The organism is Enterococcus raffinosus (assembly GCF_019175485.1).
GTDB classification, from domain to species: Bacteria; Bacillota; Bacilli; order Lactobacillales; family Enterococcaceae; genus Enterococcus_A; species Enterococcus_A raffinosus.
Genome location: NZ_CP072888.1, coordinates 2,840,515 through 2,898,185, shown reverse-complemented (window position 1 = coordinate 2,898,185; position 57,671 = coordinate 2,840,515). Strand labels below are relative to the sequence as shown.

56 protein-coding genes (2 of these 56 only partly in view) are annotated in these 57,671 nt (G+C 40.6%); 41 read left to right on the top strand and 15 right to left on the bottom strand.

The features are described 5' to 3' along the window. The 6 genes from J9537_RS14155 to J9537_RS14130 form a co-directional block, all read left to right on the top strand. On the top strand, positions 1-635 hold the 3' portion of the coding sequence (locus J9537_RS14155; protein ID WP_010745106.1) for a coiled-coil domain-containing protein. Its footprint begins 475 nt before the window's first position; only the last 635 of its 1,110 coding nucleotides appear in the window; the start codon falls outside the window, past its left edge; its stop codon occupies positions 633-635. Between the two features lie 132 nt (positions 636-767). Further along, complete coding sequence (locus J9537_RS14150; protein WP_010745107.1) at positions 768-1,088, top strand: DsrE/DsrF/TusD sulfur relay family protein; 321 nt, start codon at positions 768-770, stop codon at positions 1,086-1,088. 217 nt (positions 1,089-1,305) lie between these two features. After that, entirely contained in the window at positions 1,306-1,785 is a 480-nt protein-coding gene (locus tag J9537_RS14145) for an RrF2 family transcriptional regulator (protein ID WP_010745108.1), read from the top strand. A gap of 139 nt (positions 1,786-1,924) precedes the next feature. Further along, entirely contained in the window at positions 1,925-2,299 is a 375-nt protein-coding gene (locus J9537_RS14140; protein WP_010745109.1) for a YhgE/Pip domain-containing protein, read from the top strand. A 24-nt stretch (positions 2,300-2,323) separates the two neighbouring features. Next, entirely contained in the window at positions 2,324-2,977 is a 654-nt protein-coding gene (locus J9537_RS14135) for a YhgE/Pip family protein (RefSeq protein WP_010745110.1), read from the top strand. A 360-nt stretch (positions 2,978-3,337) separates the two neighbouring features. Continuing rightward, positions 3,338-3,610 carry a hypothetical protein gene (locus J9537_RS14130; RefSeq protein ID WP_010745111.1) on the top strand — a complete coding sequence of 91 codons (273 nt, stop codon included), beginning with the start codon at positions 3,338-3,340 and terminating at the stop codon, positions 3,608-3,610. Between the two features lie 109 nt (positions 3,611-3,719). Here J9537_RS14130 and J9537_RS14125 read toward each other — a convergent pair whose 3' ends face one another. Both J9537_RS14125 and J9537_RS14120 read right to left on the bottom strand, forming a co-directional pair. After that, the gene (locus J9537_RS14125) at positions 3,720-4,130 is read right to left on the bottom strand and encodes a hypothetical protein (RefSeq protein ID WP_010745112.1); all 411 of its coding nucleotides are present in this window, start codon (positions 4,128-4,130) and stop codon (positions 3,720-3,722) included. Continuing rightward, complete coding sequence (locus tag J9537_RS14120; RefSeq protein ID WP_010745113.1) at positions 4,115-4,567, bottom strand: LytTR family DNA-binding domain-containing protein; 453 nt, start codon at positions 4,565-4,567, stop codon at positions 4,115-4,117. Before J9537_RS14120 ends, J9537_RS14125 begins: the two co-directional genes overlap by 16 nt. 204 nt (positions 4,568-4,771) lie before the next feature. Here J9537_RS14120 and J9537_RS14115 point away from each other — a divergent pair, with 204 nt between their 5' ends. From J9537_RS14115 to J9537_RS14105, 3 genes are all read left to right on the top strand, one after another. Then, a complete protein-coding gene (locus J9537_RS14115) occupies positions 4,772-5,302 on the top strand; it encodes a helix-turn-helix domain-containing protein (RefSeq protein ID WP_010745114.1) in 531 nt (176 codons plus the stop codon). Positions 5,303-5,448: 146 nt separating this feature from the next. After that, positions 5,449-5,880, top strand: coding sequence for an effector binding domain-containing protein (locus J9537_RS14110; protein WP_010745115.1), 432 nt, complete (start codon positions 5,449-5,451; stop codon positions 5,878-5,880). Positions 5,881-6,183: 303 nt separating this feature from the next. Further along, the gene (locus tag J9537_RS14105; protein WP_010745116.1) at positions 6,184-7,470 is read left to right on the top strand and encodes an L-lactate MFS transporter; all 1,287 of its coding nucleotides are present in this window, start codon (positions 6,184-6,186) and stop codon (positions 7,468-7,470) included. Positions 7,471-7,522: 52 nt separating this feature from the next. Here J9537_RS14105 and J9537_RS14100 read toward each other — a convergent pair whose 3' ends face one another. Further along, positions 7,523-9,442: a BglG family transcription antiterminator gene (locus J9537_RS14100; RefSeq protein ID WP_010745117.1), complete on the bottom strand. Its 1,920-nt coding sequence runs from the start codon at positions 9,440-9,442 to the stop codon at positions 7,523-7,525. Positions 9,443-9,619: 177 nt separating this feature from the next. Here J9537_RS14100 and J9537_RS14095 point away from each other — a divergent pair, with 177 nt between their 5' ends. The 13 genes from J9537_RS14095 (at position 9,620) to J9537_RS14035 (ending at position 25,649) form a co-directional block, all read left to right on the top strand. After that, positions 9,620-9,934, top strand: coding sequence for a PTS sugar transporter subunit IIB (locus tag J9537_RS14095; protein ID WP_010745118.1), 315 nt, complete (start codon positions 9,620-9,622; stop codon positions 9,932-9,934). An 18-nt stretch (positions 9,935-9,952) separates the two neighbouring features. Continuing rightward, positions 9,953-11,221: a PTS sugar transporter subunit IIC gene (locus J9537_RS14090; protein WP_010745119.1), complete on the top strand. Its 1,269-nt coding sequence runs from the start codon at positions 9,953-9,955 to the stop codon at positions 11,219-11,221. A 74-nt stretch (positions 11,222-11,295) separates the two neighbouring features. Further along, positions 11,296-11,640, top strand: coding sequence for a PTS sugar transporter subunit IIA (locus J9537_RS14085; RefSeq protein WP_028020635.1), 345 nt, complete (start codon positions 11,296-11,298; stop codon positions 11,638-11,640). A gap of 11 nt (positions 11,641-11,651) precedes the next feature. Next, the gene (locus J9537_RS14080; protein ID WP_010745121.1) at positions 11,652-12,440 is read left to right on the top strand and encodes a histidine phosphatase family protein; all 789 of its coding nucleotides are present in this window, start codon (positions 11,652-11,654) and stop codon (positions 12,438-12,440) included. Between the two features lie 80 nt (positions 12,441-12,520). After that, the gene (locus J9537_RS14075; protein WP_010745122.1) at positions 12,521-13,954 is read left to right on the top strand and encodes a glycoside hydrolase family 1 protein; all 1,434 of its coding nucleotides are present in this window, start codon (positions 12,521-12,523) and stop codon (positions 13,952-13,954) included. After that, entirely contained in the window at positions 13,954-14,553 is a 600-nt protein-coding gene (locus J9537_RS14070) for a YczE/YyaS/YitT family protein (protein WP_010745123.1), read from the top strand. Before J9537_RS14075 ends, J9537_RS14070 begins: the two co-directional genes overlap by 1 nt. Positions 14,554-14,686: 133 nt before the next feature. Beyond that, positions 14,687-15,121, top strand: a complete 435-nt coding sequence (locus J9537_RS14065; protein WP_010745124.1) for a MarR family winged helix-turn-helix transcriptional regulator — start codon at positions 14,687-14,689, stop codon at positions 15,119-15,121. A gap of 3 nt (positions 15,122-15,124) precedes the next feature. Then, the gene (locus tag J9537_RS14060; protein ID WP_010745125.1) at positions 15,125-16,504 is read left to right on the top strand and encodes an MATE family efflux transporter; all 1,380 of its coding nucleotides are present in this window, start codon (positions 15,125-15,127) and stop codon (positions 16,502-16,504) included. 144 nt (positions 16,505-16,648) lie between these two features. Then, positions 16,649-16,984, top strand: a complete 336-nt coding sequence (locus tag J9537_RS14055) for a hypothetical protein (RefSeq protein ID WP_010745126.1) — start codon at positions 16,649-16,651, stop codon at positions 16,982-16,984. A gap of 59 nt (positions 16,985-17,043) precedes the next feature. Beyond that, on the top strand, positions 17,044-17,472 hold the full coding sequence (locus tag J9537_RS14050) for a MarR family winged helix-turn-helix transcriptional regulator (protein ID WP_028020634.1): 429 nt from the start codon (positions 17,044-17,046) through the stop codon (positions 17,470-17,472). A gap of 101 nt (positions 17,473-17,573) precedes the next feature. Further along, a complete protein-coding gene (locus J9537_RS14045; protein ID WP_010745128.1) occupies positions 17,574-19,340 on the top strand; it encodes an ABC transporter ATP-binding protein in 1,767 nt (588 codons plus the stop codon). Continuing rightward, on the top strand, positions 19,333-21,117 hold the full coding sequence (locus J9537_RS14040; RefSeq protein ID WP_028020633.1) for an ABC transporter ATP-binding protein: 1,785 nt from the start codon (positions 19,333-19,335) through the stop codon (positions 21,115-21,117). The genes J9537_RS14045 and J9537_RS14040 overlap by 8 nt, the downstream gene beginning before the upstream one ends. 659 nt (positions 21,118-21,776) lie before the next feature. Then, complete coding sequence (locus J9537_RS14035; RefSeq protein WP_167325161.1) at positions 21,777-25,649, top strand: VWA domain-containing protein; 3,873 nt, start codon at positions 21,777-21,779, stop codon at positions 25,647-25,649. A gap of 37 nt (positions 25,650-25,686) precedes the next feature. Here J9537_RS14035 and J9537_RS14030 read toward each other — a convergent pair whose 3' ends face one another. Beyond that, positions 25,687-27,213: an AcpB/EbpR/MafR family transcriptional regulator gene (locus J9537_RS14030; protein WP_010745131.1), complete on the bottom strand. Its 1,527-nt coding sequence runs from the start codon at positions 27,211-27,213 to the stop codon at positions 25,687-25,689. A 421-nt stretch (positions 27,214-27,634) separates the two neighbouring features. Between J9537_RS14030 and J9537_RS14025 the strand changes: the two genes are divergently transcribed. The 11 genes from J9537_RS14025 (at position 27,635) to J9537_RS13975 (ending at position 40,242) form a co-directional block, all read left to right on the top strand. Then, positions 27,635-28,768: a tyrosine-type recombinase/integrase gene (locus J9537_RS14025; protein ID WP_010745132.1), complete on the top strand. Its 1,134-nt coding sequence runs from the start codon at positions 27,635-27,637 to the stop codon at positions 28,766-28,768. 275 nt (positions 28,769-29,043) lie between these two features. Next, entirely contained in the window at positions 29,044-29,751 is a 708-nt protein-coding gene (locus J9537_RS14020) for a helix-turn-helix domain-containing protein (protein ID WP_010745133.1), read from the top strand. Positions 29,752-30,096: 345 nt separating this feature from the next. After that, positions 30,097-31,617, top strand: coding sequence for a metal ABC transporter solute-binding protein, Zn/Mn family (locus J9537_RS14015; protein ID WP_010745134.1), 1,521 nt, complete (start codon positions 30,097-30,099; stop codon positions 31,615-31,617). Between the two features lie 23 nt (positions 31,618-31,640). After that, complete coding sequence (locus J9537_RS14010; protein ID WP_010745135.1) at positions 31,641-31,757, top strand: putative metal homeostasis protein; 117 nt, start codon at positions 31,641-31,643, stop codon at positions 31,755-31,757. A gap of 227 nt (positions 31,758-31,984) precedes the next feature. Further along, entirely contained in the window at positions 31,985-33,733 is a 1,749-nt protein-coding gene (locus J9537_RS14005; protein WP_010745136.1) for an ABC transporter ATP-binding protein, read from the top strand. Position 33,734: 1 nt separating this feature from the next. Continuing rightward, positions 33,735-35,474, top strand: coding sequence for an ABC transporter ATP-binding protein (locus tag J9537_RS14000; RefSeq protein ID WP_010745137.1), 1,740 nt, complete (start codon positions 33,735-33,737; stop codon positions 35,472-35,474). Positions 35,475-35,497: 23 nt separating this feature from the next. Continuing rightward, positions 35,498-36,103 carry an MptD family putative ECF transporter S component gene (locus J9537_RS13995; protein WP_010745138.1) on the top strand — a complete coding sequence of 202 codons (606 nt, stop codon included), beginning with the start codon at positions 35,498-35,500 and terminating at the stop codon, positions 36,101-36,103. 11 nt (positions 36,104-36,114) lie between these two features. Next, positions 36,115-36,807, top strand: a complete 693-nt coding sequence (locus J9537_RS13990; RefSeq protein ID WP_028020044.1) for an energy-coupling factor transporter transmembrane component T — start codon at positions 36,115-36,117, stop codon at positions 36,805-36,807. Next, positions 36,808-38,265: an ABC transporter ATP-binding protein gene (locus tag J9537_RS13985; protein ID WP_010745140.1), complete on the top strand. Its 1,458-nt coding sequence runs from the start codon at positions 36,808-36,810 to the stop codon at positions 38,263-38,265. Positions 38,266-38,431: 166 nt separating this feature from the next. Further along, entirely contained in the window at positions 38,432-39,475 is a 1,044-nt protein-coding gene (locus tag J9537_RS13980; protein WP_010745141.1) for a YibE/F family protein, read from the top strand. Then, positions 39,472-40,242, top strand: coding sequence for a YibE/F family protein (locus J9537_RS13975; protein WP_010745142.1), 771 nt, complete (start codon positions 39,472-39,474; stop codon positions 40,240-40,242). The genes J9537_RS13980 and J9537_RS13975 overlap by 4 nt, the downstream gene beginning before the upstream one ends. Before the next feature lie 101 nt (positions 40,243-40,343). Here the strand turns inward: J9537_RS13975 and J9537_RS13970 are convergent, their stop codons facing one another. Together J9537_RS13970 and J9537_RS13965 are read right to left on the bottom strand one after the other, a co-directional pair. Continuing rightward, a complete protein-coding gene (locus tag J9537_RS13970) occupies positions 40,344-41,183 on the bottom strand; it encodes an aldo/keto reductase (protein ID WP_010745143.1) in 840 nt (279 codons plus the stop codon). 460 nt (positions 41,184-41,643) lie between these two features. Further along, positions 41,644-42,249, bottom strand: coding sequence for a TetR/AcrR family transcriptional regulator (locus J9537_RS13965; protein ID WP_010745144.1), 606 nt, complete (start codon positions 42,247-42,249; stop codon positions 41,644-41,646). 72 nt (positions 42,250-42,321) lie between these two features. On the opposite strand from J9537_RS13965, the gene J9537_RS13960 reads away from it, so the two are divergent. The 6 genes from J9537_RS13960 to J9537_RS13940 all read left to right on the top strand — a co-directional run bounded on the left by J9537_RS13960 (position 42,322) and on the right by J9537_RS13940 (position 45,866). Next, positions 42,322-42,918 carry a TetR/AcrR family transcriptional regulator gene (locus tag J9537_RS13960; RefSeq protein WP_010745145.1) on the top strand — a complete coding sequence of 199 codons (597 nt, stop codon included), beginning with the start codon at positions 42,322-42,324 and terminating at the stop codon, positions 42,916-42,918. A gap of 25 nt (positions 42,919-42,943) precedes the next feature. Then, entirely contained in the window at positions 42,944-43,630 is a 687-nt protein-coding gene (locus J9537_RS13955) for a winged helix-turn-helix domain-containing protein (protein ID WP_010745146.1), read from the top strand. Between the two features lie 129 nt (positions 43,631-43,759). Then, positions 43,760-44,068, top strand: coding sequence for a cyclic nucleotide-binding domain-containing protein (locus tag J9537_RS20640; protein WP_010745147.1), 309 nt, complete (start codon positions 43,760-43,762; stop codon positions 44,066-44,068). A gap of 45 nt (positions 44,069-44,113) precedes the next feature. Then, on the top strand, positions 44,114-44,353 hold the full coding sequence (locus J9537_RS20635; protein ID WP_010745148.1) for a cyclic nucleotide-binding domain-containing protein: 240 nt from the start codon (positions 44,114-44,116) through the stop codon (positions 44,351-44,353). A 17-nt stretch (positions 44,354-44,370) separates the two neighbouring features. Continuing rightward, positions 44,371-44,925 carry a YbhB/YbcL family Raf kinase inhibitor-like protein gene (locus J9537_RS13945; RefSeq protein ID WP_010745149.1) on the top strand — a complete coding sequence of 185 codons (555 nt, stop codon included), beginning with the start codon at positions 44,371-44,373 and terminating at the stop codon, positions 44,923-44,925. A gap of 89 nt (positions 44,926-45,014) precedes the next feature. Continuing rightward, positions 45,015-45,866, top strand: coding sequence for an arginase family protein (locus J9537_RS13940; protein ID WP_010745150.1), 852 nt, complete (start codon positions 45,015-45,017; stop codon positions 45,864-45,866). Positions 45,867-45,950: 84 nt separating this feature from the next. Here the strand turns inward: J9537_RS13940 and J9537_RS13935 are convergent, their stop codons facing one another. The 9 genes from J9537_RS13935 to J9537_RS13895 all read right to left on the bottom strand — a co-directional run bounded on the left by J9537_RS13935 (position 45,951) and on the right by J9537_RS13895 (position 55,355). Next, positions 45,951-47,069 carry a family 8 glycosyl hydrolase gene (locus J9537_RS13935; protein ID WP_010745151.1) on the bottom strand — a complete coding sequence of 373 codons (1,119 nt, stop codon included), beginning with the start codon at positions 47,067-47,069 and terminating at the stop codon, positions 45,951-45,953. A gap of 11 nt (positions 47,070-47,080) precedes the next feature. Continuing rightward, positions 47,081-48,394 (bottom strand): glycosyltransferase family 2 protein, encoded by a 1,314-nt coding sequence (locus tag J9537_RS13930; protein ID WP_010745152.1) that lies wholly within the window; start codon positions 48,392-48,394, stop codon positions 47,081-47,083. Then, on the bottom strand, positions 48,394-48,534 hold the full coding sequence (locus tag J9537_RS13925) for a hypothetical protein (RefSeq protein WP_010745153.1): 141 nt from the start codon (positions 48,532-48,534) through the stop codon (positions 48,394-48,396). Before J9537_RS13925 ends, J9537_RS13930 begins: the two co-directional genes overlap by 1 nt. Before the next feature lie 12 nt (positions 48,535-48,546). Next, entirely contained in the window at positions 48,547-49,413 is an 867-nt protein-coding gene (locus J9537_RS13920) for a GGDEF domain-containing protein (protein WP_010745154.1), read from the bottom strand. A gap of 12 nt (positions 49,414-49,425) precedes the next feature. Beyond that, complete coding sequence (wecB, locus tag J9537_RS13915) at positions 49,426-50,559, bottom strand: non-hydrolyzing UDP-N-acetylglucosamine 2-epimerase (protein ID WP_010745155.1); 1,134 nt, start codon at positions 50,557-50,559, stop codon at positions 49,426-49,428. A gap of 230 nt (positions 50,560-50,789) precedes the next feature. Then, positions 50,790-51,443 (bottom strand): YoaK family protein, encoded by a 654-nt coding sequence (locus tag J9537_RS13910; RefSeq protein ID WP_010745156.1) that lies wholly within the window; start codon positions 51,441-51,443, stop codon positions 50,790-50,792. Between the two features lie 163 nt (positions 51,444-51,606). Then, on the bottom strand, positions 51,607-53,250 hold the full coding sequence (locus tag J9537_RS13905; RefSeq protein WP_010745157.1) for an amino acid ABC transporter ATP-binding/permease protein: 1,644 nt from the start codon (positions 53,248-53,250) through the stop codon (positions 51,607-51,609). Continuing rightward, the gene (locus J9537_RS13900) at positions 53,240-54,970 is read right to left on the bottom strand and encodes an ABC transporter ATP-binding protein/permease (RefSeq protein WP_010745158.1); all 1,731 of its coding nucleotides are present in this window, start codon (positions 54,968-54,970) and stop codon (positions 53,240-53,242) included. Before J9537_RS13900 ends, J9537_RS13905 begins: the two co-directional genes overlap by 11 nt. Further along, on the bottom strand, positions 54,963-55,355 hold the full coding sequence (locus tag J9537_RS13895; RefSeq protein WP_010745159.1) for a YbaN family protein: 393 nt from the start codon (positions 55,353-55,355) through the stop codon (positions 54,963-54,965). The genes J9537_RS13900 and J9537_RS13895 overlap by 8 nt, the downstream gene beginning before the upstream one ends. A 337-nt stretch (positions 55,356-55,692) precedes the next feature. Between J9537_RS13895 and J9537_RS13890 the strand changes: the two genes are divergently transcribed. After that, positions 55,693-56,862 (top strand): CapA family protein, encoded by a 1,170-nt coding sequence (locus tag J9537_RS13890; RefSeq protein ID WP_010745160.1) that lies wholly within the window; start codon positions 55,693-55,695, stop codon positions 56,860-56,862. Positions 56,863-56,942: 80 nt separating this feature from the next. Further along, on the top strand, positions 56,943-57,671 hold the 5' portion of the coding sequence (locus J9537_RS13885) for a helix-turn-helix transcriptional regulator (protein ID WP_010745161.1). Its footprint extends 240 nt past the window's final position; 729 of the gene's 969 nt are visible here — the first part of the coding sequence; it begins with the start codon at positions 56,943-56,945; its stop codon lies beyond the right edge, outside the window.

Below are 57,671 nucleotides of genomic sequence, written 5' to 3'. Positions count from 1 at the left end.
AACAAGTACAGCAAGAAAACAAGAAATTGAGAGATTCGGTCGCACATTTGGAAACAGTAGAACGGGAGTTGGAAGAAATTCACGAAGAACACCAAGCATTAGTTGCACAGCAAAAAGATGAAGAGATCCAACGCCTTGAAAAAATTCATCAGCTAGAAGGGCAAATCAACGATCTGATAGCAGAAATCAATGAAAAGGACGAGCAGTATTCACAGCTTGATAAAGTAATTGTGGAGAAAGATCAAGTGATGGATCGGATGATCGAAGAGCAGGCTGCTAAGGAAGTTCAAGAAAAAGAAACGGCTGAACTACGTGAAAAGGTTGCGGCTCTCAAGGCGGAAAATGAACAGCTGAAGCAAGAAGCGATTTCGACTCAACAAGAAATTGGAGAAGTTCTGATCTCCGCTCGCAAACAAGCCAATCGCATGGTAGAGAAATCTAAAATGGATGCTCACCGAATCATCCAAGAAGCGAAGAGAGAGTTGGCGCTGATCAACGAACAAGCAAAAGAAATTTCTGATGAAGTCATTGAATCACGTCAATCCGTCATGTCATTATATGAAGAGATGCAAACCCGAGTAGATATCCTTGCGCAAGGAAAAATGCAGGAAACGGTCATCAATTCTGAAGATTAATAATTGAGAAGAGGTGTCAGCATGTATGTGCTGACGCCTTTTTTGTGACCTCAATAACCCAATTGTTTTTAATCAGTGAAACCGCTATACTTTAAGAAAATACAGTGTTTTTTAAGACAAGGAGCGGGAGAGATGAAAGTAGCAATCATTTTGGAAACAAAGGAGCATGAAAAAGCGTGGAATGCATTTCGTTTTGGTGTAGCAGCACTAAAAAAAGCACATGAAGTGAAATTTTTCTTAATGGGTGAGGCAGTAGAAGTTGAAAGCATTGAAGATGAGCAATACGACGTACCAGCTGAAATGAAAAAGCTGGCAGAACAAGGTGGAGAATTGCTAGCTTGTGGGACCTGTCTGAAATCTAGACAGCTAGAAGATCACACCGCTTGTCCGATTTCCACGATGTTCGATTGTGTAGAAATGGTGGAATGGGCGGATAAAGTTGTGACATTTTAAATGGAATAGATGGAAGTTTCCTAACGATAGAAAACTTCTATCTATTTTTTTTAAGATAAAAATTTAAGTAGTAGAATATCAACTATTCGCTCTATCCAAAAAAGTGAAAAAAGTATAGATAAACGTGGGACCTTTGATTATTCTAAATGACAAATAGTTGCTTGTGTGGTTATACTATTTAAAGAAATTGGAATATTACCGAGAGGGGATTTTCAACTTGAAACTGAACAATCCGTTTATACAGGCGATTGGCATAATTGTCATGCTTGCAGAGCTTCCAGAAAATGAGGCATTAAAATCAAGAGAATTAAGTAAAAGAATGAATGTATCACATAGTTATTTGATCAAAGTAGCAAAGAAATTGAAGGATGCAGATCTTATTAATTCAACCGCCTCAAAAAGTGGTGGCTATACTCTAAAAAAAGACATTGATGAAATTACTTTTTTAGATATTTTTGATGCGACAGAAGGAAAGCAAAGTTTTATTGATGGAATTGATTCGACGCCTATAGATTCTATGTTTTTATCAAAAGAAATTGTTAAAGAAAAGCGTGAACGCATCCATGAGATTTTGGATGAAGCAGAAGCAGATTACAGAAAAAAATTAAGCCGGTATACAATATCTGAAGCAGTTCCTCGTGATGAGCAAGGTGCTATACTCCAAATCGATTGGAAGAAAGTAATCTCTGAGATGTAATAAAAAATTGAATGATAGTTTTTAGTGACAGCATAGTTTCTTTCTATGCTGTCACTTTTTTGTTGACATAGAAATATCCGTGTATTATCATTGCGAGGATAAAAAAAATCCTCGGATAAAAAAAGGAGATGGATTTCTTTTGAAAAAAGGAGCTCTTAACATTTTTAGAATAGTGCTGTTAATGATGATTCCAATGCTGTATTCATTATTATTCATAGGATCAATGATGGATCCATATGGAAAGATCGATAACTTGCCTGTAGCGGTTGTTAAAGTTCGATCGAATAGTAAAGAAGACATTATACATAGAACATTCATGCAGAAGAACTTATTCTCCTATCACGAACTTTCTAAAAAAAATGCTGAATCAAAGCTTAAAAATGGAGAAGTGTATGGAATTATAGAGTTTAAACAGCTGACTAATAGATCACAAAAAGGCGAGACCGAAATTTATTTGACGACAGCAGAAGGAGCAAATTACGCGGTATCTAAAATAATCACCGCAGCTATGTAACGCTTCACGGTAAAAGCCGATCAATTGGTAAACCAAAAAGAACCTGGGACTACTGTTCGTTTCGTCCATAAAGAGGCCTATCCTATTAAAAACAATGGTGAGGGAATGGCCCCGTATTTCTTTGCTTTAACATTATTTGTTGGAGCAATAGCGACTAACTCGGTTGCAGCCGTTCATTTCAATAAGCTGAAATCTAAATTTAAAGATTATTGGAGAAATGTATTTTTCTTCCCATTAATTTTTATTGTAGGGGAAGTTATTTTTATGACTGGTATGGACTACTATTTGTTAGGTTTTGGTAAAGAGCATATAGGGATTTTGTTCTGCTTACTTCTTTTTATAGCCATTACCTATTACAGCATTGTGGCTGCTGTAAATCGTTTATTTCCTGGTACAGGAGGTTTAATAGTATTAGTACTGACAATGTTGCAGACTTCTTCATCGGCTGGAAGTTATGCCATCTATTTATCTAATCCGATATTCCAAGAAATTAATAAATTTATTCCAATGACATATAGTGTGATGAGTCTTCGAAAAATACTAAGTTTAGATAATTTGAACATTCGTCGAGAACTGATTGTCTTAATAATATTTTTAATGGTATCTCAAGTAATTATCTATCTATCCTTCACTATCCACCATAAGAAAAAACGGTCTTCAATAGAAGTCAATGGCTGATAAAGAACGTTTAAAAATAGGGACAAAAAGACAATTATGCATAACTGTCGAGAATAGATAAGGTAAGCAAGCATAGTTATTCTATATTGAATGGTGAGAAGCTGTGTAACTTTATAGCATTTTTCAAATGAATTCTAATTTTTAGCTATTTTGAAAGGATGGTCTCAATGTTATTAACACTTATAGGAGCTATCATAATGGTGATCCCTTTATGTTCATTGCTCATTTTTTTGATGGTGGCTCTATCGGTTGAAGTACACGATTACAAGAAAAAACATCACAAATAGAATCTACTTCCGTTTTTCTATTCAAATGAGTTTTAAAAAGCGAATATCACTTTTAAATTAGAAAGGGTTAGAGATGGAAAAAATGTTATTTCTTTTGGGAAGTGTCGTATTGATATTAGGGATAGGATTATATGTTGAATGCCAAACATATGCTTTTCCTATCAAAACAGTTATTACTAATAACAATGAAAAAGCTACTTTTCTTAGGACAAAGCAAGTAGTTAAAAATGGAGGTTCTATTTTAGAGGAAGAACTGATTTTGGGTTGTCCTTCAAAAAAACAGGCAACGGAAGAAAATTATTATAGTGGCTTCAAAGAAAAAGTACTTGTTTTTTTACTCGAATGACACTACTTTCCTATAATCATGAAGTAGTTTTGTATAGAACAGATTATGACAGGCGGCAATGGAATGAAGGCAAAAATCTCTGACGTGGTTGAACCAGTCAGGGATTTTTTTAATGATTCAGTTGATTCAAACTTGATGCCATCTTTTTATTGTCATATTTGGAATAAAAATAGAAGGAAACGATATGCAGGATCAAGGTTAACAATAAAACCCCGATAAAAAACGGGCGAATGAATGCAAACATCTGAGTTGAATAGAGATAGACACCTGCATAGGCGCATAAGGTATTAATCAGCGTGCAAAGGACGATGTTAGTTGCAGCTTTCAAGGTAGAGTAGTTCCATAAATAAGGGTAAATGATACCAAATACGATTCCTATCAAAAGACTAATCCCAATCAAATGCCAGATGTAACTAAATGGGATTTGTGAACGAAAGTCTGTGAGTGAACAAAGAATGGTAATCCAGACTAATGAACCGAAAGCGGCTTGAAAGAAATTATTTTTTAATTGTTTAAACATGAGAGTTTCTCCTTAATATTTTTGGCATAATAGCGGCTGACGACATAGACAGTGTTTGTTTTCGTGTGTACTTCTAGACGAGCATGTTCTCCTAATTGGAAAGAGTGAACACTATTGAGATTTAAAATTTGCGAATTATTGATCCGGAAAAAATGATCGGATTCAAAATGAATGAGTTCCTTCAAACGTTTTTGCAAAATGTAAGTCTGCTGATTGGTCAAGATCACTTTGGCCAGATGTCCCATTGTTTCAAAGGCTTCGATTTGATGGATTGGTAGTTTAATCGTGCGATTGTTTTTGGGATCTGTCGCCAGGATGATCTTTTCTTGCTGTAAGTGTTTTTCAAGCGCCTGCAGCTTCGATTTATTTTCGGGATTCGCGCAGATATCAATTTCGTTTAATGGTTTTTCTTTTACCCAGGTAAAGTTGATGTTCATTGGTTGCCTCCTTTGTGTCTTTAGCATAGCAAGGATTTCCAGCAGAAAGAATCTTTTTTTCATTTGTTGCACTAAAAGACAGGTTTGTTGCAGTATTTAGTTTTGTCAATTAACGCTTGCGCGATAAATTGGGCAAGTAAGAGAGGCTTTCTAGTATAATTTAAGTAGTAATTCTATCATCAAATTAGGAGGGGAGCGTTTCGTATGATTGCTGATATAGTAAAGGCTCAAAGAAAAAAGCACGGGCAAACGCAGCAGGAGGTTACAGAGGTTTTTCATGTGACACGTCAGACGGTTTCGAATTGGGAAAATGAAAAAAACTATCCAGACATCCCTACGTTGATCGCTATCAGTGACTATTATGGAATATCTCTTGATTATTTGATGAAAGGAGATGCGAAGTATATGACTAAAATCAAAAAAGAAGCAAAGCTGCTGCAATCGTTACGTATTGGAGTATTTTCACTGATTTGTTCTGGAACTATGTTCTTGTGTTCGACTATCAGCTTTCTCTTGGTATTTAATGGGGGAAAACTAGAAAATATTTTTCCTGTACAACTCTTGATTACGATCGCTACATTATGGTTGTGTGTGATTCATTTTAAAAACCTAAAGAATGAAATGAATGCGTTCATTCGAGTGCTGGTCAGTATCTTTTTAATTGGTACGCTGTTTGTGACCTTCTTTTGCTTAGGAATTTTTCTCCTTTCCATGATGGGAATCTTACATTTCTAATAAAACAATCAACAATCGGACGGTAAGCGTTTTTATTGCATCGAGTAACGGAGGGGCATATATTTAGCGTGTAGTAGAAAGGTTAGATTTTCTTTTTTTGAAAAAAGTTTATGGCTTGATAGCTGAAAGAAAGAGGGATGCGAACTATGTTAAAGATAGTTGAGAGAGAAGCACAGACGGTTTATGGCTGGATCACGACACTGCAGTCGACTAATTCACCGGAGGAACTAGCTGAGATAAGTAAACAAAAAATGCGAGCAAAAGAAGCGTATGCGTCAAAGGTTGAAGGCGATTTGTTAGCAGTGAATGCGGTGATTGATGGCGACCAATGCTATTTAGTGGGGAATACGGACAGTGCAGAGACACGTCCTTCAGTGTTTGAGCTGCCGACAGGAAGCTATGCTTGTTTTGAATTGAGCTACACCGATCAAGTAGAGCTGGATCAATTGATCGGTCAAAGCTACGGCGAATTGATGCAGAATGACACCTATCAAATCGCTGGGAATTTCAATTTAGAAGAATACACAGGCGTCGGAAAAGTATCCTTCTATGCGCCAGTTAAGAAAAAGGCCGAATAATTTAAAAAGAATTTTGGAAGAAAAGTATACCTGCTGAGCGTCTATCGTTTAGCAGGTTTTTGTTTGATTTAACCTAAAAATAAGATTAAATCCCATATTTTTTTGAAGCAGAATTCTTTTTTTTAATAGTCAATCATATCGTCTGATTATATTAAAATTTTTGTTGAATTTAATTAAATGAGAGCGTATACTCGAGGTTATTGGGTGTTTGAAAAAAATCTTTTTTTAAATAAAAAAAGATAACGTTTGTTATCTTTTGCCACGCCCAATCATACAAATGCATTGAAATCAGGAGGGAAGAAGATGCGCAGGGAAAAAAATAGATGGCTGATCGCCTTATCAGGAGTAGCGATTCATCTGTCTATCGGTTCAGCATACGCGTGGAGTGTATTTAAGGAGCCGATCGGAGAGTTGACGGGTTGGGATAAATCGTCGATCTCTTTTGCATTTAGTTTAGCGATTTTCTGTTTAGGAACATCCGCAGCGTTTATGGGGAAATTTGTAGAAAAATTTGGCCCTAGAAAAACAGGAACGGTGGCATCCATTTTATTTGGATTAGGAATTGTCTCGACAGGTTTTGCCGTTTCAAGTCAGTCATTGCCAATGCTGTATCTGACGTACGGAATTATTGGCGGAATTGGTTTGGGGGCTGGATACGTCACCCCAGTGTCAACGATGATCCGCTGGTTCCCGGATAGAAAAGGACTGGCTACAGGCCTTGCCATTATGGGCTTTGGTTTTGCTTCCATGATTACCGGACCGATCGCCCAACAATTGATGGTGCATGTAGGTGTATCTAGAACCTTCTATATTTTAGGGATTGCTTATTTCTTAGTGATGTTTACAGCGTCGCGTTATTTGGAAAAACCGCCGGTTGGCTGGACGCCTGAGGGTTTTGAGGCCCCGAATCCAAAAGAAGAAGTAAAGGTTCAATACCGTGGTGTTCAATTGACCGCCAATCAAGCCATCAAGACGAAAACTTTTTGGTTATTGTGGTTTATGCTATTTCTAAATATTACTTGCGGGATCTCGCTTGTTTCAGAAGCTTCACCAATGGCGCAAGAAATTACCGGTATGACAGCTGGAATGGCGGCTACGATGGTGGGGGTCATGGGTGTTTTCAATGGTTGCGGCCGTCTGGTTTGGGCATTAATATCAGATGTTCTTGGTCGAAAAAATGTCTTTACGATTCTTTTTGTGATCGATATTGTGGTCTTATTGAGTCTCTCCGTGGTAAGCTCTCCATTGCTGTTTGCCGCATTGATTTGTTTGCTAATGACTTGCTATGGTGCAGGGTTCTCCATCGTTCCGGCTTATATCGGAGATGTCTTCGGTTCAAAGGAAGTAGGGGCGATTCACGGCTATATCTTAACTGCGTGGGCCGCGGCGGGAATGTTTGGACCGATCTTCTTAGGGAAGGTCACTGAAATGTTCCATTCTTATACGAATGTCTTGCGAATCTTTGCCGTGTTGGCATTGGTTGGCTTTACAACATCAATGATTATTCGTGCAGCTATCAAAGGACTAGCGGCATCAAGTAATGACGAAGCAAAAGCAGGATCAAGCTACGACAATACAAAACAAGCTTAAAAAATAAATGGAAAAGCGATTGAAATCAATAGGTTTCAATCGCTTTTTTGTATCAATAATTTCGTTTGATTTTTGTATCAATAAAGGAGCGGAAAGCATCAAACGTTTTGATTTTTTTGATTTCCTGGTAGCTTTGAGGAGAGTCGAATAATGAGATCAGCGCTTCGTAAATATCCGTGAACAAGCGGCGATCAATGTCGTTAATGGCTGCTAATAGAACGACATGCACCCTTTTTTCTCCCCACCGAATACCCTTTTCCGAGATGGCGACACTGATTACGGTTTGATGGGCATCCATATAAACGGAGTGGGGGATCGCGATCGCTTCAAAGGCTGTTGAAGAAGCATGTTCCCGTTCTAGGACATGGGTTCGAAATTCTGGTGGAACGATTGCCTCCTTCTCTAGCACGCAGCAAAGCTCATCGATTACCGCATCAGAAAAATCCGTCGTTAACTGGCTAGTGAAGAATTTTTCGTCAAAGTAATCCTCAAAGTTTTTCCTCAGAATACTTTTCTTCCGATCTAAACGAATGTCTCCAATTTCTGTAATCAGCATCAGTCGCTGCTCTTCATTAAAAATCGGCGACACCTCGATCACAATAAAATCTGTCGTTTCTGGTACAGGCAGTGTGGTGATCAACAGCTCGAAATCCAGCGCCTCAATTTCCGAAAATTTAGAGACAACGGTTTGAATGATTAAATCATTGCCAAAGTGATGATTCAACTTTTCATAGAGCTGTTCGTCTAAGTTCATATACTTAGGACAGAGGAGAACGGTACGAATTTTCGACAAATTTCGTTTTTGCCCCTCCAATTCCGAACCAATATGTAAAGCAATATAGGCGGTTTCGTCTTCACTGATGGTAATGTCGAATCGGCGGCTTAATCGTAAAGAGAGATAAACCGCGATATCGTAAACCATCGGGAAATCCTTCTTTAAGGAGTTCAGCATTGGGTTTTTCAGAGAAGTCTCTTGCTTGGCACGTGAAAAAAGGCCGCTGACATGTAAAGAAAAGGGAACGATGAAGTTTTCGCTCATTAAGTTGATCCCAAAGGTTTGGCGGACATCCTCTAAAACGTTCTCGACGGTTTGAGAGATTTCCTTTCCGACAATCTGCTCCAGCTCTTTTAAATTGTTGGAAGGAATGTAATTGGCATTTGCTTGAAAAATCATATGAATTTCTTCTTTTTCTAGGCGGTTCAGGGTCAAGTCAAACTCTGTTTCGATCTGACCGATCATCTTTGTCACCAGCTTGGCTTTGTCTTCTCGCAGCCAAGAGCTGAACCAATTACGGCTGACTAAGGAGTTATCGTTGCGAACAGATTCCAGCAGGATCAACAGATGCAGCATTAAGTTGACGAAGGAAAAGTCGTTCAGGTGATAATTTGATTCCTGCATAATCGAATGAATGATTCCAGAGAGCTTTTCAATATCCGCCTTATCAAAAGTAGCCTCTAAAATTTGTTTATCAATAAATTTATGAGGCACTTCTTCAAAAATAATATAGGAGATCAAGCGCCGCTTTTCCTTCTCCTCACCGATGATCTGAATCTCATCTTGCTTAAGCACAAATTTCACATGGTATTTCTCGTAGGCCTTGTTCATACGGGAAAGATCGGATTTTAAGGTGGAATAGCTGACAAATAATTCCTCTGACAAATCAAAAATATTGAGCCGCTGATTCTCCATCAAAATCCGTTTAATAATGAAAAAAGAACGTTCCTTGAAGGTTTGCGGTAAAGCGGTATCATTTTTTGGCTTATCTAATAATTTCTCGGCTTCCTCACGGATCACTTGATAGCCTGCGTTAGAGGAAGTGATCACAGGAGAGGCACCCAATTTGTTTAAATCATAAATATAATTTTTGATGGTACGTACAGAAAGGTTCATTTGTTCCGCCAGCATTCTTGAAGAGATAGGAGTATCTTGCTGCAGCAGTAGTTTTAGCAGATTTTCTTGCTTTTCTTTCATAGCCTCATCCCTCCATAGGTCGTTTTGTTTATTATAGCGTGAAAGTCTAGAAGAAAAAATAGAGAGTTGCACGACCTGCGTGCAAGAGTCTAGTTGAGAGAAATGTGAAAAATCGAAATAATAGAGAGGTAAAAGAGAACAGCACGTGCAGAAAAAACAACTTAGGAGGACTTTGTCATGGAAACGTTAAATATTTTATTATGTTGCGGTGCAGGAATGTCTAGTGGCTTTTTAGCTCAGAAAACGAGAAAGGCTGCGAAAAAACGCGGGATTTCCGGGTCAATCGATGCTCGGAGTGAAAGTGAAGTGGCTTCGTACTTAGATTCGATCGATATCTTGTTATTAGGTCCTCACTACGCTTCCTTTAAAGAAGAAATGGCTGAACAAGCATCCCCTCATAATGTGGTGGTGGATGTGATTCCACAGGATATTTACGGCATGCTTGATGGGGAAGGCTTGTTGGATTTTGCACTTAGTAAACTAGAAAAATAATGAGGAGGAACAAGGAAAATGAAAAAATTTATGGATTGGTTGGCGAATTCTTTTGCACCAAAGGCGAAGAAGCTGACTCAAAAGCCTTCTGTAGCTGGCTTATCAAGTGCCATGCAGAAATTGATTCCCTTCATTATGACGGGCTCAATTGTCTTCTTTTATAATGTTTTTCGTTCGTATATTCCGCAATTACCGGATTTGGGCAATATTTCAAATTATTCATTCGGAATGATCGGTTTGATCGCGGCTTTCATGGTGGCGAATCAATACATGGAGAAGTTTAAACATCCTAACTATGCCATTACAGCTGGAATCGTCTCTGTCTGTGTCTTGATGATGACGCTGCATCCGGTTGCCGCGAAAGAAGGAGTCTACGACATGGGACGCATAGGACCGACAGGAATTCTGATCGGTGTAATCGTTGGAGCGGTTGTCAGTGTCATCTTCCATTATTTCAGTAAATTGCATCTGCTGCAGCATTCGGAGCTGCCAGACTTTGTTGTAGAGTGGATCAATAATATCATCCCGATTTTCTTAAGCTTAGCCTTATGGTCAACCTTGATTTTTGCATTGAAGATCGATGTTTTCGAAGTAATCATCAATTTGTTTGAGCCGATTCAAAGTTTCGGGCAGTCATTGCCTGGGTTGATCTTACTTGTGTTGATTCCGGCCTTCTTTTATTCAATGGGCATCTCAACCTGGTTATGGTCTGCAATTCAAAATCCGATTTTTATCGCTGGCATTGCGGCGAATGCCTTAGCAATGAAGAATGGCGATGTGGGAATGAATATCGTAACAAATGAAACCGTTTATAGTTTAGGGCTGATCATGATGGGCGGAACGGGAGCTACCTTAACATTGAATTTGTTAATGTGCTTTTCAAAAGCCAAGAAGCTGAAAACTTTAGGACGTATTTGTATAGGTCCTTCACTTTTTAATATCAATGAACCAATCGTCTTTAGTACGCCAGTGGTGATGAATCCGATCTTGATGATGCCGATGTGGATCAATTCGATTACAGGAAGCTGTGTTGTTTGGTTCGCTATGCGAGGCGGGCTATTGAATATTCCGCAGGATTTGATGCAGGTTGCTCAGATTCCAGCACCGATTTCCAGTGTGATGATCTTGCAGGATTTCCGAGCGATTCTTTGGTATGTTCTTTTGTTCGCGATGTATCTGCTTACGTGGTACCCGTTCTTCAAGGTCTACGAAAAGGAAGTTCTCGCAGAGGAGCATCAACAAGAAAAAGTGAACGAACCGATGACTGCTCCGGCAGAAGCGGTGTAAGAAAGACTCGTTTTCCTGTCATGTGGTCGTGACGGGAAAACGTCCTAAAAAAGAAAAGGTGGAATTTTATTATGATGGATGAAAAAGATTTGTTAGAGGAAGAAGAAAATGAATTGATTCCTGTTGCGATGCAGATTATTATCCATGCTGGAAATGGTCGCACCAAAGCACAAGAAGCGATCAAATTTGCAAAGGAACAGAATTTTGAAGGTGCCAGAGAGGCCTTAAAAGAAGCAAAAGACAACATTGTTTTGGCACACCGTTCACAGACAGAAGTGATCCAAAATGAAGCTGCAGGCAAGTGCTATGCACCAAGTTTGCTGTTTACTCATGCACAGGATCATTTAATGACGATTACCAGCGAGGTCAATATGACCAAGGATTTAGTTGATTTGTTTGAATTAGTGATGACGAAATAGGAGAAGGGTGTATGAAAAAAAGAATAATTGGTGTGTTGTCTCTATTGACCATCCTGTTGGTAAATTTCAATGTAGTAACAGGGGAGGCGGCAAAAGAAACGAAACCGACTAAAGAAACAACCATCTATGTAGTCAGACACGGAAAAACTTGGTTCAATACTCAAAATCAAGTCCAAGGATTTTGTGACAGTTTGCTAACAGAAGAAGGCGAAGCGCAGGCCAAGTTAGTTGGAGAAGGGTTAAAAAATATTAAATTTACCGGTGCTTATTCCAGTGATTTAGGTCGGCAGCGCAAAACCGCTCAGCTGATATTAGCTCAAAATACCAACAAGGTACCGCAGATCATTGAGAATAAAGGATTCAGGGAGAAAAATTTTGGCGGCTTCGAAGGGCAATCCAATGATGCGATGAATCTGGCGGTTGCGAAAGCTTTGAATTTAGACTATCCCGAAGGCAGTGATGAGCTATGGGATTTCTTGAAGGAGCAGTTAACTGAAGAAGAACTAGCGAATAAAGTAGCCGAAGTTGATCCGACAAAAACCGCTGAGACTTATGATCAGATGAAACAACGGGTGGAAAAAGCGATGCCGCAGGTAATGAAGAAGGTCGCGAAAAAAGGCGGCAATGTCCTGATCGTTTCCTCGGGTGGGATCATCCCGATTTTATTGGAAAGTGTCGCGCCAGGAGAATATCAAGGTGAAAAAATTGCGAATTGCAGTGTGACAACTTTGACCTATAAAGATGGGAAATACACTGTTAAAAAGATTGGTGATACCAGCTTCGTCGATCAAAAAGAATAATCAATGTGAAACCTGAAGCAGTCCGTTATTGACTCATCCTTCAGTTTTAATAATAAAGAAAAGATGAGGAGAGAAAACACATGAACAATGCATTTCCAAAAGACTTCCTATGGGGAGCATCCACCAGCGCGTATCAGGTCGAAGGCGCGGCACAAGAAGATGGGAAAGGCTTATCTCAGCAAGATGTCGTAAACAGTGAACGTCGCGAAAAATTCGGCTTTGCGGATGCCAGTGTGGCGAGTGATCACTACCATATGTACAAGGAAGATATTGCTTTATTCAAAGAAATGGGCTTTACTAGCTATCGCTTCTCGATTGCCTGGTCTCGAATTTTTCCAGATGGCGATGGCGAAGTGAATGAAGCGGGTGTCCAATTTTACCGGGACTTAATCAACGAATTGAAAGCAAACGGCATCGAACCAATCCCGACTTTGTATCATTATGACTTGCCTTGGCCATTGGTAGAGCGATACGGCGGCTGGCTGTCTCGTAAAGTTGTCGATGACTTTGCACGATTTGCGAAATATGTCATCAACGAGTTCAAAGATGATATCAAGTATTGGATTACTATTAATGAACAAAGTATCATCGTGCAGTATTGGACACAAAAATGCTATATTCTGCCAGAATATCAAGACAACAATCAATTGCGCTATCAGATCAATCATCATATGAACTTAGCACAGGCGCTTGCGTGCAAATATGTTCATGAGGTGGGAGGCTTAGCTGGTCCAGCTTTGGGTTATGCCCCTGTCTATGCTCGTACTTGTAAACCAGAGGATCAAATCGCGGCGTTGAACGCCAATGATCTGCGGAACACGTATTACTTGGATGTCTACTTCCGCGGCTACTACAATGTGGCAGCGTTGACTTACTTGCAGCAGCATGGCTTGGCGCCAGAGATGGAGGAAGGCGATGAGCAATTATTTGCTGAAAATTTGTCCGATTTCTTCGCGATTAACTACTATGACAGTCAATGTGCCCATGCTTGTCCAGAGGATATCACTGAGCACAGCTGGTCTGGTTATAATTTAACGGGTAAAAAAGGCGACATGTCCGGCTTTGAGACTCATCCTGGTTTTTATCAAATGTGTCCTAATCCAGAATTGAAGACGACTGACTGGGATTGGGCGATTGATCCTATTGGTTTGGAATATGTCTATCGTGATCTTTATACACGTTACCGCGTACCATTCATGATCACAGAAAACGGTTTAGGCGCCTACGATGAGCTGACACCAGATGGCAAAGTTCATGACGATTACCGTATCGACTACTTCCGTGAGCATATCCAAGCAACGAAACGTGCGATGGATCTCGGGGTTGAGGTTGTTGGATACATGCCGTGGTCAGCCCTTGATCTGCTGTCTACCAGCAATGGATACAAAAAGCGTTACGGCTTGATCTATGTTGATCGAACAGATGACGATGTGAAAGAGTGCAAGCGAATCAGAAAAGACTCGTTTTATTGGTACAAAGAGGTCATCGCCTCAAACGGAACGAAATTGGATTGATGAAGATGCTTTTACGAAATGTAATCTCTGTTCTGGGTTCTTCCCTCGTCGGTGTGGGTGTCGGGCTTTGTGTAGCGACGGGATTGGGGGCGGATGCCTTGGGTGTTTTGTGGGAAGGAATCGCCAAGCATTTGCCGATTACCGTCGGACAAGCTTCATTATTAGTCACTTGTACCTGTCTGATTATCGTCGCTTTGCTGGATAAAAAGGAGTTAGGTCTCGCGACCATTTTAAATCCCATCGCTACAAGTATTTTTACCGACGTGATTATCAATCAGATATCGCTGAATGTCGGAACAGGGGGAAAAGTGCTGATCGTTATCGTCGGGATTTCCTTTATCGGGATCGGTTCTGGAATTGCTGCGGCGACCAACGCGGGAAAAGAAGGGTACATTGCCCTTAGCTTTGCTTTAAGTAAACGACTGACGTTTGATCTAGCAAAGGTTCGGATGGGTCTTGACCTGATCTGCTTTGTGACAGGTATGATTTTAGGGGGGAAATTTATGATTGGGCCAATTATTGGTGTAATAATGATCGGTCCATTACTGAAAGCTACGAGTCAGTATTGTGGAAACAAGATGCAGCCGTTATTAGGTTGAATAGTAAAAGAGGAAACGGTTGATGTTATGTTCAATCGTTTTTCTTTTGTTCAAATAATAGTTGACCACTCAACTATTATTTGATAAATTAGTTGAGTGGTCAACTAATTTATTTTGAAAGTGGATGAGTCCTATGAAACGAAGTGTTGGACGTTTGATCTCGATTTTGTATCGAAAAAATCAAATTTATTTAAATGCGGCGATGAAGCCGTTAAACATTACAACCGCGGAACAGCCGATCTTGATGTATCTCTATCGACATGACGCGGTCACGCAGGAGGAAATCAGCGCCTATCTTCAAGTAGACAAGGCATTGACGACTCGAACCGTACAGTCTCTATTAGAAAAGGGCCTGGTTACGAAGGAAAAAGATGAAAAGGACAAACGCTGCAATAAGATCTCTTTAACTCAAAAAGGCTTGGATATGCGAGAAGCAATGATAGAGAAATTCTCCGGCTGGAACAAGATCGTGCTAGAGGGGATGGACGAAGCAAAGCAAGAGCTGCTTTTTGAGTTGTTGGAGGAAATGGTTGAAAAAACCGAGCAGCATGATTTAAAAGGAGGGTAAAAAATGGAGGCGGCAAATCCATTAGGAACTGAAAAAGTTTCAAAATTATTATGGCAATTCTCGATTCCAGCAATTATTGGTATGGTGGTTAACGCGTTGTATAACGTGGTGGATCGAATTTATATCGGACATGCTCCTGGGCTGGGGGCAAATGGTTTAGCAGGGATCACGATTGGTTTTCCGATCATGATCATTTTACTGTCGATTGGTATTTTGTTTGGAGTAGGCGGTGCGACACTTTTCTCCATGAAGCTGGGAGAAGGAAAAACGAAGGAAGCTGAGCTGGCACTGGGGAATGCTTTTTCACTGTTGATTATTAGCGGTCTTTTATTTATGCTGCTGGGGCATATTTTCCTATCACCGGTGTTGTCCGCATTTGGCGCTAGTGAAAAGATTTTACCGTTTGCCATGAGTTATATGCGGATCATCTTTTCTGGGGCGGTGTTCCAAATCGTCAGTATTGGTTTGAATAACTTTTTACGAGCAGATGGGCAACCAAAGTTAGCGATGATCACGATGTTCATGGGAGCTGGCGTAAATATCATTCTTGATCCAGTCTTCATCTACGTGTTGGATATGGGAATGGCCGGGGCGGCTCTAGCAACGATTTTGTCTCAATTTATTTCAATGGTTTGGATTTTGTCGTATTTCTTAAGTAAGCGAAGCCATCATCAGATTCAAGTAAAAAACATGCCGATCAAGCTTTCGATTGCCACAAGGATCACGGCGTTGGGAATGCCGAATTTTCTTTTACAGTTGGGGAACAGTGTGTTGAATGTCGTGCTGAATATGACGCTTTTAAGCTATGGAGGCGATATTGCGGTATCCGGTATGGGAATCGTAAATAGTATTCAAACGATTTTATTGATGCCGATCACGGGATTGGTCCAAGGGGCTCAGCCGATCGTCAGCTTTAACTTTGGTGCGAAGAAATTTCAACGTGTAAGAGAAACTCAAAAGTATGCGATTACGATCGCGACGATCATTGTTTTACTAGGCTGGTTAGCGACTCGATTCATGCCAGAACAATTGGTGCGTTTATTTAATAATGAGCCGGAATTACTCGCCTTTGGCGCGAAAGCTCTTCAAACATGGTTTCTATTCTTACCTGTTATTGGTTTTCAAATCGTTGCGTCGAATTTCTTCCAAGCGACGGGACGGACGCGTTCAGCTATTTTCTTAACCTTGACGCGTCAAATCATCTTATTGATTCCGGCGATTTTGCTGTTCTCTCAAACTTGGGGAATGGATGGGCTGCTTCATGCGGCGCCTTTCGCTGATGCATGTGCAGCTCTTTTGACGGGTGTCTTCTATATCGGCGGAATCAAACGATTAGCCAGAGAAGAATCCAATTTAAAAGAGTTAAATTACGAAGCAGAATAAGCAACGAAGGGTGTGCCGATTACTTTTGGCACACCTTTTTGTTTACAAAGATAAGGGTTGCGTCGAATTTAGCCTATATTTTTATCAAAAGAAAGGACTATAATTAAGTCGGAGGATCGTAGGTAGAAAACAGGAGGGAAAACAATGTTAGTGGTGAACGCGATTGAAAGAGCACATGTCGACTCGATTCCCTTGTTATTCGGCGCTGTGGGGCTCGGTGTTTTACTGATCAGTCTGCAACCCTATACGGGTGGTATCGGTTATCGGGGGATTGCTTTTCTCTGCTATGGGAAACGCATCTGGCAATTTTCCAATCGCTTGTTTGGCAGCTTATTTTTCACTGCATCGATGATTCTGTATTTGTGGTTCAAATTTGGCGAACCTTCTGCCAGTAACAAGGTAATTTGCGTCTTCGTTGCATGCGTACTTTGTATCCTCGTTAGCGACGGTGTGACGTTATATCTCAAAAAATGTGATTGACAAAAAGAAAAAAACGTTTTAAAATAGTTAGCATGGTAACTATCTAAGGAGAGAATTGTATGAATGAGCCAGAAACGATTGGTTTTGAGGTTAGAGAATTATCCCTTTTGATTGCTCGACATATTGAAAAAATGAGTGACGGCGGCCATATTAGAGGACCGCAGGGATTTGCTTTAGGCTATTTAGTCAATAATCGCGACAAGGAAATTTATCAGAAAGATTTAGAAGAGCGGCTATCAATTCGAAAACCTACGGCCAGTAATTTAGTAGACCGGATGATTAAGAATGGTTTTTTGACGACAGCGCCTTCGCAAAAGGATAAACGACTGAAGCAACTGATCGTCACGGAAAAAGCCATTCAAACGACGATTGAGATAGAAAAGCACATTGAAGAGGTCGAAAATATTTTGAAGCAGGATGTTTCAGAAGAAGAAATTACACAATTTTTCGCCACAATGCAAAAGTTCAAAAAAAATATTCAGCAATAATCTGGTTGCTTTAGCGATCAGATTTCTATTTCCACTAATAGTTAGCATGCTAATTACAAGTTTTTTTACTGGAATTTATACAACAAGCAAGGAGGTCTCTTATGATACAACTAATAAAACGAACCAACGCAAAAGAACGATTGCTGGTATTAGCCAGTGTACTATTTATCGTCGGACAAGTCTGGATGGATTTGAAGGTCCCGGATTATATGTCGCAAATCACCACCTTATTGCAAACGCCTAACACCGCCATCAGTGAAATTTTGAAACCGGGCGGCTGGATGATTTTACTTTCTCTAATGAGCTTTGTTTTTTCTTCTATTGTCGGTTTATTCGCCGCGAAGCTAGCCGCGAGCTTAACTTGCCGCCTACGTCAAGAGATGTTTGGACAAGTAATGGATTATTCCACGTATGAGATTCAGCAATTCTCGATCCCCAGTTTAACGACTCGGACAACCAATGATTTAACGCAAATTCAACAGGTAGTCGCGATGGGGCTGCAAGTAATGATCAAAGGACCTATCACGGCGGTCTGGGCGGTATTGAAAATTGCCGGAAAAAATTGGCAGTGGACCACTACGACAGGAGTTGCTGTTTTGATCCTATTGATTATGCTATCGATCGTTTTGACACTAGTGCAGCCGCGCTTTGCAAAAGTGCAGCAATTAACCGATAAAGTTAACAGTATTACACGGGAAAATCTAACGGGTCTGCGAGTGGTCCGAGCATATAACGCAGAAGACTATCAAGAAGAGAAATTCGAGAAGGCCAATCAAGATCTCACAGCAACGAATTTATTCGCGGGTCGCGTAATGGCATTGCTGAGTCCGGGAATGAGCCTGATTTCAGGCGGACTGACACTAGCGGTCTATTGGATCGGTGCTTACATGATTCAACAAGCGCAAGGGGGACTAAAGCTTTCCTTGTTCAGTGATATGATCGTCTTTTCTTCTTATGCGATGCAGGTAGTAATGAGCTTTGTTTTAATGTCGATGATTTTTATGATCTTACCTCGAGCGACCGTATCCGCTAGACGGATCAACGAAGTTTTAACGAAAGAATCCTCCGTTGAATTTCCAACGGAAGGCGAGAAAACACAACCGGAGATCAAAGGAACCGTAGAATTCGATCATGTATCATTCAGCTATCCGGATGCTTCTGAACCTGTGATTCATGACATCAGCTTTAAGGCCGATCAGGGGGATACAGTTGCCTTTATCGGTTCGACCGGCAGCGGAAAAAGTACAATCCTGAATTTGATTCCTCGCTTTTATGAAACAACCGAAGGAAATATTTCAATTGATGGACAGCCGATCAATACGTATAGTCACGTGAATTTAAATGATATTGTCGGCTACATTCCCCAAAAGCCAATTTTATTTAGCGGAACGATCCAGTCGAATCTTGATTTTGGAACCAGCGGTAATCAGCCGCTGAATGAAGAAAAAATGCAGGAAGCCTTGTCCATTGCACAGGCTAGTGAATTTGTGAATGAAAAAGAGGGCAAGCTGAAGAGTCCGGTCGCTCAAAACGGCAGCAATTTCTCCGGTGGACAGAAGCAGCGTCTAGCAATTGCTCGTGTGATCGCAAGACAGCCAGAAATTCTATTATTCGATGATTCCTTTTCTGCGCTAGATTACAAAACGGATAAAAAATTACGACAGGTACTAAAAGAAAAATTAGCTGATACGACAAAACTGATTGTTGCTCAACGAATCAGTACGATCATGGATGCGGATCAGATCCTTGTTTTGGATGAAGGACGAATCGTCGGACAAGGAACCCACGACGAATTATTGGCGACCAACTCCGTCTATCAAGAGATTGCGTATTCACAGCTGTCGAAGGAGGAATTAGTTAATGGATAATACATTGGAAAATATTCAAACACAACCAAAGGCACATCCTTTGCGCAAAAATATTTTAAACGCGTTGAATCAATACAAATGGCCGCTGATTTTAGCGATCATCTTTGCAACGATCGGGAGTATCACACAAATCGTCGGACCGAATCGATTAAGTGAAATTACAGATTTGATTACTCAAGGCCTGCGAGGATCGATCAATCTCACACAAATCAGCCACATTGGCTTAAGTTTAGTTCTATTATATGTAATCGGTGCGGTTCTCTCTTATTTTCAAGGCTTCATCGTAGCGACAGTAACACAACGCTTTTCAAAACAAATGCGTCGTCAGATATCGGAAAAGATTAATGCTGTGCCGTTGAATTATTTTGATTCTCACAGTCAGGGGGATACCTTGAGTCGTGTGACCAATGACCTAGATACAGTGAGCCAATCCTTGAATCAAAGCTTGAGCTCCTTGTTTCCATCAATCACGCTTTTTATCGGTTGTCTGATCATGATGTTTCGAACAAATCTTATATTAACAATCACCTCAGTCATTTCTGTTCTATTAGGCTTTTTATTCATGGCGGTCATTATGGCTAAATCCCAAGTCCATTTTAATCAGCAACAGGAAAAGCTTGCGAATATCAGCGGCTTTGCTGAAGAGGCGTATTCTGGACAACAGGTCATTAATGCATACAGTGCCGCAGAGGATATGAAGACTGAGTTTGGTGAGATGAATCAGGATTTTTATGGCAGTGTGTGGAAGGCACAATTCTTATCTGGGATCATGCAGCCGTTAATGGGCTTTATCGGAAATTTTGGGTATGTTGCAGTCTGCGTAGTTGGCGCTGTTTTAGCTCTGAGAGGCGACATCACTCTTGGAGTGATCGTCGCGTTTACTGTCTATATCCGCTTGTTTTCACAGCCGCTATCACAGTTGGCGCAAGCTTTTTCGAATCTGCAGTCGGCGGCAGCGGCAATGAATCGTGTGTTTGAATTTTTAGCCGAAGAGGAATTGGCTGATGAATCAGAAAAAATAACCAAATTACGGAAGCCGGAAGGCAATATTCGCTTCGAGAATGTCAGCTTTGGCTATGAAAAAGAACGAACGATCATTCATCATTTCAGTGTCGAAGCGAAGGCGGGTCAAAAAATCGCGATTGTTGGTCCAACTGGAGCAGGGAAGACAACGATCGTTAATCTGCTGATGCGCTTTTACGAAACCAATCATGGAGAGATTATAATTGATGGTGTGTCCACAAAGGATATGACGCGAGAAGAGGTCCACGACCAATTTTGTATGGTATTGCAGGATACTTGGCTATTTGAAGGAACGATCAAAGAAAATCTGATTTACAATCAGCAGCATGTTACCGACGAAGCGGTGGTAAAGGCGTGTAAAGCAGTAGGGATTGATCACTTTATCCGAACACTGCCGAAGGGCTATGATACTTATCTAGATGATAGTGTGAGCTTATCTGTTGGACAAAAACAATTATTGACGATTGCTCGTGCGATCATAAAAGACGCACCGATGCTGATTCTAGATGAGGCCACTAGTTCTGTGGATACCCGAACAGAGGAGTTGATTCAAGCAGCGATGGATCAATTAATGAATAATCGAACTTCCTTCGTCATCGCTCATCGATTATCCACCATTCGAAATGCGGATCTGATTTTAGTCATGAAAGAAGGAAACATTATCGAGCAAGGGAACCATGAAGAGCTGATGGATGAACAAGGCTTTTACGCTGACCTATACAATAGTCAGTTTGAGAAAGAACAGCTTGTTTAATAATTGAAAAAAAGGTACTGGGAATCCTCGGATTCTTAGTACCTTTTTTTGCAGTACTCAGGGCAAAAGACAGCATTAAATAGAATGATTACAGGGAAATTAGTTAGAAAAAGGGTTTACACAGATTAAAAACAGAAATACCTATTACAGATAATCAGAAAACGTTATTTTTTATTCAAAAAAAGAGTATTCATATCTTTATTTATAGTATGGACAAGAAAATAAAATACCACTATTCTTTTGCTTAAAAAAACAATGATAAAAGAATAAATAAAACGGATAAGCAATTCATTTAAATATATAGCTTGTTGAAAAATAAATAAATATTTTGATTGAGGAATAAATAGCTATTTTTATAGTTATTTCAAGTCATTTGTAGCGTGTTGAAACGCTGGTTTCATGGTGATATTATCATTTTGTAGAGGAGCAGATTCGCTTAAAAATAGTCAGTCAATCAATTAATTGATAATTTCTATTTAGAGAATTTTAATTGTGATAGTCAAAAAAAACTGTATAAAATAACGTAATTTAAATAACTTTAAAATGGATGTTGGCCTTTTTGTAAATTAGAGGGATGTTTTTTATAAAAGTGTTGAATATAGAATGACTGTTACATAAAAAAGCACAGGATGGGAATGAGAGGGAACGGGGGACGAATCATGAAATGGAAGAGAACAAGGTTGTTGGTAGTATTGTTGGTGTTTCTTTCAATGCTTACAGATGTTTTGAAATGTGGCAAATTAGTGTCTGCAAGTACAGATACAGTGGTTTTAGTTGATAATGATATTGTCAAACTGACCTATGAGGCGGAAAAAGAGAAGGGACGCACGATTTTTCGTGTGAAAACAGAATCAAAAGGAACAGAGCTGCAACGTTTGAAGCTTCAATTCTTGGTTAATCATAAAGCAGTTGATTACCCTAAGATCAATGGAATGACAGAAACGGAAGGCTGGTTGATCGAAGAAGAATTTGAGAAACAATCCAAACAGGAAATTGTTCTTTATTTACCGAAAAACGAAATAGAAGGTCAACTATATGCCCAAGTTGATCGCAAAGAGGACATGGGGATTAATGAGAATGTTTGGAGCAACAAGGAACCCTACATACTGAAAGGCAAGGAAGAAAAAACAACTTCTTCTGTGTCTGAAAAAAAAGAGTCTAAAAACACAGAAACAAATTCTTCGAAAGAGGGAAAGCAAGAGCCGGAAGATGCGTTGAATACATTGCAAGCAGGGCCTCCATTAACTAGATTAGCCGCTAGTCGTGCGAATGCGGCTCTGTATGAGACAAAAACAACAGAATATACGGATAATCAAACAGAAGGAAGATACCCAACGCCGAACTGGAGACCAGTCGGGCAAGACAATGTTCTCAATCATCAAGGTGGTTTGAGCGGCTCTAGTGGCTGGGATGGGGTAACAAGTTGGGACACTTCGAATGATGATCATTCAAAATCGTACATTCATTATGGCGATCCAGACAATGCGAATATTTCGATGCGAAAGTACGCGCAGGAAACGGAAAATGAAAATGAATTCAAAGTACGCCTGAATGTAAAAGGAAACACGACATACAATCCAGGTGTAGATGTCGTGTTCTTGTTAGATAATTCAGCTTCGATGCTCCGACGTTTAAGTAGTACAGGAAATAGTATAAAAAATGATTCTGTTTCGGCTTTGGATAAAATAGTAACCGAATTAGCTAAAGCGGCGAAACCATCAGAAAATAATATTAGAGTGGGAGCCCATGTGTTCAATTGCTATACACCCGCTTATTTAAGCAGCACTGGGACCTTCCCATTATCAAATAATCCCGATGATTGGCAGAGAATGAAAAATGGGTATGCCAGTTTACGCGCGGATGGAGCTACTTTTACTCAAAGAGGATTGTTCCACGCAAGAGATCTATTTGATGATGCTCCGCAATTAGAAATGAATCGGCATAAATTATTATTCATTTTAACAGACGGCGCCCCTAATAGAAGCTATTATCCACAAACGGGAGTAATAAACAATGATCTTTATTACGATAAAGTCTATACAAGCAACTATTTTGAAACAGGGGTAAAGCCTAATTACAAGATAGGAAGTCACATAAATTCTAGGGGAGATACAACGAAGTTTGATGCATCTTATGCACTCTATGGGTTAAATGGTAGAGTGTCAATCAATAGCCATTTAACAATTGCGAACTCTTCTGCAGCTGACTTAAAAAATAGCGGTATTGAAATCCATTCGTTGGCTTTAGGAATATATCCCGATAGAGAACTAGGGGAACAGCATACACAGGCGGAATTGATTAAAGGGTTATACAAAATGGCGTCAAAAAAGGCCAATGCGAATCCTTCGTCTGACACAGCAGCGGACTATCATTTCTATCATATGGAGCAAACCGATCAGATGACGGAGTATTTCAAAAAGTGGTATCAAACGATTATTCGGACGGTTGATAAAGGTGTGATCCAAGACCCGCTAGGAGATATGGTAGAACTAGTGGGTGAGCCAATAATTCGGCAAGTAAGTAATGGTGCGGAAGCTATTGCTTCCAGTGACATGGCGATAGTATCTCCTTCAGCGGACAGGAAACAAATCAATGTGACGAATATCAATTTGACAGCTAAGCAAGAAATCGAAGTAGAATACAAAGTTCGCTTGAAGACAGAAGCAGATGGCTTTATCCCAGGTAAGTGGTATCCTGCAAACAAAAAGACGGTCTTGCTTCCTACCCCGGAGCGAACGGTTGATGAATTAGATTTTGGGGTTCCGTCTGTTCGAGCGGTGGAGGATGATTTTGCAATCCAAGCAAAAAAGCAATGGTCGAATGATGACGATAACAAATGGAACACAAGAAAGACTATTGATATCGTATTGGAAAAGAAAAAAGCAGATAATTCATGGGAAAAAATTCAAGAAAAAACTTTGACAGAAACCAATGGCTGGGAAACAACTTTTGATGTAGTGGCGAGGGAAGGAACCTACCGAGTGAGAGAGAAGACTCGAATCACCGGATATGATGAACCTACCTATAGTCATTCGACATTTACGTACAGCTCTATCGGAAATGATAAGACTGTGACGGTTACAAATAAGCTGCTAAAACGAGACTTTAGTTTTAAGAAAGTCAAAGAAGATGGAACCACAACGTTTTCAGGAACAGATTTGCCAAAATTTAAGGTCTATCACAAAGAAAGTAAGGAAGTGATTGCAGAAAATCTTGAACCCAATAGTTCCGGAGAGGTAAAAGTCCAAGGCTTGCCAATCGGTGAATACGTTGTAGAAGAAACAAGCGTTCCAGACGGGTACAAAAAAATGGCGGATTTTACAATTGAAGTGACTGAGTACATGAATTCTCCGATTCTAGAGACGACAGTTGATGGAAAAACAAGCCATACAGTATCCAATAAGCTAATAGCGGATTTCATAATTCCTGTAAAGAAACAATGGTCTGACCGTCGTGGAGAAACAGAGAATTTTTGGAAGATGCGAGAAGCTGTTACAGCAATTTTGCAAAGAAAAGATGGCGATTCATGGAATGACCTTCATCGAATCACTTTAACTTCAGCAACTTCTTGGAAAGGAACATTTCCGGCTGTTGAAGGAGGTAGCGGGATTCAATATCGTGTCATTGAAAAAATTGGGAATAACGACAAGGTTGCCGGTTATGGTGAACCTGTTTATAGTCAAACAGCCTTTACTTCCGAGAACCTTCAAGCGGAAGAAATCGTGATGACTAACAAGCTGTTGACAACAGATTACAGCTTCAAAAAAGTTGGAGATGATGGAAGAACCCCAATTACGGGAAATGAAAGTGAACGACCAAAATTCACGGTCACACATGTTGGAAAAAACATTGAAGTAATGAAAGATGTTGTCGCTACAACAGATGGTACCGTGACATTTACTGGTCTGCCGATCGGAACGTATCGAGTGGAGGAAACATTCGTTCCGGTAGGATATAAAGCTGCAGCTGACTTTTTGATCGAAGTCACCGAAAAAGCAGACGGGGCTGGACTTGTGGCTAGAGTGGACGGTAATGAAGGCAGTGTTACTGTTGTTAACAGGTTAAATGATTTTGAGTTGATTATTGACAAGCTGGATGATCAGAATCATTCTCTTGAAGGAGCGACCTTTAAGCTAGTAGGAGCAGGAACGAACTATGAGAAGACTCTTTCTACAGGGGCACGCTTTCTATTTACTGGACTAAAACCAGGAACTTATTTTCTGGAAGAAGTTACGCCGCCTACTAGTTATCAGGGATTGAAAGACCGAATATTGATCGATATTATGGGAAATGGCGTCGTGATAGTCGGAAAAGATCCATTACTCACATCCGTTGCCAGTGAACTTGGTGTTTCTGGAAATACGATCCACTTGAAAATCAAAAATACACCGATTGCAGGCAATTTGCCATTTACAGGAAGCTTTGGCACAGGCAGGACCTCTTTGTTAGCGATGTGCTTCATTATAGGTGGGATTATTTTAGGCATCGTCTATATTCTATTTACTAGAAAGAATGACGCATTCCGTAAGTAAATTATAAGAGAAGCAGTAGGCTCATTAGGTAGGAGGGCTACTGCTTCTTTTTATTGTAGTTGGTCACATAGTTTTCTAAAATTTGATGGATCTTTGTGATATCGGAAACCGCAAGTTGCGGCCGGAAGGTATACAAAGGAATCCCTTTATACTGACTACCTTCAACGTCTTGAATGACAGAAGAGAGAATAATGTCATAATGTTCCTCGGCTGATTGATCAATTTCAATGAAAGAAATAAATCGGATGTTATAAAAATTTTTGAATATCTGTTCCAACTTTTGAGCCAATATATATTCCAATGCCATCGTCAAATTGGTATCAATTTTGACTACGATTTTAGGTTCAAATTTAGTAAAAATATTGATAGCTGAGAAAGCCTCGCAATACCTAGGCAAAAGAAAAGCTTCATTTTCAAGAATGGGTGAAGAAGATTGTTGCTTCATCTTTTGAAGAATCCCGCGCATGTATTCAAAAAGGTGGGGATAATTCTTTTGATAGAAAAAAGAAAGGTCATAGCCTGAAGCAACAGTAATGAAGCTTTCAAAAAACATCGAATGTAAGTGAGCAGATAGTATCAATGCATGACAGAAATTCAAGTTTAATTGCGTTTCTACCGGAGTATACATGATATCTGTAAGTTGTATAAATAGTGTATATAGCTCATAAATACTTGTATTAAACTGCTGATGTATAAGAAGTGCTTCTCGCAACTTGTTATCCTGCATATAAAATTGGACGCGACATTGAAAGAGCAAGCCAGTAAACTCTACTTCATCATCTGTTACATGAAAGCTTTGTTGAAATTCTTGATAAAAAGAAGAACGGGGAAAGAGTAATTGATGATTGATTTCTCTGATATAGTCAGGCAATGCTTCAGCTGGTATAGGGTATTTGTTATGGAAACGGGTGACGTTTAGAGCAAAAAAGTAAGAGAACTCTTGGATCAATGCATTTTTTTGAGCCAATTTGTAATTTTCAAGCGCTAGCTTTACAAGAGGCAAAATTTTTCTTTGATCAATGGCAGGGAACGGCCAAGAAACTCCTGTATAAAATCTCCAGAAAAAGCGGTATCCAAAATAGCGGATCGTCATCTCTTTTCCCACCATTATTAATCGCCCTCTATTATGCTTTAGCGAGAGACCATAGGATGAGACGTAGTGATTGATCGCCGCTATCTTTCTTCTTAACGTACTTTCACTAATATAATAATTATCAAGAATGTTTCTCGTATCTACATCGTGATTAAGGAATAAATTTCTCAGCAATGAAAAATTCATAGATTGATTCAAAATAAATAGCGCCAATTTTTTATAATCAAGCTCATTCCCATTGAAGGAGTATCCCTTCCCTTTAAAAAAATCAATTTCAGCCTCTCCATCTTCTACGATATGAAATTGTGCCAGGTCTTCTTGTAAATCCTCCATATATTTGACGACATTCTTTTCACCAGTTCCAAGTTTTATCGCCAATGTCGAGATTCGTACCCCAGCTTCGGCTTCATAGAGAACGTCTAACAATTCAAGTTTTGTTTTTATATGGGTTTCGAACAGTTCGTAATCCAAAATCAGCCACCTCTTTTCAAGAAGAGTATATCATCCGTACGATAAAAACCAGAAACAAACGATCATTCTGCTCAAAATTGACGACTTTATCCTGCCAGAATAGAAAAAAAAGCGGATCTTGGTTTGCTATACTTTTGCTAGAAAAAAAGCCTACTTTTCTTATTAGATTACCTAACAAGAAAAATAGGTGATTTGATTATATTAAAAGCAAAACATTTATTTTCAACTTAACGATAAATAAAAATAAGCTGAAAGTCAAAATCAAAATGTTGTTTTTATAGTTAAAAAAATGAATTGTTTCTGTGTATAACGGGATATTAAGAAAAGAGGCCTTTTAAATAAGCAGAAAACCTTAATAGGACGCCTTTAAATTAGTAAAAAAATAAGCCGTCAAAATCTCCGTCAGAAAGGAGCCTGAGCAATGCCTCGTAAAGGTGAAAATATTTATAAACGAAAAGATGGTCGCTGGGAAGGTCGTTTCATCAAAAATCGCGACGCGAATAATAAAATTTCCTACGGATACCTCTATGGAAAAACCTATAAAGATGTGAAAGAACGACTATTAGTTGTAAAGGCTAAACACTTAGAAAAGACATTGATCAAAAGTGAGAAAAGCTATGAGCGGTTAGATAGTTGGATACGCGAATGCATGACAACCAAAATAAAAAAGGAGGTCAAGCCCTCCACCTATTACAACTACTCTCGACTTTTAAAAAATCATGTATTTCCAGCGATCGGGTCCATAAAAATGAAGGACCTAACGCAGAAAAACGTTCAAACTGTAATTGAAATGTTGCGTGAAAAGCAGCTGGCTGTAGGTACTGTTCATTTGATTTATACGATTCTGAATAGCCTGTTGAAAATCGCTGTCCAAGAAGGCTGTTTATCCGAGAATCCTTGTCACTATGTTCTATTGCCAAAGAAACCCAATAAACGGGTGCATGCATTAACGATTGCTGAACAAAAGAAGATGGAGCGATTGTTTTTTGCTGATCCGGAGGGAGTTTCAGTCATTCTTGCTTTGTATACAGGGATGCGAATCGGAGAAATCTGTGGGCTAAAATGGTCAGATATTGATTTCGAGACACGTTTGATCCATGTCCAACGCACAGTGATGCGAGTAACAGATGAGAATGCGCTGGAAAAACGAACGGTTGTTGTGGAGGATCATCCGAAAACAGCCGAATCCAATCGCTTCATACCTATGACCAATCATCTATGTACATATCTGCTTCAATTGAAAGAATCAAACCGCTCCAATTATATTGTAAATAATCAAGGGAAACGGGTGGAACCCCGGACAGTGAATTATCGCTTTAAAAAAGTTTTGGCAGGGACAGATTTGGAGAAGTTTCATTTTCATACGCTGCGTCATACCTTTGCAACGCGCTGTGTGGAAAATGGTGTGGATATCGCGAGTGTTAGCCGGTTGATGGGACACTCGTCCATTAAACTGACGTTGGATACATACACTGATTCGATGATGGAAAAACGACGAGAAGCAGTTGGAACGCTTGATTTACTTTTTGAAGAAAGTTACGCATCGGTTAGCTAAGTTCGATTGCGAACTTTCTTTTTTTCTATCTATTCGCCGTCAATAGAAGCGTCATGAGTCTAAATAACACTAACAGCCACAATGGATAACAGCTTTTTTTCTTGTTAGGTAATCTAATAAGAAAAAAATATCCGTCATGGAATGCAATTATAGGAGAATTTTTATGTGCTGACAAATAAATTGTATTGAAAGAATAAAACAAAAGAGATCTTTAAAAATAGAGAGGTTTTCTAAGTCTATAGTCACTTGAACACTCAATAAAGGGGAGAAAAAAGATGAAACCATTATTAATTTTGACAAAAAATCTACTCGTAGAACAGACCATTCAGGCGCGTTTGCAAGAACTTGGCTATGAAGTGTTTTGCTCAGAAACGTTTCTGCGCAAACTGTATCAAAGGCTTAACATTAAAGAAGTTAAGGAAAATTTTCAGGGAGTTATTTTGAATGGGACGATTACAGACAGGGAAGCAGAGAGCATTATTTCAACTCTTGAACAGCAGATTCCCTGTTTTCGTAAGCTAGACAGGGACCCGACTGAACAGGAAGAAGAGAATATTCGAAAGATTGGTTTTTGCGGATGGATCAGTGATAGTCAAAGCAGTGATCGTTTAAGGGAAAGCTTATCTACCCAATTTACGACACTGGACCACCAAAAGAATTCACAGGTGAGTTCATTGCTACAGACAAGCGAAGAATTGCAGAAAAAAAACCTTCAAGTCTTTCTGCGGAAATTGACGAACCGAGAATGGAAATTTTTTCAAAAGTTAATGGAGGCAAATGGCGCGATCGTGTCACGAACGGAGATGTGTTTATATATTTGGGAGAAAGCTCCTAATCATTCGTACCTCGCGCAACTGTCTGTTTTGGTAAAACGGATTAAAGGCAAACTGAAAAGTGTTGGTATCGACGAAGAGTCCTTAGAAACCATTTGGGGAAAAGGGTATCGTCTATTACTGGAAAATAGTAAAGAAGAAAAATATTAGTATTAAACTTTGAGAATAAGCTACCCACGTCTATGTTGGACGTGGGTTTTTGTATGAGTCCGTGATCACATGAATGGAATTTCATGTTATTTTATCTTGACACGCTTTTTATGCAATGATAAAGTATTTCTGTTGAATCGTAACGATTACGATTTGGGTGACGCAAATAGTAATGATTAAATCAATACTATTTCGATCTTCAAATAGGAGGGATATTAGAATTTTTTTTGGCGTTGGTTCAATGACTGAATAAGAATGAAGGTCAAAAATAAAAAGAGTGTTTTTTAATAAACGTGAAGGATGAAAACAGGAAAAATTTGCGTAGGAATAGGGGAAGAGATCCAAATGAAGAAAAAGATAGGCATGGCATTGATTAGTTTATTAGCGTTAGTTGGTCTGGGTGCTTGTAAGGACAATCAAGCGGCTTCGGAAAACAAAGACAAGAAATTACAAATTGTTGCGACATTTTATCCAATGTATGACTTTACGAAAAACATTGTTGGAGATGCTGGTGAGGTAAGTTTATTAATGCCTGCTGGCTCGGAGCCGCATGATTACGAGCCTTCCGCTAAAGACATGGCGAAGATTACGGATGCGGATGTATTTGTTTATCACAACGAAAACATGGAAGCTTGGGTACCAAGTGCTGTGAAATCTTGGAAAAAAGGAGAGCCAAATGTTATCGAGGGAACAAAGGACATGCTTCTACTGCCAGGAGGCGAAGAAGAGCATGACCACAGCCATGAAGAGGGGCATCATCATGACTATGATCCTCACACGTGGGTATCTCCCCATCGAGCGATCAAGGAAGTAACGTCAATCAAAAATCAATTAGTCAAATTATATCCAGAAAAGAAAACAGATTTTGAAAAAAATGCGAAGGCCTATTTAGCCAAGCTTGAGACGTTGGATAAAGAGTACTCTGACACGTTAAAAGCAGCAAAACAAAAAAACTTTGTCACGCAGCATACAGCCTTTGGTTATTTAGCCTTGGATTATGGGTTGAATCAGGTGGGGATCTCGGGAATCAACCCCGATCAGGAGCCAGACCCGTCACGTATTGCAGAATTGAAGCATTATGTTGAAGACAATGACATAAGATACATTTATTTTGAAAATAATAATCAAGGAAAAGCAGCCAAAACCCTTGCGGATGAAACCAAAGTGAACTTAGAAGTACTTAATCCGTTAGAGAGCTTAACGAAGAAACAAATGGACGCCGGCGAGGACTACATTTCTGTTATGAAGGAAAATTTATCTGCCTTGAAGAAGACCACAGATGTGGCGGGAAAAGAGATTAAACCGGAAGCGCAAGCAGAGACAGAGCAAACGATCTATAACGGTTATTTCAAGGATTCTCAGGTGAAGGATCGGAAATTATCGGATTATGCCGGTGATTGGCAATCGGTTTATCCGTTATTGCAAGAGGGAGCCTTAGATCAGGTTTTTGATTACAAAGCAAAAATAAAGAAGGATAAAACAGCCGCAGAATACAAATCTTATTATGAAACAGGCTATAAAACGGATGTCAATGAAATCAAAATCACAGACAAGCAAATCGATTTTATCGTTGATGGCAAACACCACAAATACACGTATGAGTACAAGGGGTACGAAATTCTAACCTATGAAAAGGGCAATCGCGGCGTTCGTTTTACCTTTGAAACAAAAGATCCAGATGCTGGAAACTACAAATATGTGCAATTCAGCGATCACGGAATAGCTCCAGCCAAAGCCGCGCATTTTCATATTTATTTCGGTGGCGAGAGTCAGAAGGCTCTGCTGGAGGAAATGGACAATTGGCCGACTTATTACCCAGTGAAAATGAGTGGACACACGATCGCTCAGGAAATGCTGGCCCATTAATTGAAGGAAGAAGGAGAGGACTCATGGAAAAAACAGATCGAGCTAGTGCTTATCGTCGCTTAAAAAGCCCAAATATCAAAACACGCAAGCGGGCGTTAAAAATCATCAAGGCAGACAAACGTAATCGAACCACAAAATAAACTAACCATCTCCTAGGCATCTATTTGTCTAGGAGTTTTTCAATGATAAGCGGACTTAGAAGAAACTGCTTCTCTTGATTAAAGCTTGGGATTCGTCAATAAACTGTAAAATTTTATTGAAAAAAACCAGAAAAAATGTTTAAATGAGAATGAATCTCATTATCACTTAAGATTCGTCAGAGCATTTTTTTGTTTAGTAAATGAGGGGCAAGGAAGGAGTTAGACAAATGAAGAGTGAATCGGTCTTGATAAGATACATCAAAAAAAAGAAGGGTTTACTGACGTTATCGGGAGTTTTGGCGACTATATCAACAGTGGTACAATTCATCCCGTTTTATTGTATTTATAAGATTATTGAATTATTGATGATTGGGGATTATTCAGCTGGTGGATTGATTCATTGGAGTCTGGTTTCAATGGGAAGTGTTTTGGCTGGAGTCATATTTTTGTATGGTTCATCTATGTGTTCCCATGTTGCAGCGTTTGATATTTTGTATGAGATTCGTATGGATATCCTACAGCATTTGTCCAAAGTTTCAATGGGGTATTTTACAAAAAAATCTAGCGGTCAGCTTATGAAAATTATCGACCAATGTGTCGAAAAAATGGAGTCCTTTATTGCGCATCAAATTCCGGATATTGTTTCAGCGTTAATTTTTCCATTGATCTATATCGGTTTGATGTTGACGATTGATTGGCGTTTAGGTTTGATGTCACTAGTTCCGCTTTTTCTAGCAGTTGGTATTTATTCTTACTTAATGGGAACAACCATGAAGAACAACAAAGTGAAGGAGTATCACGATGCACTAGAAGCAATGAACAGTAACGGTGTTGAATATGTTCGTGCAATGCCTGCTGTTAAGGTTTTTGGGCTTTCTGTGGGAAACTTTAAACGATTCCATCAAAGTATCAAAGATTATCGAAGCTTAGTGATGGATTGGTCTAATGGATTTCGCTCAGGCTATGTCTTATTTACTACTTTAATAACATCTGTTGTTTTGTTTGTCATGCCATTTGGAGCGTTTTTGATTAGTCAGAGTCCTCAAGATAAAACATTATCGCTAACGGTTATGCTGTTTATCATTTTAGCTTCAGGTACGACGGGTCCGTTTATGAAACTGATGTACGCGGCTTCAACCTTCAGCAATGTGAATGAGGGAGTCAAGCGTGTTGATGAAATTTTTGCTGAGTTGCCAGTGAAAGAAAAAGCAAATGCTACTAATTTTTCTGGAAACAGCATTGTTTTTAACAAAGTTTCATTCGCCTATACAGAGGGAAATTCGGTCTTGAAGAATGTTAGCTTTGAATTAAAGCCGAATACAATGAATGCGTTAGTGGGACCTTCAGGTGGCGGGAAAAGTACAATTGCTCAACTGCTGCTGCGTTTCTATGAACCAGCGGAGGGGACGATAACCATCGGTGGGACGGATATTCGTGAGGTAACGATCGATACATTAATGCAAAATGTGTCCTTTGTCTTTCAAGATGTCACCTTGTTCAATGATACCGTTGAAGCCAATATTCGCATGGGAAATCAAAAAGCGAATTTAGAAGAAGTTCGCTGGGTGGCTAAAATGGCTCGTTGTGACGAATTCATTCGCGAACTGCCTAAGGGGTATGACACGATGATTGGGGAACAAGGCGTTTTCTTATCTAAAGGAGAAGCGCAACGGATTTCGATTGCGCGGGCACTATTGAAAAATTCGCCAATATTGGTTCTGGATGAAGCGACTGCCTATGCTGATGCTGAAAACGAAGTATATATTCAGCAGGCAATCAGCGAGCTTGTGAAGGGGAAAACGGTCTTAATCATTGCCCATCGACTTTGGACAATTCAGCATGTTGATCAAATTCTGGTTTGTGATAAAGGCGAAATTCAAGCGACCGGCACACACGACGAGTTGCTGGTAAAGAATCCGCTCTATCAAAAATTATGGAAAATCAATGAAGAAACCAAAGATTGGGAGGTAAAGTAGGATGAAAGAAGCAATTTATAATATTACCTCAGGTGAGCCGAGAAAATTGATCCAGTCTACTTTTTGGGCAACATTGGAATCCACCGCTCGGTTATTACCGGCAGTCATCGCTTTTTATGGGATTTTCGAATTGTTTGAATCCTATCAGCAGGAGCGTCCATTAAATACACGTTTGTATCTTTATTTAATTTTGGCTAGCGTTGTGTGGTTTGCGCTGCAGGTGTTAATTTCGACGATTGCTTATGAAAAACAATATACGGCCGCATATGACGTTTCTGAAAAGGGACGGACGAAACTGGCCAATCATCTGCGCAAATTATCCCTAGGCTTTTTAGACAGCCGCGACCCTGGTGATTTAACTACGATGATGTTGGGAGATTATACCTTGCTAGAAAGTGCTGTCTCCCATCTTGTTCCTCAAGCACTTGGGGCCAGCATCTTATTAGTACTGGCTTTTGTTTCCTTATGTCTGATTGATTGGCGTATGACCTTATGCTTGTACGCAATGCTGCCCATTGTCTTATTGGTGGTCAAAGGATCAAATATTTTAATGAACAAGCTAGGTGGCCGACATATTCAAGCAAAAGTGGAAAGTGCTTCTCGTTTACAAGAATACCTGCAAGGAATCAAAGAAATTAAAGCCTATTCATTAGGCGGACAGCAATTTGCTAGAATTCAAAAAGCTTTTGATACGTTGCGCAAGGAATCTATTCGAATTGAAGGGGCATTAGGTCCAGTTGTCATGGTGGCTATTTCACTCTTGCGAATGGGACTGCCTATCTTGGTCTTCATCGGCTCCTACCTTTTGGCCCAGCGGAGTCTTGTCGAATCGGTATTCTTGGTATTTATTGTGGTTGCTAGTCGAATTTATGATCCCTTTACTACGTTAATGATCAATTACACAGAGATGCGTTATGCATTGATCAGTGGGGAGCGAATCATGGAGATTAGAAATCAGCCTGAGGTTCAAGGGAAGAAAAGCCTTAACGACGATTATACGATTTGTTTTAAAAATGTTGGTTTTTCTTATAAAGAAGAACCGGTATTGCAAAACATCAATCTCAAAATTCAGCCTAGAACGTTAACGGCGTTAGTGGGACCGTCCGGCAGTGGAAAATCCACCATCGTGAAATTATTGGCTCGTTTTTATGATGTGCAGGAAGGGACGATTGAGATTGGCGGGAAAGATCTGAAAACGGTGAATCCAGAGAATTTGTACAGTCATTTATCGATGGTGTTTCAAGATGTGTATTTATTTAAGGATACGATCTTAAATAATATTCGAGTGGGGAATCAAGCGGCAAGCTTTGAAGAGGTGGTCGAAGCAGCCAAAAAAGCGCATTGCCATGAATTCATCAGCAGTCTGCCTGACGGGTATGACACACTTGTTGGCGAAGGGGGCTCTACCTTGTCTGGTGGGGAGAAGCAACGAATCAGTATCGCCCGTGCGTTTATTAAAAAGTCTGAGATCATCTTACTCGATGAAGCCACAGCCGCATTGGATTTAGAAAATGAAGCTGGGGTACAGCGAGCAATCAAAAATCTCGTAGCGGATAAAACGGTTGTTGTTATCGCCCATCGGTTGAAAACTGTAATGAACGCAGATCAAATTGTGGTCTTGGAAAAAGGGAACATTGCGGCGAAAGGGAAGCATCAGGAGCTTTACCAAACATGCGAGCTTTACCATAAATTAGTGGACATGCAAAATGAAGCGACCACTTGGAAATTTAGCAAGAATTAAACCAATCAAAAAAGGAGTACAAAATGAAAAAGAAAAGAACGGATAAACTTATTTCGAAGGACTATTTAACGATTGGTTTGTATACGGTTGTTGAATTTGTAGTAATGATGATCTTATCGGTAGCGACGATGCCATTCTTAGCGTGGTTCTATCCTTATGCGACCGCCTTTGTCTTATTCTTTACCTGCCCAGTTTATTTATTAATGGCTTTTAAAGTTGGCAAAAGGGGCACCTTGTTTCTTTTTGGCGTAATCAATGGATTGGTTTACGCCATCATGGGCACTTTTTATCTTTTGCCGATTACGATAATTGGCGGGCTGCTTGGTGAACTCGTATTGATTAAAACGAAGGGCTATCGAAAATTAGGACCACAAACCATTGCTTTCACGATTTACAATCTGATCTACGGATTCTCAAATTACCTTATCTTGGCCATTTCAGCGGATTTCTATTTCTCAATGATAGAAGATACTGGCTATACAGCGAGTTATATGGAATATATGACCTCACCGTTTTGGATCACAGTATCCGTGGTCGCGCTCATTGCGGCGAGCTGTTTAGGTTGTGTTTTTGGGTATAAATTATTGAACAAGCATTTTATTAAGGCTGGTGTGATTAAGTCCGCTTAAAGGAGAATCGAATGAAAAAAAAGATCGATCCCAGAATCCAATTTTTATTATTGATTGTCCAAAGTATTCTAGTATTCTTTGCGCAAATGGATCAATTGATTTTATTGAATGTGTTTGCTTTATGCTATTTAGTATACGCAGGTCTATTTCGAACGGCTATTAAAATAGGTGTAGTCATGGCAGTCACGCTTGGTTTTTACGATTATCTATTAATAACCGATCAGCAGTGGATAAAATTTCTAGGCCTGCTATGCTTTCTAATTTTAAGATTTGGACCGATCATTACGATGGCGCGAGTGCTGCAAGAGGTGCCGACCGGTCGATTGATGGCTGCATTGCAGCTATTGAAGCTGCCGAAAAATCTGATACTCACAGTAGTCGTAACGCTGCGCTTCTTTCCAATCATTAAATTAGAGAATGACACCATCCAAATGTCTGCGCGTTTGCGTGGACTGTCCTATTCGCAACCAAAGAACTGGTTGCGGCCATTACGTGCATTTGAATATACCTTTGTGCCACTCATGATGCGTACGATGAAAATCACAGATGAATTAACTGCTTCGGCAATGACAAAAGGCATTGATTGTCCAGGAAAACGAACCTCAATTTACCAGACAGGTTTCACGGTTCGTGATTTGGTTCTTGTTCTATTCTTTTTCAGCTATGTGGTTTTCATTTTTTCATTTAAGTTTTTGGAGGTTTAAATGGTAAAAAAAGCGATAGAATTAAAAGATATTCGTTTTACTTATGATACAGGGCAACCGTTGCTAAAGAATCTCTCCTTAGAAATAAAAAAAGGTGAATGTGTATTAATAACCGGTGCGTCAGGTTGTGGGAAAACGACGTTAACACGTCTGATCAATGGGTTGATCCCACATTATTATGAAGGAGAGTTGACTGGCGAACTTTATTTGAACGAAAAAAATGCAGGGACGTTAGCAGATTGGGAATACGGAAAATACGTGGGAAGTGTCTTCCAAGATGCTCGTTCACAATTCTTTACTGCGAATGTACTAGATGAGTTGGCGTTTGCTTCGGAGAATTATCAGCTGGAAGCAAATCAAATTACACGGCGAATAGAGGAGGTTTTGCAGGTCAATCAGATGGAGGGATTGAAAAAACGAAAATTGGCGCAGCTTTCTAGCGGGGAGAAACAAAAAGTAGCGATGGCGGCTGTTGAAGTGCATTCACCTGAAATCTTTGTGCTGGATGAGCCATCGGCTAATCTGGATAATCAAGGGAATACACAGTTAGCGAGAACATTAAAACAGTTGAAGCAAGCAGGGAAGACTATCGTCGTTGCGGATCATCGAATCCATTATTTAATGGAGGTGGTCGACCGAATTGTCTATATGTCTAAAGGAGAGATAGCGGCACAATGGTCAATCGATGAGTTTCGTTGTTTATCACAAACGACATTACAGTCCTTTGATATTCGCGAAAAGCAGGAGGTTTGTGTATCAAATCTGCTAAGGGAAGAGAAACCTAAGAATGAGGCAGCTTTTATAGCGGTAAATGATTTATCCGTTGGCTACCATCGATTGGCCCCCAGTCTTATTGAAAAATTGAATTTACACTTGACCAAAGGTGAAATCGTATTGATTACAGGTGAAAATGGGCTGGGGAAAACGACGTTAGCGCGGACATTATGCGGGTTAAATAAAGAGCAGAACGGGACAATCTGCATGAATGGTCAACCGTTATCTGTTAAGGAACGGCGGGAGAAATGTTGGTTTGTTCTGCAGGATGCTGATTATCAGCTATTTTCTGATAGTGTGTTGAATGAATTACTATTGGGGACGAAAAAGCTGGAGACAGATGTGGTGAAGGCGGAAAGACTGTTGCAGGAATTGGGCTTATTACAATATAAAGACCAACATCCTGCGACGTTGTCTGGTGGTCAAAAGCAACGTTTGGTTTTCGCAGTTGGATTGATGCGAGAACCGGAGCTGCTGATTTTAGATGAACCTACCTCAGGATTAGATGCAGGGAATATGCGACGGGTACAGCAATTGATCACTGATTCAGCCAGTAAAGGGATTACCTTTGTAATTATTACCCACGACTTTGAATTCGCTAAAGGATTTGAGCAGAGTACGTTTCAATTAGGAACCGCTGGCGTTAAGGACGTTCATTCGTCAAACTTGGCATTTTTTAAATAGTTGACTTCAAGCTAGTAATCAAGAGTTTCTCTTTTATCAGCTTGAAGTTTTTTATTTATGGGACTATACGCAACCACTAAAAATTTATAAGGAATGATTATAGGTACGACCAAATTTATTAGTGGATGGTATTATAGAAGAATCAGTTATTACGAGGAGGTCCTGAGTGAAAAAAATTCTAACCTATATAATCGCTTTGTTCGCCATTATCCTGCTAGGCTTTTTCATCCAAACAAAGAGCAGCGTGTTCTATTCAGAACCCGTGCTGCGTGTCGAGGAAGTAACGGTGAACACCGCTTCAAATACACAGAAAATAAAAGGAAAACTGTTGAACGAGAAGGGGACAGTAACGTTAGAAACAACGTACTATGAAAATGAGAGTGTCTCGCCTTTGTATCGCAAAGGCAATCAATTGATTTTGCAAAAATCTGATAATTATTGGCGCGTTTTAGCATTGAAAAGAGATGGCTATGTCTTCATTTTACTTGGTTTGTTTATTTTGATTGTACTATTCATCAGCGGGAAAAAAGGCCTTCGTTCTTTGATCGGCTTAGCCTTAAACAGTGCTCTGCTGCTCTTTTTTCTTTGGTTCAATCAACAAAATAACGGCTTATCCTTGATGCTTCTCATGAGTATTTACACAGTGATCGCAGTTTTTGTGGCAATGGGCACATCCTATGGCTTTAAAAAACTCGACGGACGGAAGCTCTTTGGGACATTAGTGAGTGTTTTTCTCGCGTTTTTAATTTGCGTAATCGCGATGAATTTATTGAAGGATGAAGGCTTACGCTATGAAGAGATGCAATTTATCACCCGTCCCTACCGCTCGGTATTCTTAGCTGGCTTACTGATTGGAGCGATTGGTGCCAGCATGGATAATGTCGTAACGATCATTTCTGCTTTAGATGAGATTCGGGCGCAAAATGATCAGCTTTCAATGAAGAAATTACTCCAGTCTGGTAGGAAGATCGCTCAGGATACCGCCTCATCGATGATCAATGTCTTGATGTTCGCTTATCTTAGCGGAGCGATTCCTTCCGTGGTCTTCTATATGGCAAATGGCTGGAATTTCTCTGAGGTTTTAGGAATGCATTTGTCATTAGAAATCCTACGAACGCTGTGTGGCGGATTTGCCATCGTTTTGTCTGTTCCGGCTGCGTTACTGGCGTTTAGCGTGGCGGAGAAAATGAAGGGGAGGGCGTTGCGATGAGTGTCTTGATCTGCCTTACTTTGATTCTGCTGGCGTTGATGGTGGTGCTCTTTAAAAAGAATTCGATTTACATGATTACAGGGACCTTTGCCAATTTTTGTTTGTTCATTTTACTGCTTTATTTATTGAGTAAAGGATTTCCGGTATATCCGATCACTTTTTTGATCTTTTTGGGTGTAACAGTCGTGACATTGTTTTATATCAATGACGTCAATCAAAAAACAAAAGCTGCATTTCTCTGTGTGCTGTTCTTCTTGATCGCCTTCACCCTAATCACCCTGCCGCTGATCCAGCTGGTTAAGGTACATGGGTTTGCATTAGAGGAGCTAGATGAATTACAAATGATGGATCTCTCGGTGGCTGTTCCTTTTTCAGAATTGAATCTTTCGATCATTCTAATGAGTTTTTCGGGGGCGGTGATCGACAGCAGCATTGCGGTCAGCAGTTCAACCTATGAAATTTATCGACGCACTGGAAATCGGACCTTTAAGGAATTATTGCATTCCAGCATGACTGTCGTGCATGAGATCTTCAGCTCGACGATCAACACGTTGCTATTTGCGTTTATGGGCTCGAGCTTGGCCTTGATTATTTGGATTCAGGATTTGAATTACTCTTTTCTTGAGATCATTAATTCTAAAGCTTTTGTTGGGGAGCTGTTAATTAGTTTGCTGACGGGGATGGCTGCGGTGGTTATTCTGCCCATCGCTTCGTTTTTCTCCAGCTATATTTTTTTCAACCACTATTTAAAAACAAAAGAACGATAAGCGATTAAGGCTGATCTGCCTTAATCGCTTATTCCATTCTCCTCAATAACCGTTCGAAAATAAGTTTACCCATGGAAGAGTTATAACTAGCTGATTAACCACTAAAAATCAAAAGTCTCAGGATCAGGGCCGCTGCGCAATGATTCGTTCAGTTTATTCAAACGAGACATATCGGTATCGTCTAATTCAAAATCAAAAACAGCCACATTGCTTTGCATTCGTTGTTCATGAACGGATTTTACTACGAGTAAAATATCTTGTTGAATATCCCATCGCAGAATGACCTGTGGGGGTGTTTTTTGATGCTTTTCAGCGATTTCCACAATGGCAGGCTCTGTTAATAATTTTCCTTGCATTAAAGGCGACCACGCCTGAACTTTGATGTTGTGCTTTTCACAAAAATCTCGCAAAGCTTGCTGAGATAATTTTGGATGGAGCTCCACTTGGTTAATGACAGGAACGACCTTCGCATAGGACAACAGGTCCTCTAAATGATGAATCTCGAAGTTGCTGACACCGATGGCTCTGATTTTCCCTGCTTCGTACAGCTCTTCCATTGCTTGCCAAGATTCTTTGAATGCATTATTGCCCGGCCAATGGATCAGGTATAGATCTAAATAATCCAATGATAAACGGTCAAGGGTCTCCTCAAAGGCCTTCATTGTTTCCTCATAGGTTAGGTGATTATTCCACACCTTTGAGGTAACGAACAACTCTTCTCGGCTTAGTCCTGTTGCGGCTAAGCCTTCTTTGATCCCAAGCCCAGTCCCCGTTTCATTTCCATAAATTTGAGCGGTATCAATCAAGCGATAGCCGTTGATGATCCCATTTTTCACGACCTCAGCAGTGTCTTCATCAGGAATTTGAAAGACGCCTAGTCCCAATCCTGGAATTTCTGTTCCGTTGTTTAATCGTACGTTTTCCTTCAATGAATGTATCATATGAGTCCCTCCTATAAGTTTCAGAACACCAGTATATGAGGAGGATAGGGAAATGTATAGTACGTACTTTAAAGTGCCATAGATACAAAAAGGTAAGCTTTGTGTGAGATGGGTAAGTGCGAAGAAAAATTTCGATCGTTCATCCGTTTTAAATAACGTTTGTAATTTAAAGCGGATAGGAAAATTTATTAACATACGGTCTATTTTTGTAAACCTAAAAATAGTTTTGAAATGTTAATTTGTTAAAGAGTTCTAATAAATATAAAGATAACTTATCTAAATTTGCAACAAGTAAATATTATTGTCGCCAATGTAAAAAATCCAATCTTATTTTTTAGTTTATTGTTTAAAGCGAGCAATAAATTTGGTTTTTAAGCATGTTTCAAATATGATGGCGTGGTATTTATAAAAAATAGTGTTGAATATATAAAGTGATGGAACTGTTTTAAACAAAAATTCGTTAATGTTCTAGTCCTTTTTTCTGATAAAGCTCAAGAAAGATAGGCAATGAGGCGTTGACTAAGATTTCTGTGATTTCCTCAGGACTTTCTTCAAAATTTTTGCGAATCCAAGTACCAACAATTAAGTAACTGCCTTTTGATAAATAATCTAAATATTGATTCAACGTATACGGGTCAAAATTGACTGAGAAGATTAATGGAAGATTTCCTTTGAAGTATTTATTGAAGAGCGTCCTTATATGCTGCAACAAGTCGATCTCGCTATTTTTTGAAGTGAGAATTTTTATTTCTTCACGATTTTCCCAAAAAAAGTCGATCACATTTTCAATTCGTATAACCAGATTTGAATGGATTCGCTCGACACTGGGAACTCCCGCCTTATCGTAAAAATTCACATTTGATTGAAAAACGACGGTTAATTCTGCTAAAAATTCTTCAACAATACTATCTAACAAATCTTCCTTATTTTGAAATTTTTTATAAAAGGTAACGCGGCTGACACCCGCTTTCGCTGCAATGTCATTGACTCGGATGCTTTTAAATGTATTGGAACACAACAGCTCTAGAAAAGCTTTTTCAATCAGAGAACGTTTTTCATCGAACATAGCTACACCTCCTAATGCGATTGTAACTTGATTTGAAAGCTGAGCCAAATAGGGAAAGGAGAAAACAATGCTTTGAACAAAAATCTTGTAAAAAAGAGTATTTTTGATGCTTTTTTAGAGCTATTGACCGTGGCGAAGTATGAAGAGATTACCGTCAATGAGATTGTTGAAAATGCATATGTTAGCAGAGTTACCTTCTATAACTATTTCAAAAATAAAGATGCGCTGCTGAATGAACTATTGGATCAGTTTTTGGAGACCTTTAATGCGCTGTTAAAAGGGGATCAGGGACTACTGGAACGAATGAACATTAGCAAGAAAAAGGATACATATCAAGCATTATACCCCTATACATATAAAATCCTCGACTATTTTTATTGTAATAAGAAGCTAGTATTGGCCTTTTACAGCATGGATCATGAAAAGCTTAATTTCAGCAAGATCTTGCAAAAAAATTATCACGATCATTTTGTTCAGGCGCTGCCTCAACGTTTCTATCAATCGGTAGAAAAGGCTAGAATTGAATACTATTCGTTGTTTATGACAAACGGTGTAATTTCTATCGTCGAAAAGTGGTTTGCGATGAACTTTGAGGAGGATATTGGTGATGTTATTGATAGGATATTGGTTTTACTGATCACGAATCTGAGTGCGCTGTATTCAGAATAGAACAAAAAAGAAGGCGGGATGTACCATGGCAAAAATATTGATAATCACTAAAAATCCTCTAGCGGAGCAAGCGCTGCAGCTTGCGCTTCAAAAAATCAATGATGAGGTTTTCTGCAGCTCAAGCCTATTAGAACAGGTTGATTTTTATCCAGAGGTGGTGGGCTACTTTTCTATCGCGATTGTGAGTGACACGATTTCTAGTTTGGAGCTTTCTAAACACTTAGACACCTTGAAGCAAAAAGACTTATTACTGATACGAAAGGGGAATAGCGAGCAGCTAAAGGGCACTGACTTGGAATGGATGCTTCCACACATTGATGGCTGGGTAACAGATCAGATGCCGATGGAAGAATTCATTGAGGAAATTGCTGAAATGAAGGAACAAATCGGTGAGATGAAAAACGACACAAGCAGGTCCTACAAAAAATTCATTTCCAGACTGACAAAAAATGAGAGAAAGGTTCTGTATTATCTATCTCAGGCAAAGGGAGGGCAATTGTCCAGAGAAAAACTTTGCCAAGAAATCTGGGGCACAGGGATGAATACGTCCAATGTCTGTCAGCTTTCTTTTTTGGTCAGCTGTATTCGTGAAAAAATGGTCCATGTCGGTTTTGATGAAAAGGAACTAAAAACCATGTGGGGAAGAGGCTATCAGTTGGGAGATATGCTGGTATCGCTGCTAGATAAAAATGATTTTTCGATAATATCCTGAAGCAGCTTTGAATTAGGTTTCCAGGGTTCTTTCAGCTTCGTCAAATGCTTCCACTTTTGTCTTATCCTATGTTAATGACAAGGCTTTCATTCCTCGGTACAATAAATAAAAACTTGGAAGGAGCCGACGATGACAGAAATTAGACAAGCAGTGGAACAGTTAGCGAATCGTTATACTAAGATAACTATCAAAGAAGACGTTCTTTCTCAATTGGCTGCTCTTGGGGAACTTGTCGAATTCGCGGCAAATGATTTAATCGTTGCGGCGGGGGACGACGAAAACAAATTGTATTTATTGATTGATGGATTAATCCGCAAGTATTATTTGGATTATCAGGGAAATGATCTGACCCACCAGTTTTTAGAGAGCGGTCAGGTCTTTAGTACCCAGCATGTTGTTTTTAGTGGTCAGGTCATATGTAATTTTGAGGCGTTGTAGTCCTGTAAAATGGTTTGTTTTGATTACGAGCGAGTTCAGGCTCTGATGAAAAAAGAACCTTTGCTGACTCAAGTTTATATCGGTATTCTAGAGGAAACGTTAAGAATCAAACTGATTCGAGAAGCCGCTTTGCTGGCGGAAAGTGCGACAGAGCGTTATATAAAATTAAATGCGGAGATCCCGGATATTGATCAACGAGTAAATCATGGGCATATTGCTTCTTATATCGGTGTTACCCCTGTTTCATTGAGCCGCATTCGTCGGACGCTGAGAGAGGAAAACTGATGAGGTGGGCTAGCAAAATGATTCTTGGGATATTTGGTGGAATCGTACTATTTATTGGAATTGCTTTAGCCGTCAAACGCCAAAAAGATATCGTGATCGAAGGGATTCCGAAGTTGAACATTACAAGTCCAGCATTTGCAAACGATGGTGAGATTCCCGTAAATTATACCGGTAATGGGAAGGATTTGTCGCCGGAGCTGTGTTTAACAGGAGTGGATAAGAACGCCGAGACGCTAGCAGTCATCATGGATGATATGGATCATCCGCTTGTGGGCGTCTATAATCATTGGCTGATCTGGAATCTTCCCGTTCAAGAAAAAATTCCATCAGGCATCCCAGCAGGGAAGAAAGTCGCAGAGTTAGCAAACGCGGTCCAGGGAATAGGCTATGGAAAACATCGGTATCGTGGACCCAAGCCTCCCTTTGGCACCCATCGCTATAAATACAATGTCTTCGTTTTGGATACTTCCTTAGAGTTGCCCGCTTCAGCCAATAAAAAGGAACTTCTGGAAGCGATGGAGGGTCACCTGCTGCAATACGGATACTTGATCGGCCAATACGGCGTAAACTAACCGCATACAAGGTGCCAAATTTGCAACGGCTTGCTGATTACAGGTATGATGAAAGAAGTAGTAAACAAACGAGTGAAGGAGAGGACCTCTTGATTAAAACACTTCGGTTAAAAGTACCTCAATGGCAAGGCGGCAATAATCCAACCTACTCCCTGGGCGCTGATCTGCTTTCGTTTATCATTCCTAAAAATTTGGAGCAAGAAGAAATTTTAGTGCCTGTTCCTGAGTATGAGATCCCTTTGGTGAAGGAAAATGGTGTGACCGCGCAAAGCATTGTCGCGGGTATCGTGGACAAAACAAGCACGCTGATCCAAGAAGAAGCTCCTGACAAAATCATCACGATGGGGGGCGATTGTTTAGTCTCGCAAGCGCCTTTTGATTATTTGCATGGACAATATGGCGAGGAGTTAGGAATTATTTGGATTGATGCCCATCCGGATATTTCCACACCGGATATCTTTTATAATGAGCATGCAATGGTTTTAGGCAATCTGCTAAAGGACGGAGATCCGGCGCTTGCCTCAAAGGTCCAGCATCCGTTTTCTCCACAAGATGTGCTATATGTTGGGCTTCAAGAACCAACAGCTGATGAGAAAAACATTCTGGAACGATTGGGAATAGACTACAGGGTTCAAGATCAAGTGAGGCTCACACCAGAAGAGATTAAGAGCTGGTTAAATGCGCATCAGTTTACTAAGGTTGCTGTTCACTTTGACTTAGATGTGTTAGATCCGAAGGAGTTTCGTTCCTTGTACTTTGCAGAACCTGGCGTCACGGAGTTTGGAGCGGTAGCTGGCAAGATGTCGTTGCAGGAAGTAAAGGAAACGATGCAGGCAATCGCGGAACAGAGTGAAGTCGTTGGCTTGACGATCGCTGAGCTATTGCCATGGGACGTACAAAATTTGAAAAATCTGTTGAATGAATTTGATATTTTTCGATAAGAGAAAGGGATATGACAGAACTTGCTTCTGGAAGACTATTTCTTCGTAAAAAAGGGAGTGACAAGATTTTTGTCACTCCCACTTTTATTTTTGATTCATTTGCAAGGTTACTAAGGTCGTTAATGTGTCGCCGTAGTAGTCATCTTCAGATAAACCATTCTGAATCACCCAAGACTGTGAATCTACTAGGTTTCCGTAAGCTTCCTTTTTCTTTGCGGCATATAGAATAGGCGCAGAGAAGTTCTCAGACTTGTTTGATGACAAAGGTTTTCCAGCAAGCGTATAGCCTTCAGTGATCGTAGATTCTTCTAAAAAGAAGTTCATCATCTTACTTAGCACTTGATTGGCAGCTTTATCATTAGAATTCGCCAATCGCCATGGTAGCCGACAGGAATTTGCTCCGTAATTTCCGTCATTCGCACCAGCAACTTGATCCTTCTTCGCTGGGGTGACAGTCCCATCTTTTACCCAAGCAAAATCAGGAATCAAGCCGGTTTTGTGCTGGTTGCTAAGGGATTCTAACACCTTCATAGAATTAGTTTTCAGTGTTTTCCAAAAAGAATCACCGGTGAACGCTGCGAAAGTATCGAAATAGCTGGGAATGATATCCGATGGACGAACGAGGGCATAAAAATCAGAATCCTTTTTTGCCCAATCCCCAACTGTTAACAGTTTAGTGTCCGAATTATAGTTTCTTGTCTTTATTGCGGACAAGAGTTTTTTGGCGGCCCCTTTGTAGTCTGTATGGCTATCGGGCCATTGTTTACTTGCTTCAATTAAGGCATAGGCAATATCTAGATCCCCATCTGTTGCATTGGTCGTTTCCTTTTTGACCTCGGTATCTTCATCAAATTTTTGCCGCCAGCTCATTAATGGCTTGTCTTTGCTGAGTCGGAAATTTTTATAGTAGCGGTAAAAATCATAAAACTCGTTTTCTGATGCCCAGCCGCGTTTGGCCGCCTGCATCGTGATCAACATACCGTAGCCATGACCTTCAGATAGCGAGATACTTTCTTTTCCTTTTAGGCTCGTTTCAACGTAATTTCCCTCGTCGCTCTCTTTGACATAGGTGGATCGCCATTGTTGATAGGTTGTTTTTTCTACTTTAGTCTGATTATCTTTTATATTAATGATCACTGCGGCTACATACCCTAAGAAGAGCAAAGCTAGCAGTGACCACATGATTGCAGGACGTCTGCGCATGATGTTGCCTCCTAATCGTCAAAACGTTGTGTTTTATACCATTTACTGCTGTCTCTTCGAAACAATTTATCGCCAATATAAGAAAAGAGGGCGATGAACGAAATACCTATAAACAATAAAGAATAGGTAAAGTAGGACGCAATGGCATAAAAGAAATTCGCGGTGGTTGCCTGACCGAATTGGCTGGATAACGCCAATTGAACTTGAAGCAAATAAATAGAGAACATCAAAGCCCAATTGACCAGTAGCAGAGCGCCGATCTGTCGATTGCTTCCGCCAAAAGAAAAGAGGACTTCAATAGATGGAAACCAAAGATGGAGAAACATTGCGATCAGATTCGCGACAAACATGATATTTGATAAGAGGATCGCACTGGTAAACCAGAAAAACGTATTGAAGTAATAAATACTCTGTAATCGAATACGCCAATTGGAAGCACCAAAGATATCCTTCATATTATTGACAATAACCTCATAATTACCTTTCGCCCACCGCTTTCTTTGGCGATAGTACACAGACAAGGTCTCAGGCTCCTGTTGAAAGGCTTCCGCTCGTGAAGCTAGTGCAATTAGTTTTCCATCCTTCATGATTTTGAAGCTCAAGGCGGTATCTTCAGTCAAAGCACCGTTGTCCCAACCGCCCAATTCGCGAATCAGTTCAGTTTGAATAATAAAATTTGTGCCGGGAATCTGACCAATCTTGAACAGCTGCCACATTCCAGTATGAATAATTCGTTGACTGGTTACGATCTCCAAATTGATACAGCGGGTCAAAAAATTACGCTTGTAATTTCGTGTTTTGTTTCTTCCAAAGACCGCCGCATAACGTTCGGGGTTTTCCAAAGCTCTTTCCACTAAAAAATATAGGGCATTTTGTTCGGGCATGGCGTCAGCATCATATACGCACAAGTACTCTCCATGGGCGATTTTGAGTGAATCATTTAATACCCCGGCTTTACCACCGGTTCCTCTGCGATCGATCACCTTTGTTAAATAGTAGCCCTCATACTCTGGCTGCTGAAAAATGGCGTGAACGCGTTCATAGGTTTCATCGTCGCAATTATCGGCAAAAACGAGAATTTCCATCTTTTCTCGTGGGTAGTTCATGCTTAGAATCGCCTTGACTGTATCCTGAATCACGATCTCCTCATTATGGGCCGGAACAACAATGGTGATGAGGGGATAGGAGGATAATGGCTCCAAGCGATTTTTCGGCGGTTTTATATTGGTCAGTAAGAAATAAACCGCACCAAATACAATAACAAGTGTAATAATCAGTGAAAACCAAATAGAGACGATCCCAAAGATTAATAGAAAGGTACTCATCAATAATCGCGCCTCCTAAAGTAACACCAGATTCGATCTTTAATAATCAATAGACAGAGGAATAATACGATGGCAGCGATAAAAAATATTCCTGTGACAACCTTGCTTGCTTCAAAGAAATAACTGAGCAGTTGATCCATGAGTATCCCTCCTTATAAAATATATTCATTTGTCAGATCGGCTTCCGATCGACGACGTACGCGGCTGATTACTTGTTCTGCCGTCATTTCAGTCGATCCCTCAATCATTATCTCGCCAAAACGAATGACCGTATCTTGAGAATGCTCAAGATTCTTAAAGGGAAAGAGAGAAAATTGTGTTTTTGTGACGCGATTCAGCTGTTGAACAAACTTGTGACTCGCGCCATTTAGGTAAATTGGCGATAAGACGGCAAAAGTACCGTTTCCTAGATAATACTGGTCTTCCTCTGGCAAGCGGATATCACTCAATTCTTGCGCCAAAGCCTTTAATAATTGATCAGTAGCTTCATCATTCTGATATTTCAGCTGTTCAATATAATCTACTGTATAGAAGGAGACAATAAGTCCACGACCGTTATGACTATACAAATTCATGGCACATTTAAATTTCTCATAGCGTCGTTCAAATTCCTCTCGGTTGAATAACCCGGTCGTTTCATCCAGGGTGGTTAAGTATTCCCGCATACGAGGTTGAAAAGTATTTGCTCGTCGATTAAACAAAACACTATTTTTAGCGATAAGTCCTAAACTAGCGAAGATGGGAATCACCACAATCAAGTAAATCTTTTCTAGCCTCGGCATAATAATCGGGGTGTAATAAAGCAAAAACGTTCCAGTAGACATAACCAGCATTGAAAAAACTGCTACCGTGATGGTATTGCCTAAAAAACCAACAAGCAGACCTAAAAAGGCCAGCAGGGAGATGGTGACTACAGGAACAAAGCTTAATCGATCATCTAAGATCAGGTTTTGAATCAGGAAGACGGCAGCTAAAAGAATCGTCATCCATTCTACTCGAATTCGGCGTAAATATTTCATAGGTTGCTCTCCTTATTGACTGAAATCTCTTGGACGATCAGCTAATTGAAAGTAATGAGCGATCGCTTCAGTAATTCGCTCGCTGGCTTTACCGTCACCGTAGGGGTTACTGGCTTTAGCCATCTTTTCATAAGCAGTCGGATCGTCAAAGAGTTCCTTGATGGTCGTGTAGACAGTCTGGCTATCCGTTCCAACGAGCCGCAGCGTTCCAGCAGCCACGCCTTCAGGTCGTTCTGTTTGGTCGCGTAGTACCAGTACGGGAACACCTAAGGATGGGGCTTCCTCCTGTACACCGCCAGAGTCTGTCAGGATCAAATAGCTTTGCTTCGCGTAATTATGAAAATCAATCACGTCTAAAGGCTCGATCAATGAAACATTTGGTAAATGACCTAATGTTTCGTTCGCGGATTTTCGAACCGCTGGATTTTTGTGCATCGGAAAAATAAACTGTGTGTGGGTATACTCATCAGCGACTCTGCGAATGGCTTCAAAAACAGCCTTCATAGGTTCACCGAGATTTTCGCGGCGATGCATGGTGACTAAGACGATCCGCTCTTGATTCTTTGAGACTTCAGTAGGAATTTGGTAGTGTTCATCAAGGGTACTGCTCATGGCATCGATCGCAGTATTGCCAGTAATATAAATATGTTCCTCAGAATGATTTTCCATTAGCAGATTCTCTTTGCTTTTTTTGGTTGGCGCAAAGTACAGGTCCGTCAGGTCATCGGTTAATTGCCGATTCATCTCTTCTGGAAAAGGTGAATACTTGTCCCAGGTTCGTAAGCCCGCTTCCACATGTCCAATCGGAATTTGCTGATAAAAAGCACTTAAGGCTGCAGAAAAGGTCGTCGTGGTATCGCCATGAACCAGTAAAATATCTGGACGATCCTTGATTAGAATAGGGGTAAGCTTTTCTAATACCCGGCTCGTAATATCGCTTAAGGTTTGGCCTTGATGCATAATGTTTAAATCATAATCAGGAATGAGTGAAAATGAATGCAGCACTTGATCAAGCATTTCCCGATGCTGGCCAGTCACGATTATTTTGGCGTCAAAGCGGTCGTCTGCGGCTAATGTCTTTGCCAAAGGGGCCATTTTGATGGCTTCTGGTCGGGTGCCGAAAACGAGAAAAACTTTTTTCTTCATAATAAACCTCCTTGATATAGTTATAAATAATTTGATTATAATAAATATAAAATTAAATTTAATGAAATCTTACTCAGTATAGCATTCGGCCTTGTTATTTAAAATGAATACACTATGGCTGAGCGTATTAATTTTAAAATTTGTTTAGAAGTGAGCGTACTCCATTGTCTAAATGGAATAGCAGCATAAGAAAAGGCAAGAAGAATGGCTCTTCTTGCCTGTAAGTTTATTTAGCGAAAGGCGCGTTTGTCCTTCATTAGTAAAAAGACGGCAAATGCTAAAAAGATGAGGCTAAACAAGATGGTGTGGACATTAAAATAAGTGACCAATAGGCCGTTTAACAAAGCTCCCAGCATGAAGCTGAGCAAAATGATCAAGGTATCGCGAAAAGCCATTCTTTTTGCAGAATCCTGCTGGATGTAGCCTTCAAAGAAGTTGGTCGAAAGGTTTCGCAGGTTTCCTGTCATCATTAGAGACGTAAATGGTTTTCCTTTTAACCGTTGAAATTCCTGCAGCTGAGCCGCCGCTGTAATGGAAAGCAAGGCATTCGCAAGTAAGTTTGGCAAATGAGCGGAAAATAGTCCGACAATTAGCAGTAAAATGATTTCAAAGGCTAAAAACCACAGTTGCTGATTCTTGCTGATTTTGGTTTGCAGATAGCGTGCCGCCAGCGCGCCAAGCGCAAAGGCCAGGATAGGGATCAAATAATGAGGCAGCGCCCCCCAGTGACCTTGTCCTAAGTGAACGCCCAGCAAAATAAAATTCCCCGTTTGAAGTCCAGCGAACACTTCCCCATGAACTAGGTATGTATAAGCATCCAGTCCACCTGCGGTTGCCGCTAAGGCCATTCCGAATTCCAGCCGTTCATGAACTTTTTCTTCCATTTAAATTGCACCTCTTTTTTCTTCAACAGAATTCTACGACAAATAAGTAAAAACGCCAAAGGAAGTGTCTTCTGCTTGAAGCGCCCCCTGCGCTATTGCGGAATATTACATAAAAAACGCCTAACGTTTCGCTATAGTACTAGCGGTTAGGCGTTTGCTTTTTCTATTTGAATTGTCCTTTTTCCAGATGCAGCTGTTTCTCCGCGATCTTTAAGGTGCTGCTGCGGTGAGAAACGAGAACCATCGTCTTGTCCTGCAATTTTTCTTTGAAGGCGGCGAGAATGGCTTGTTCATTGACGTAATCAAGGTTGCTGGTTGGCTCGTCCAGCAAGACCAGCGGCGCGTCATAAACGAGCAGGCGAGCTAAGCCAATTCGCTGCCGTTCCCCATCGGAGATTCCGCGGGATAGCTTGCTAAGCTGTGTCTCGTAGCCTTCTGGGAGTGAAAGAATCCAGTCATGGATCGAGGCTGCTTTTGCCGCTTCTTCAATGTTTTCTTGAGAAACACTGCCACGTTTCAGAGAAATATTGTTGGCGATCGTGTCCTCAAATAAAAAGGTCGATTGCTCCATGACGCCTTCTAAATGATGAAGGGTATCCTCCTTGAGAGAGGAGAGGGGCAGGTCGTTGATCGTTATAGTTCCTTTGTCAGGGTCCCAATAGCGCATCAAAAGCTTTAGTAGTGTACTTTTTCCGCTGCCGCTTTCACCACTGATCCCGATGCTATGTCCTTGCTGCAGCGCAAAGGAAATGTCCTCCAGTACCTTCTTCTCAGTATTTGGATAGTGGAAGGCAAGGCTAGTTGCTGCCAATGTGTCGACGGATTCGACTGCTGGGCTGTTTCCTTCGAAGGTTACATAAGGTTCTTCGTGGACGAGCTGATACAAGCGCCGACCACTCGAGAAGGTTGTTAACAAGGCGTTGCCGAGATTGCCCAATGCCAAAACCGGACCAAAGGAGCTTAGACTCAGTACCACTGAAAGGACGATCGTTTCTATTGCGAGTCCCTGGCTATTGCCGTAGAAAAAGACACACAGCGTGGTTCCGATAACGATAAGTTCGCTGAACAGCTGCAACGAATTTCCTTGGAAGATGCGCCGGCGATTTTCCTGATTCAGTTTATTGCTGTCCATCGTCAGTTTGCCTAATCGTTTTTTCTCCAAATGAAACTGCGCGATGTCTTTGAGACTATTGGCGTTTTCCATGATGGTTTGACTGACTTGGACAAAGGCCTTTTTGTAGTCATCACCGATTTGAAGGTTTTTCCGATAGCTGATAAAAGGGATGATCCCACCGATTAGCAGCTGTCCAGCCAATAGGATGCCGGCCAAAGCAAAATCAAAGCTTGCGAGAAAAACAAAGGTTATCAGCGTTGTCCCTAAGGCAATGAAAACAGGGGAGATCGTATGGGCGAAAAAAACTTCCAGTGCTTCGACATCTGTTGAGATGGAGGTGATCAATTCTCCGCTGTTTTTTCCTGTTAGACGAGCAGAGCCGACCTTTCTCAAAGCGAGGAAGATTTCCTCCCGAATATGAGCCAATAACGAAAAGGCAATGTCATGGTTCTGATACTGTTCCAAATAACGAGTGATCCCTCGAACCACTCCGCAGCCAATCAAAAGAGTTAAAATCAGCGACAGGTTCACCGTATCACCAGCGATTAAACGAAGCAGGGTGAGGGTACTGATGACAGGAATCGCGACGACAGCCAAATTGCTGAGAATTCCTAATAAGATCGCTAGGATCATTTTCCCTTTGAAGGGCTTCGTGAAAGAAAGCAGCCAGCGAATCAAAACACTATCCTTCATTTTCTGTCACTCCCTTCATTTGACGAGTTTCTTCAATAAAATAGGCCTTAAAGTAGTCGGAAGTTTGTTCCAGCTCTTGGGGTGTTCCAGCTTCGACGACCGTCCCCTCTTTGAAGACATAAACACGGTCTGCCTCTAAGACGTTGTACAAACGATGGGAAACAAAGATCACGATTGCCTGCTGTGCCAGTTTTTTGAGGGTGTGAAGAATAATTTCTTCACTCTCGATATCCACCCCAGAGGTAATCTCATCAAAAATATACAGCTCAGCCGAAGTCGCTAAGGCTCGGGCTAGAATCAGCCGTTGTCGTTGACCGCCAGATAGATTCTTTCCGTTTTCTTCTAAGACTGTGTCTAATTGTTCAGGCAGCTGTCTGACAAAATCCGCCAGCTTTACTTGCTCTAGCAATTGCCATAGTTCAGTATCAGTTAGCGAGGACTTAGCCAGCAACAGGTTTTCCCGAATGCTGTCAGCGTAAAGGAAATCCTTCGTATTGACCAGCATCGCCTTTTCTAAAACTGTCGAGCGATTCAGGTCCTTCAGCTCGGTCTGGTTCCAGTGAATCCTCCCTTGATAGTCATCTAATTGATTCAGCAGCAGCTGAGCGAAGGTACTTTTTCCGGAGCCGGATTTTCCTACAAAGGCCGTAAAGGTTCCTTTTTTCAAAGTTATGGAGACAGCATTAATCGCCTGACTTTGCTGCTTTTCATAAGTGAAAGTCAGCTGCTTCACAGTGACTGTATCTAAGGATTCTGTCCACTCTTTAATGGTTCCATCGTTTTTTTCCGGCAAGGCGAGATAATCGAAAATTTTCCCACAGGAGCTGATCCCATTCATGGCCACATGGAAAAGAGAACCTAACTGCCGCATCGGCAAGAAAAATTCCGCGCCGACTAAGATAAAGAGCAACACGCCATAAACGGTCAAGTACTGTTGTTGAAAGGCGATCAGAGCCAGCCCAATTCCTAAAGCCGCACCACTGTAGGAAAAAATATCCATGATGGTAATCGAGTTTAATTGCATCGACAATAGGCTCATAGTTGCCTTGCGGAATTTTTGCGCGTCTGCCGCTAATTCCCGCTGCTTAGCATCGTCTTGGTCATAAGCCTTCAAGACACTGAGAGCACTCAAGCTTTCGTGGAAGCGAGTGCCAAGATTTGTATAGTCATCCCAGTATTTGCTCAAGATCCGCTTGGCGATCTTCATCACCGCCATGATGGTAAGAGGAATGAAGGGGACACAAATCAGCATAGCGACAGCCGGCTGCCAAGCGAGTGAAACTAAATAAGCAAACAGCATCAAAGAGGCCAATAGGCAATAAAAGAGCTGCGGCAAAAAATGCGCATAGTACATCTCCAGTTGCTCAATACCGTCACCAGCAAGCTGAGCTAAAGTCGTCGCTGGCAATTGGCGGGAAGTATTCCCTAAGCGAAAAGCCTTTTCCATCACTTGCTTACGCAACGCGACCCGCAATTCTGCGGAAGCCTGATCTGTCAGATTCGCGGATAAGCGGATAAGAATCAGTTTCCCAGCTAGAGCCAGCAGAATCAAACCAAAGGGTCGGCTTAGTTCAAGGGATAGTCCCTGCATCACTTGACTTAATAATAGGGCCAATGTCCGCCAAATATATAAAGATAGTCCCAGACCAATACAGCGAATCACCACCTGCAGGATCAGGGTCTTCTTTTTAGCAATCGCAAATAAGCGGCGATCAATCATTTGGTTCGCCCGCCTTTACCGCTGCTTTTTTCCCACGCAGGTACCAGGTCAGGCCAATCACGTGGGCAATGTAGACGATGACTAGGCAAATCCGCATCGGTGTGTTATCCACTAAAAGACCGGGAATCAGAAAGACGATAAGGATCATCAAGAACATCTTCACCATCCCAGCGTTGGTGATCTTCTTTTTAACGATGGGTTCCTCCACCGCTCGCTTATAAAAAGAAGAATGGATAAATTTGTTGTAATATTTATCTGAACTACGCAGCCAAAAGAAGGCTGTCAGTAAATAAAAGACCGTAGTCGGTAAGAAGGGAAGAAAAATACCCAAGGTTCCTAGTGCAAAGGTAATCGCACCAAGAGAAAAATAAATGATTTTTTTCACATGTATGACCTCCAATGAATGAATTAAAAGAAAGAGCTTACCAGCCTATCTTATGCTAAATGAAAATGATTATCAATCTCTTCTCAGCGTTCTTTTATCCAAAAATAAAAATAATTGTCGATCTTTTGGGAAACAAGAGATCAGCGTTTAACAAAACGCTAGAATGACAAGCACGACAGTAGACGGAATCGTTTTTCATTTCTCCAGCCAAAAAGCGTCGAATCAACGAACTATTTCCATCTTTAGTAAAGTGGCGTAAGATATTTTATGTAGAAGAAAGTCGTAACGTCGTCAAAGTCACTTGTCTGTTGTAGATCAATCGAAAAGGGGTTAGATTGTGAAGAAGTTTTTAAGGTGGAGCGTCGTTGTTCTGTTTTTTCTGCTTAGCGGCTGTGGCGGGAAAGAGGCAGACAAAAACGCAAAGGGTGCATCTTCAGAGAGAACTGCCGAGTCAACTAAGGCAAAGGAAGAGGCACAGGTACAGCTGAATTTTTCAGCAGTGGGCGATAATTTGATTCATGATTTCATTTATGACCATTTGAGGCAGCTGGATGGCACGTATCGATTTGATGAAATGTATGAACCCACGCAATATTTGAATAAGGATCGAGATATAGCCTACATCAATCTGGAGACGATCTGTGGGGGAGAAGAACTGGGATTATCTGGTTATCCCACCTTCAATGGTCCAACACAGGTGTTGGATTCGCTGCATAAGGCTGGCTACAACTGGCTATCTGCTGCCAGCAACCACACCATGGATAAAGGAGAAGAAGGAATCGTTAAACAGCTGGAGTATCTGGAGAGATACCCAGACATTACGGTGACAGGATCGCAAAAATCTCCTGAAGCGAAGCGCCTGCAGGTGAAGGAAATCAAAGGTGTCAAGGTCGGCTTGATGTCCTATACCTTCGGCTTAAACGGTATTCCGCTGCCGGAAGGCAAGGAATATCTGGTCAATCTGATTGATGAAGAGCAGATAAAGAGGGACATGCAGGAATTGAACACGCAAAGTGATGTCCAAATCGTCAGTATGCATTGGGGTGAAGAATATCAATTTGTTCCGAATGAAACACAGACGCAACTCGCTCAGCTCTTAAGCGATGCCGGGGTCGATGTAATCGTTGGCGGTCATCCTCATGTGATTCAGCCGATGGATTATTTGACGGGTGAAGCAGGCAATCAAACCTTAGTCATGTATTCTTTAGGGAACTTTATTTCCTCCCAAGCGGAAAATGACCGAATGCTTGGCGGCATGGGACGCTGGACCATCGATTACGATAAAAAGAAGAAAGACATCAAATTTGAACAGGTCGAATTTTGGCCGACGATCACCTATATCGGCGATAATTACCAAACCTATAAGACCTATGCGCTGAAAGATTACACGGATGAGCTGGCGGCTCAGCATATGATCCATGTCAATCAGGGACAAGATTTGTCGCGGAATTATTTTATCGAACGAACAAAGCAGATCATGAACGATAAAGTAAAAATCGTTTATTAAAAAGACCGCAAGTCAAATCAAGCGACAGAGTTCTCTGCTTTCTATAATAAATGTAGGGTAGTCGAAACGGGGTGAACAGGATGTATGAATGGCAGCGGCAGATTCAGCAGATCGTGGATGAGATCGATCAGTGCATCAAAAGCTATAATGACGAGGCATTGACACTGCGAAGACTTTCCCGCAAACTGGGGTATTCGGAGTTTTATACGACACGAAAATTCAAAGAAATTTCCGGCATGGCTTTTCGCGAGTATTTGCGCCAGCGAAAATTGGCCTTTGCTTTAAAGGAAGTTCGGGACAACCAGAAAAGTCTTTTGGATATCGCCTTTGATTATGGATTCTCTTCACATGAAGCCTTTACTCGCGCATTCAAACAGATGTACGGCGTGGCGCCTAGCGAGTATCGCAGATGTCCGAAGCCTGTTGTACTGCGAACAAGGATCAGCCCTTTTGACCGCTACTTTTTAGGATTGGGAGAGATTGGCATGGTGAAATCAACCAATGAGATCAAAACGTATTTTGTGACGATTCCGGACCACAAGTTTTTACACATCAAAAATACTCAAAGCAACGGCTACTGGGACTTCTGGCAGAAGCAAAGTCAGATTCCCGGGAAAGACTGCGACACGATCAGCGGTCTATTAGACAGCATCAAAGGGAAATTAGACGATAACGGCGGCAGTAAAACAGACAGCAGCAGTGGACAAGTGATGGCGTACATCAGTGATCCAGAGGGGCGTTTGTGTGATTGGGGCTTCTTGCGATCAGAATGCTACGGGGCACGTCTGCCGGCAGAGTATCAAGGAGAG

What these genes read in the sequence shown, in the direction of transcription:
- J9537_RS14100 (WP_010745117.1), bottom strand. Translation starts at nt 9,442, where the DNA reads ATGAAAGAAAAGCAAGAAAATCTGCTAAAACTACTGCTGCAGCAAGAT.
- J9537_RS20635 (WP_010745148.1), top strand. Translation starts at nt 44,114, where the DNA reads ATGAAAAAAGAACCTTTGCTGACTCAAGTTTATATCGGTATTCTAGAG.
- J9537_RS14060 (WP_010745125.1), top strand. Translation starts at nt 15,125, where the DNA reads ATGGAGGCGGCAAATCCATTAGGAACTGAAAAAGTTTCAAAATTATTA.
- J9537_RS14115 (WP_010745114.1), top strand. Translation starts at nt 4,772, where the DNA reads ATGATTGCTGATATAGTAAAGGCTCAAAGAAAAAAGCACGGGCAAACG.
- J9537_RS14055 (WP_010745126.1), top strand. Translation starts at nt 16,649, where the DNA reads ATGTTAGTGGTGAACGCGATTGAAAGAGCACATGTCGACTCGATTCCC.
- J9537_RS14105 (WP_010745116.1), top strand. Translation starts at nt 6,184, where the DNA reads ATGCGCAGGGAAAAAAATAGATGGCTGATCGCCTTATCAGGAGTAGCG.
- J9537_RS13965 (WP_010745144.1), bottom strand. Translation starts at nt 42,249, where the DNA reads ATGTTCGATGAAAAACGTTCTCTGATTGAAAAAGCTTTTCTAGAGCTG.
- J9537_RS14020 (WP_010745133.1), top strand. Translation starts at nt 29,044, where the DNA reads ATGAAACCATTATTAATTTTGACAAAAAATCTACTCGTAGAACAGACC.
- J9537_RS14070 (WP_010745123.1), top strand. Translation starts at nt 13,954, where the DNA reads ATGAAGATGCTTTTACGAAATGTAATCTCTGTTCTGGGTTCTTCCCTC.
- J9537_RS13995 (WP_010745138.1), top strand. Translation starts at nt 35,498, where the DNA reads ATGAAAAAGAAAAGAACGGATAAACTTATTTCGAAGGACTATTTAACG.
- J9537_RS14075 (WP_010745122.1), top strand. Translation starts at nt 12,521, where the DNA reads ATGAACAATGCATTTCCAAAAGACTTCCTATGGGGAGCATCCACCAGC.
- J9537_RS13975 (WP_010745142.1), top strand. Translation starts at nt 39,472, where the DNA reads ATGAGTGTCTTGATCTGCCTTACTTTGATTCTGCTGGCGTTGATGGTG.
- J9537_RS14050 (WP_028020634.1), top strand. Translation starts at nt 17,044, where the DNA reads ATGAATGAGCCAGAAACGATTGGTTTTGAGGTTAGAGAATTATCCCTT.
- J9537_RS13970 (WP_010745143.1), bottom strand. Translation starts at nt 41,183, where the DNA reads ATGATACATTCATTGAAGGAAAACGTACGATTAAACAACGGAACAGAA.
- J9537_RS14085 (WP_028020635.1), top strand. Translation starts at nt 11,296, where the DNA reads ATGGATGAAAAAGATTTGTTAGAGGAAGAAGAAAATGAATTGATTCCT.
- J9537_RS14150 (WP_010745107.1), top strand. Translation starts at nt 768, where the DNA reads ATGAAAGTAGCAATCATTTTGGAAACAAAGGAGCATGAAAAAGCGTGG.
- J9537_RS14065 (WP_010745124.1), top strand. Translation starts at nt 14,687, where the DNA reads ATGAAACGAAGTGTTGGACGTTTGATCTCGATTTTGTATCGAAAAAAT.
- J9537_RS13905 (WP_010745157.1), bottom strand. Translation starts at nt 53,250, where the DNA reads ATGAAGGATAGTGTTTTGATTCGCTGGCTGCTTTCTTTCACGAAGCCC.
- J9537_RS13945 (WP_010745149.1), top strand. Translation starts at nt 44,371, where the DNA reads ATGATTCTTGGGATATTTGGTGGAATCGTACTATTTATTGGAATTGCT.
- J9537_RS14040 (WP_028020633.1), top strand. Translation starts at nt 19,333, where the DNA reads ATGGATAATACATTGGAAAATATTCAAACACAACCAAAGGCACATCCT.
- J9537_RS13935 (WP_010745151.1), bottom strand. Translation starts at nt 47,069, where the DNA reads ATGCGCAGACGTCCTGCAATCATGTGGTCACTGCTAGCTTTGCTCTTC.
- J9537_RS13985 (WP_010745140.1), top strand. Translation starts at nt 36,808, where the DNA reads ATGGTAAAAAAAGCGATAGAATTAAAAGATATTCGTTTTACTTATGAT.
- J9537_RS13925 (WP_010745153.1), bottom strand. Translation starts at nt 48,534, where the DNA reads ATGGATCAACTGCTCAGTTATTTCTTTGAAGCAAGCAAGGTTGTCACA.
- J9537_RS14110 (WP_010745115.1), top strand. Translation starts at nt 5,449, where the DNA reads ATGTTAAAGATAGTTGAGAGAGAAGCACAGACGGTTTATGGCTGGATC.
- J9537_RS14000 (WP_010745137.1), top strand. Translation starts at nt 33,735, where the DNA reads ATGAAAGAAGCAATTTATAATATTACCTCAGGTGAGCCGAGAAAATTG.
- J9537_RS13920 (WP_010745154.1), bottom strand. Translation starts at nt 49,413, where the DNA reads ATGAAATATTTACGCCGAATTCGAGTAGAATGGATGACGATTCTTTTA.
- J9537_RS14095 (WP_010745118.1), top strand. Translation starts at nt 9,620, where the DNA reads ATGGAAACGTTAAATATTTTATTATGTTGCGGTGCAGGAATGTCTAGT.
- J9537_RS14010 (WP_010745135.1), top strand. Translation starts at nt 31,641, where the DNA reads ATGGAAAAAACAGATCGAGCTAGTGCTTATCGTCGCTTAAAAAGCCCA.
- J9537_RS13955 (WP_010745146.1), top strand. Translation starts at nt 42,944, where the DNA reads ATGGCAAAAATATTGATAATCACTAAAAATCCTCTAGCGGAGCAAGCG.
- J9537_RS20640 (WP_010745147.1), top strand. Translation starts at nt 43,760, where the DNA reads ATGACAGAAATTAGACAAGCAGTGGAACAGTTAGCGAATCGTTATACT.
- J9537_RS14120 (WP_010745113.1), bottom strand. Translation starts at nt 4,567, where the DNA reads ATGAACATCAACTTTACCTGGGTAAAAGAAAAACCATTAAACGAAATT.
- J9537_RS14015 (WP_010745134.1), top strand. Translation starts at nt 30,097, where the DNA reads ATGAAGAAAAAGATAGGCATGGCATTGATTAGTTTATTAGCGTTAGTT.
- J9537_RS13930 (WP_010745152.1), bottom strand. Translation starts at nt 48,394, where the DNA reads ATGAGTACCTTTCTATTAATCTTTGGGATCGTCTCTATTTGGTTTTCA.
- J9537_RS13990 (WP_028020044.1), top strand. Translation starts at nt 36,115, where the DNA reads ATGAAAAAAAAGATCGATCCCAGAATCCAATTTTTATTATTGATTGTC.
- J9537_RS14025 (WP_010745132.1), top strand. Translation starts at nt 27,635, where the DNA reads ATGCCTCGTAAAGGTGAAAATATTTATAAACGAAAAGATGGTCGCTGG.
- J9537_RS14130 (WP_010745111.1), top strand. Translation starts at nt 3,338, where the DNA reads ATGGAAAAAATGTTATTTCTTTTGGGAAGTGTCGTATTGATATTAGGG.
- J9537_RS14045 (WP_010745128.1), top strand. Translation starts at nt 17,574, where the DNA reads ATGATACAACTAATAAAACGAACCAACGCAAAAGAACGATTGCTGGTA.
- J9537_RS14005 (WP_010745136.1), top strand. Translation starts at nt 31,985, where the DNA reads ATGAAGAGTGAATCGGTCTTGATAAGATACATCAAAAAAAAGAAGGGT.
- J9537_RS14080 (WP_010745121.1), top strand. Translation starts at nt 11,652, where the DNA reads ATGAAAAAAAGAATAATTGGTGTGTTGTCTCTATTGACCATCCTGTTG.
- J9537_RS14035 (WP_167325161.1), top strand. Translation starts at nt 21,777, where the DNA reads ATGAAATGGAAGAGAACAAGGTTGTTGGTAGTATTGTTGGTGTTTCTT.
- J9537_RS14090 (WP_010745119.1), top strand. Translation starts at nt 9,953, where the DNA reads ATGAAAAAATTTATGGATTGGTTGGCGAATTCTTTTGCACCAAAGGCG.
- J9537_RS13900 (WP_010745158.1), bottom strand. Translation starts at nt 54,970, where the DNA reads ATGATTGATCGCCGCTTATTTGCGATTGCTAAAAAGAAGACCCTGATC.
- J9537_RS14125 (WP_010745112.1), bottom strand. Translation starts at nt 4,130, where the DNA reads ATGTTTAAACAATTAAAAAATAATTTCTTTCAAGCCGCTTTCGGTTCA.
- J9537_RS13910 (WP_010745156.1), bottom strand. Translation starts at nt 51,443, where the DNA reads ATGGAAGAAAAAGTTCATGAACGGCTGGAATTCGGAATGGCCTTAGCG.
- wecB (WP_010745155.1), bottom strand. Translation starts at nt 50,559, where the DNA reads ATGAAGAAAAAAGTTTTTCTCGTTTTCGGCACCCGACCAGAAGCCATC.